The 47,366-nt window shown below is 70.0% G+C and carries 46 protein-coding genes (1 of these 46 cut by a window edge); 13 read left to right on the top strand and 33 right to left on the bottom strand.

The annotated features are described in order from the left end of the window. Positions 1–56 precede the first annotated feature (56 nt). From AB0B90_RS20085 to AB0B90_RS20075, 3 genes are all read right to left on the bottom strand, one after another. Positions 57–269 carry a DUF397 domain-containing protein gene (locus AB0B90_RS20085; RefSeq protein ID WP_350961927.1) on the bottom strand — a complete coding sequence of 71 codons (213 nt, stop codon included), beginning with the start codon at positions 267–269 and terminating at the stop codon, positions 57–59. An 87-nt stretch (positions 270–356) separates the two neighbouring features. After that, complete coding sequence (locus AB0B90_RS20080; RefSeq protein ID WP_362896757.1) at positions 357–569, bottom strand: DUF397 domain-containing protein; 213 nt, start codon at positions 567–569, stop codon at positions 357–359. Next, the gene (locus tag AB0B90_RS20075) at positions 560–1,381 is read right to left on the bottom strand and encodes a helix-turn-helix transcriptional regulator (protein ID WP_362923963.1); all 822 of its coding nucleotides are present in this window, start codon (positions 1,379–1,381) and stop codon (positions 560–562) included. The genes AB0B90_RS20080 and AB0B90_RS20075 overlap by 10 nt, the downstream gene beginning before the upstream one ends. Before the next feature lie 460 nt (positions 1,382–1,841). On the opposite strand from AB0B90_RS20075, the gene AB0B90_RS20070 reads away from it, so the two are divergent. Both AB0B90_RS20070 and AB0B90_RS20065 read left to right on the top strand, forming a co-directional pair. After that, a complete protein-coding gene (locus tag AB0B90_RS20070) occupies positions 1,842–2,279 on the top strand; it encodes a hypothetical protein (protein ID WP_362923961.1) in 438 nt (145 codons plus the stop codon). Continuing rightward, positions 2,276–3,025 (top strand): ATP-binding protein, encoded by a 750-nt coding sequence (locus AB0B90_RS20065; RefSeq protein ID WP_362923959.1) that lies wholly within the window; start codon positions 2,276–2,278, stop codon positions 3,023–3,025. Before AB0B90_RS20070 ends, AB0B90_RS20065 begins: the two co-directional genes overlap by 4 nt. A 152-nt stretch (positions 3,026–3,177) precedes the next feature. On the opposite strand, the gene AB0B90_RS20060 is transcribed toward AB0B90_RS20065, so the two are convergent. From AB0B90_RS20060 to AB0B90_RS20040, 5 genes are all read right to left on the bottom strand, one after another. Continuing rightward, a complete protein-coding gene (locus AB0B90_RS20060; protein WP_362923957.1) occupies positions 3,178–3,714 on the bottom strand; it encodes a hypothetical protein in 537 nt (178 codons plus the stop codon). A gap of 2 nt (positions 3,715–3,716) precedes the next feature. After that, positions 3,717–4,838 (bottom strand): XRE family transcriptional regulator, encoded by a 1,122-nt coding sequence (locus AB0B90_RS20055; protein WP_362923955.1) that lies wholly within the window; start codon positions 4,836–4,838, stop codon positions 3,717–3,719. 91 nt (positions 4,839–4,929) lie between these two features. Then, positions 4,930–6,315, bottom strand: a complete 1,386-nt coding sequence (locus tag AB0B90_RS20050) for a hypothetical protein (RefSeq protein WP_362923953.1) — start codon at positions 6,313–6,315, stop codon at positions 4,930–4,932. 39 nt (positions 6,316–6,354) lie between these two features. Then, positions 6,355–8,496 (bottom strand): glycosyltransferase, encoded by a 2,142-nt coding sequence (locus AB0B90_RS20045; protein ID WP_362923951.1) that lies wholly within the window; start codon positions 8,494–8,496, stop codon positions 6,355–6,357. Positions 8,497–8,648: 152 nt separating this feature from the next. Further along, positions 8,649–9,446 carry a WecB/TagA/CpsF family glycosyltransferase gene (locus tag AB0B90_RS20040; protein ID WP_362923949.1) on the bottom strand — a complete coding sequence of 266 codons (798 nt, stop codon included), beginning with the start codon at positions 9,444–9,446 and terminating at the stop codon, positions 8,649–8,651. Positions 9,447–9,680: 234 nt separating this feature from the next. On the opposite strand from AB0B90_RS20040, the gene AB0B90_RS20035 reads away from it, so the two are divergent. After that, positions 9,681–10,229, top strand: coding sequence for a dTDP-4-dehydrorhamnose 3,5-epimerase family protein (locus AB0B90_RS20035; RefSeq protein WP_362923947.1), 549 nt, complete (start codon positions 9,681–9,683; stop codon positions 10,227–10,229). Between the two features lie 44 nt (positions 10,230–10,273). Here AB0B90_RS20035 and AB0B90_RS20030 read toward each other — a convergent pair whose 3' ends face one another. The 19 genes from AB0B90_RS20030 to AB0B90_RS19940 all read right to left on the bottom strand — a co-directional run bounded on the left by AB0B90_RS20030 (position 10,274) and on the right by AB0B90_RS19940 (position 31,136). After that, complete coding sequence (locus AB0B90_RS20030; protein WP_362923945.1) at positions 10,274–11,680, bottom strand: O-antigen ligase family protein; 1,407 nt, start codon at positions 11,678–11,680, stop codon at positions 10,274–10,276. Further along, on the bottom strand, positions 11,677–12,387 hold the full coding sequence (locus AB0B90_RS20025; RefSeq protein ID WP_362896769.1) for a hypothetical protein: 711 nt from the start codon (positions 12,385–12,387) through the stop codon (positions 11,677–11,679). Before AB0B90_RS20025 ends, AB0B90_RS20030 begins: the two co-directional genes overlap by 4 nt. 114 nt (positions 12,388–12,501) lie before the next feature. After that, entirely contained in the window at positions 12,502–13,482 is a 981-nt protein-coding gene (locus tag AB0B90_RS20020; protein WP_350942736.1) for a hypothetical protein, read from the bottom strand. Between the two features lie 225 nt (positions 13,483–13,707). Further along, positions 13,708–14,604 (bottom strand): hypothetical protein, encoded by an 897-nt coding sequence (locus AB0B90_RS20015; RefSeq protein ID WP_350942735.1) that lies wholly within the window; start codon positions 14,602–14,604, stop codon positions 13,708–13,710. A 293-nt stretch (positions 14,605–14,897) separates the two neighbouring features. Then, positions 14,898–15,791, bottom strand: a complete 894-nt coding sequence (locus tag AB0B90_RS20010; RefSeq protein ID WP_350942733.1) for a glycosyltransferase family 2 protein — start codon at positions 15,789–15,791, stop codon at positions 14,898–14,900. A 60-nt stretch (positions 15,792–15,851) separates the two neighbouring features. Then, the gene (locus tag AB0B90_RS20005) at positions 15,852–17,375 is read right to left on the bottom strand and encodes a lipopolysaccharide biosynthesis protein (protein WP_350942732.1); all 1,524 of its coding nucleotides are present in this window, start codon (positions 17,373–17,375) and stop codon (positions 15,852–15,854) included. A 76-nt stretch (positions 17,376–17,451) separates the two neighbouring features. Beyond that, positions 17,452–18,558 (bottom strand): hypothetical protein, encoded by a 1,107-nt coding sequence (locus AB0B90_RS20000; RefSeq protein ID WP_350942730.1) that lies wholly within the window; start codon positions 18,556–18,558, stop codon positions 17,452–17,454. Then, a complete protein-coding gene (locus AB0B90_RS19995) occupies positions 18,555–19,985 on the bottom strand; it encodes a DUF4910 domain-containing protein (protein WP_362923942.1) in 1,431 nt (476 codons plus the stop codon). Before AB0B90_RS19995 ends, AB0B90_RS20000 begins: the two co-directional genes overlap by 4 nt. 44 nt (positions 19,986–20,029) lie before the next feature. Next, positions 20,030–21,064 carry an SDR family oxidoreductase gene (locus tag AB0B90_RS19990; protein WP_350942726.1) on the bottom strand — a complete coding sequence of 345 codons (1,035 nt, stop codon included), beginning with the start codon at positions 21,062–21,064 and terminating at the stop codon, positions 20,030–20,032. Between the two features lie 5 nt (positions 21,065–21,069). Then, the gene (locus tag AB0B90_RS19985; protein ID WP_350942724.1) at positions 21,070–21,720 is read right to left on the bottom strand and encodes a PIG-L deacetylase family protein; all 651 of its coding nucleotides are present in this window, start codon (positions 21,718–21,720) and stop codon (positions 21,070–21,072) included. Then, a complete protein-coding gene (locus AB0B90_RS19980; protein WP_350942722.1) occupies positions 21,717–22,682 on the bottom strand; it encodes a sugar phosphate nucleotidyltransferase in 966 nt (321 codons plus the stop codon). The genes AB0B90_RS19985 and AB0B90_RS19980 overlap by 4 nt, the downstream gene beginning before the upstream one ends. Next, a complete protein-coding gene (locus tag AB0B90_RS19975) occupies positions 22,679–24,088 on the bottom strand; it encodes a class I SAM-dependent methyltransferase (RefSeq protein WP_362923940.1) in 1,410 nt (469 codons plus the stop codon). The genes AB0B90_RS19980 and AB0B90_RS19975 overlap by 4 nt, the downstream gene beginning before the upstream one ends. A 183-nt stretch (positions 24,089–24,271) precedes the next feature. After that, complete coding sequence (gene rfbD, locus AB0B90_RS19970; RefSeq protein WP_362896778.1) at positions 24,272–25,129, bottom strand: dTDP-4-dehydrorhamnose reductase; 858 nt, start codon at positions 25,127–25,129, stop codon at positions 24,272–24,274. Beyond that, positions 25,126–26,283 carry a dTDP-glucose 4,6-dehydratase gene (rfbB, locus tag AB0B90_RS19965; protein WP_362923938.1) on the bottom strand — a complete coding sequence of 386 codons (1,158 nt, stop codon included), beginning with the start codon at positions 26,281–26,283 and terminating at the stop codon, positions 25,126–25,128. The genes rfbD and rfbB overlap by 4 nt, the downstream gene beginning before the upstream one ends. Then, complete coding sequence (locus tag AB0B90_RS19960) at positions 26,280–27,347, bottom strand: glucose-1-phosphate thymidylyltransferase (RefSeq protein ID WP_362896780.1); 1,068 nt, start codon at positions 27,345–27,347, stop codon at positions 26,280–26,282. Before AB0B90_RS19960 ends, rfbB begins: the two co-directional genes overlap by 4 nt. Next, positions 27,347–28,801 carry a sugar transferase gene (locus AB0B90_RS19955; protein ID WP_362923936.1) on the bottom strand — a complete coding sequence of 485 codons (1,455 nt, stop codon included), beginning with the start codon at positions 28,799–28,801 and terminating at the stop codon, positions 27,347–27,349. Before AB0B90_RS19955 ends, AB0B90_RS19960 begins: the two co-directional genes overlap by 1 nt. 245 nt (positions 28,802–29,046) lie before the next feature. Next, positions 29,047–29,415 carry a hypothetical protein gene (locus AB0B90_RS19950; protein ID WP_350942713.1) on the bottom strand — a complete coding sequence of 123 codons (369 nt, stop codon included), beginning with the start codon at positions 29,413–29,415 and terminating at the stop codon, positions 29,047–29,049. Positions 29,416–29,473: 58 nt separating this feature from the next. Continuing rightward, on the bottom strand, positions 29,474–30,097 hold the full coding sequence (locus AB0B90_RS19945) for a GntR family transcriptional regulator (protein ID WP_350942711.1): 624 nt from the start codon (positions 30,095–30,097) through the stop codon (positions 29,474–29,476). A gap of 49 nt (positions 30,098–30,146) precedes the next feature. Beyond that, complete coding sequence (locus AB0B90_RS19940) at positions 30,147–31,136, bottom strand: EamA family transporter (RefSeq protein WP_362923933.1); 990 nt, start codon at positions 31,134–31,136, stop codon at positions 30,147–30,149. Between the two features lie 289 nt (positions 31,137–31,425). On the opposite strand from AB0B90_RS19940, the gene AB0B90_RS19935 reads away from it, so the two are divergent. Beyond that, complete coding sequence (locus AB0B90_RS19935) at positions 31,426–31,794, top strand: barstar family protein (RefSeq protein WP_362896784.1); 369 nt, start codon at positions 31,426–31,428, stop codon at positions 31,792–31,794. Here the strand turns inward: AB0B90_RS19935 and AB0B90_RS19930 are convergent. Next, positions 31,704–32,045, bottom strand: a complete 342-nt coding sequence (locus AB0B90_RS19930; protein ID WP_350942706.1) for a hypothetical protein — start codon at positions 32,043–32,045, stop codon at positions 31,704–31,706. The genes AB0B90_RS19935 and AB0B90_RS19930 overlap by 91 nt on opposite strands. A 306-nt stretch (positions 32,046–32,351) precedes the next feature. On the opposite strand from AB0B90_RS19930, the gene AB0B90_RS19925 reads away from it, so the two are divergent. Together AB0B90_RS19925 and AB0B90_RS19920 are read left to right on the top strand one after the other, a co-directional pair. After that, positions 32,352–34,337, top strand: coding sequence for a nitrate- and nitrite sensing domain-containing protein (locus AB0B90_RS19925; protein WP_362923931.1), 1,986 nt, complete (start codon positions 32,352–32,354; stop codon positions 34,335–34,337). Continuing rightward, on the top strand, positions 34,334–34,759 hold the full coding sequence (locus AB0B90_RS19920; protein WP_350942703.1) for a DUF742 domain-containing protein: 426 nt from the start codon (positions 34,334–34,336) through the stop codon (positions 34,757–34,759). The genes AB0B90_RS19925 and AB0B90_RS19920 overlap by 4 nt, the downstream gene beginning before the upstream one ends. A 58-nt stretch (positions 34,760–34,817) precedes the next feature. Here AB0B90_RS19920 and AB0B90_RS19915 read toward each other — a convergent pair whose 3' ends face one another. Both AB0B90_RS19915 and AB0B90_RS19910 read right to left on the bottom strand, forming a co-directional pair. Next, positions 34,818–35,309, bottom strand: coding sequence for a GNAT family protein (locus tag AB0B90_RS19915; RefSeq protein WP_350942701.1), 492 nt, complete (start codon positions 35,307–35,309; stop codon positions 34,818–34,820). 185 nt (positions 35,310–35,494) lie between these two features. Then, positions 35,495–35,992 (bottom strand): anti-sigma factor antagonist, encoded by a 498-nt coding sequence (locus AB0B90_RS19910; RefSeq protein WP_362923929.1) that lies wholly within the window; start codon positions 35,990–35,992, stop codon positions 35,495–35,497. A gap of 210 nt (positions 35,993–36,202) precedes the next feature. Here AB0B90_RS19910 and AB0B90_RS19905 point away from each other — a divergent pair, with 210 nt between their 5' ends. Continuing rightward, positions 36,203–36,520 (top strand): hypothetical protein, encoded by a 318-nt coding sequence (locus tag AB0B90_RS19905; protein ID WP_350942697.1) that lies wholly within the window; start codon positions 36,203–36,205, stop codon positions 36,518–36,520. Positions 36,521–36,925: 405 nt separating this feature from the next. After that, complete coding sequence (locus tag AB0B90_RS19900; RefSeq protein ID WP_350942695.1) at positions 36,926–38,326, top strand: FAD-binding oxidoreductase; 1,401 nt, start codon at positions 36,926–36,928, stop codon at positions 38,324–38,326. A 137-nt stretch (positions 38,327–38,463) separates the two neighbouring features. On the opposite strand, the gene AB0B90_RS19895 is transcribed toward AB0B90_RS19900, so the two are convergent. Continuing rightward, positions 38,464–39,417, bottom strand: coding sequence for a hypothetical protein (locus tag AB0B90_RS19895; protein WP_362923926.1), 954 nt, complete (start codon positions 39,415–39,417; stop codon positions 38,464–38,466). 750 nt (positions 39,418–40,167) lie between these two features. Between AB0B90_RS19895 and AB0B90_RS19890 the strand changes: the two genes are divergently transcribed. The 4 genes from AB0B90_RS19890 to AB0B90_RS19875 all read left to right on the top strand — a co-directional run bounded on the left by AB0B90_RS19890 (position 40,168) and on the right by AB0B90_RS19875 (position 44,877). After that, positions 40,168–41,562, top strand: coding sequence for an aromatic acid/H+ symport family MFS transporter (locus AB0B90_RS19890; RefSeq protein ID WP_350942691.1), 1,395 nt, complete (start codon positions 40,168–40,170; stop codon positions 41,560–41,562). Positions 41,563–41,833: 271 nt separating this feature from the next. After that, on the top strand, positions 41,834–42,973 hold the full coding sequence (locus AB0B90_RS19885) for a sensor histidine kinase (protein ID WP_350942690.1): 1,140 nt from the start codon (positions 41,834–41,836) through the stop codon (positions 42,971–42,973). Beyond that, positions 42,970–43,626: a response regulator transcription factor gene (locus AB0B90_RS19880; protein WP_362923923.1), complete on the top strand. Its 657-nt coding sequence runs from the start codon at positions 42,970–42,972 to the stop codon at positions 43,624–43,626. The genes AB0B90_RS19885 and AB0B90_RS19880 overlap by 4 nt, the downstream gene beginning before the upstream one ends. Before the next feature lie 261 nt (positions 43,627–43,887). Beyond that, positions 43,888–44,877, top strand: coding sequence for an NAD(P)-dependent alcohol dehydrogenase (locus AB0B90_RS19875; RefSeq protein WP_362923921.1), 990 nt, complete (start codon positions 43,888–43,890; stop codon positions 44,875–44,877). Positions 44,878–45,036: 159 nt separating this feature from the next. On the opposite strand, the gene AB0B90_RS19870 is transcribed toward AB0B90_RS19875, so the two are convergent. Next, positions 45,037–45,930, bottom strand: coding sequence for an SDR family NAD(P)-dependent oxidoreductase (locus AB0B90_RS19870; protein ID WP_362923919.1), 894 nt, complete (start codon positions 45,928–45,930; stop codon positions 45,037–45,039). 353 nt (positions 45,931–46,283) lie between these two features. Further along, positions 46,284–46,865 carry a TetR family transcriptional regulator gene (locus AB0B90_RS19865; RefSeq protein WP_350942683.1) on the bottom strand — a complete coding sequence of 194 codons (582 nt, stop codon included), beginning with the start codon at positions 46,863–46,865 and terminating at the stop codon, positions 46,284–46,286. 289 nt (positions 46,866–47,154) lie between these two features. Here AB0B90_RS19865 and AB0B90_RS19860 point away from each other — a divergent pair, with 289 nt between their 5' ends. Next, positions 47,155–47,366 carry the 5' end (the start) of a sigma-70 family RNA polymerase sigma factor gene (locus tag AB0B90_RS19860; protein ID WP_362923917.1) on the top strand. 316 nt of this gene lie beyond the right edge of the window, so the window shows 212 of its 528 coding nt (coding positions 1–212); it begins with the start codon at positions 47,155–47,157; its stop codon lies off the right edge, out of view.

Raw genomic sequence — 47,366 nt, 5'->3', positions numbered from 1 at the left:
GCACGGGAAAGCTCCCAGCAACGACCGGGAGCTTCCCCTACGACAGGGAGCGAGAATCAGAAGTCGAACTCGCCCTTCTTGGCGCCATCGATGAAGGCATCCCACACGCTCGCACTCACCACGAACGGCGCCCGCTCCGGCGCCTCCGTATCCCGCAGACCCACCCGACCACCCGACAACGGAGCCACCTCCAAGCAGTTTCCCTGGTCAGATCCGCTCTTGGTGGCCTTACGCCAGGCCGCGCTCTTCAGCTCATCACTCAGGTCCACGGTCTCTCCGCCTCTCCACTCAGATAACAGCGCACGGGAAAGCTCCCAGCAACGACCGGGAGCTTCCCCTACGACAGGGAGCGAGAATCAGAAGTCGAACTCGCCCTTCTTGGCGCCATCGATGAACGCGTCCCACACACTCGCACTCACCACGAACGGCGCCCGCTCCGGCGCCTCCGTATCCCGCAGACCCACCCGACCACCCGACAACGGAGCCACCTCCAAGCAGTCACCCTGGTTTGACGCACTCTTGGTGGCCTTACGCCAGGCCGCGCTCTTCAGCTCATCACTCAGGTCCATAGCCTCTCCGCCTCTCTGATCAATTCGATCGAGACATACTGAGGGCTTGCCTCAGCCCGGATGGTGTCGTACCGAACACGGACAGCCTCGACATCTTCTGGCCGATTCGCCACATGCCCGCGCGTTACAGACTCGACATATACCATATCCGGATTTCCTGGAATCTGGGCGATCACGAATCCTCCCGAAGTCCCCGTGGTCGATCCCCGCACCAAAGGAAGAATCTGGATACCGATCCGCGGCCGCTCGGCCATTTCCAGAAGATACTGGAGCTGGTGTTGCATGACCTCTTCTCCACCGATCGGGCGGTGAAGAACTCCTTCGTCGAGAATAACCCAGAGCATAGGTGGCGTAGATCGCAGCAAGATCTTCTGCCGCTCCATGCGAGCTGCGACGGCCTTTTCCACCTGCTTGTCGGTTATGCCAGGCTCCCCACGGATAACCGCCCGCGCGTACTCCTCGGTCTGGAGAAGACCGGGAACGACGAGCGGTTGCCAGGTATGCAGGACGTGCGCTTCCGGTTCGATGTCGAGCCAGTCACGGAACCATCGAGGGCTCGCCGCGTGGGTGATGTGCGTCCAGCAATGGAGGAGTTCTCCGTTCGCCCCCAGAGCGGCATCGCAGCGTTGCGCCAGGTTGTGGCCGGGTTTGCGCTCGCCTCTCTCGGTGAAGCTCAGCAGGCTCCTGCTGAACTGGGTCACCTCGGCCAGTTCGTTCTGGGTCATTTTTGCCTTTTTCCGATACTTGCGGAGCTCCGCTCCAAAGAGAGCCCACTTTTCGTTTTTGGGGTTGATTTTTGGGTTCTTCGGCATTTCAGCTCCGTCCAGCCGGGGGACTCCACATCGTGGCACAAAAAACACAGCTTTCCACAAACTGTCACACTGATGTGCCTCGACTTTCGATACCCAAAGTAGTCACTCGGGGGCACCCTGTGAAGAGGTCGGGGGGAGCGGAAAATCCGCCGGATCGGCCCTGTCTTACGCGCGAAGAGCGGCTTCCTGCTGCCGTCGAAAAAATCACCAGGTATGTCCGGATAAGAGGAGTGAAAATGTCCGTCGATTCACTGGAAAACACACCCTAGGCACGGCTCACGCCTCTTCCAGACACACACCTGTCACCGCCGAGTAAGCCTCACCCCGTGAACAGCAGTCACTTCGCGCAAGACGGAAACACCTCGCCCTGTTGCCCCTAATACCCCAAAACAAAGCGGGGCCTGCCACGGCACACCACGCCATGACAAGCCCCTCGACCGGACGTAGGAGGTCCGATCTGATGCATCACCCTAGAGGAAACCCCCGCCCCATCAGGGTCCGTTGGCACGCCGACCAGCCGCCGATGCCGCTCGGTTGCCGCTGGTGCGGTCATCCCCCGTACGCGCACGAGGCCGCCAGCCTGCCGCACCGCGCCCATCACCACTGGGAGCAGCCCACCCCCTCGCAGGTCCACGCCCGGATGACCGTCCGCCGCCGCCTCAACCTCTCCAGCCGCCCACCCGTCTCAACGCCCATCCGCACGATCCCCGGCCCCACGGCCTCCGCCGCTCTCCCCACGCGGTCCGTGGCGGTCTCCCCCGGTCGGCATCGGCGACCGGAGCAGCCCGGGGCCACGACCGGGGTCACGGCTCCCGTGCCGTACCGGCGAGGACGACCACCGGGTCCCCGTACCCCCTCCGGCAAGCACACCTCGCACCGGCAGGGGGCGACGACATGAACGAACGCGTCCCCCAGCCCCGGCAGAGCGGAAGGCACCGGCGCGGGGCCGTCACCGAGCGGGTCTGCTCCCGGGCCTGGGACCCGGCCGAGCGCGCCGCCGCCGAGCAGCTCGACCAGATCGAGCCCGCCTGGACCGTCTGGTACGGCACCGGCACCCGCCACTTCCACGCCGTCGCCGTCTGGCCCGCCCCCGAACCCCTGATCGTGCGAGCCCGCACCGCCGACGAACTACGCGCCTTGATGCGCGAGGCCGAGGACACCACACCGCCATCCCGAGGAGGAGCCATGCCCGAGACCCCGGACACCCCACCGGCATCGGACGACTCACAGATTCCCGGCGACCCGCGCACCGTCTGCTGGGACCTGCCGCACGACCTGCCGATCGTCGGCAAGGCCCGCGCCATGGTGAGCGAGACCCTCGTCGCCTGGGCACTGCACCACCTCGTCGACGACGCCGTCCTGGTGGCCGGCGAACTGCTCGCCAACGCGATCGTCCACGGCGAACCCGTGGTCAGGCTCTCCCTGTGGACCAGCCCTGACGAGCTCCAGATCCAGGTCACCGACCGGGGCACCGGACAGCCACGCCACCTCACCCTGGACGCCGAGGCCACCCACGGCCGCGGCCTCGCGATCGTCGGCGCCCTCGCCCACGATCACGGCGTCACCCCCCTCCCCGACCGCCCCGGCAAAACCGTCTGGGCCCGCTGGCACCTACCCCCACGAGGTGCCCACCCCACTCCCTGAACCGGGTCCCCTGGCTCGCCGCCGGACAAGCGGCCACCGCGCAGGGTCCTACCGTCGAACGCGACTGACAGCCGCAACCGTTCAGAAAACTGATCGGGACAAATCCACGAAATGTCGAATCCAGCAAGAGCGCGATGACTTGCGAGCGTCCCTCAGATCATGTCCTGGTTGGCCGCCCACTGCTTGAAACCGCCAGGACCGAAAGGAAGACGGTATTCACCCTCGATCAAATGGTCGGCAACCGCTGAGACCAGGTCAACCGTGAGCAGTTCAGATCGAATACTCTCGCAAAGGAGAGCCAGTGTGCCCTGGTGATGCACGTTATGAGTCTTCGCCGCTCGACGTGCCGGACCGTCGTCAATGATCGCCGTGGCACCGTGTGCCTTGGCGTACGCGAGCACACCGGCCTCGCCCAGGTTGCGGTTACCGGATCCGACCAACAACGCGCTGAACGTCGCGAACTCTTCATATTCGTCGATGAGTTCGCGCTGCTCTATCCAGGACGCGTTGAACACAGAATGAAGATATGCGTGTTCGTGAACACCGTTTTGAAGCTCGTGGACCACGGTATCCGGGATCACAGCGGTTCTGTCGCCGACAACCGCACGCAGTACTCCGAGCCAGCTCTGCTTGGCGAAGTGGCTTAACGGGCCGGTGTCGAAAACCAGGATGTCAACGTGATCCGACATGGTCAGACGTACTGCCAGATCGCACCTTCGGAACGCCTGGGCAGCGGGGGCAACATGCTCTCGTCCCAGGTGTCGAACAGGAGGTCCAAGGCTCGTTCCGCGGAAATCGCCTCGCTACGATACAACCCCAGAACGGCACGCTCGTAATTTCGCGGCAAGCTGGGAGGAACGAGCTCGTCCTTCGCCACCACAAGGTCGAAATCTACGATATCCGCACGCGTCGTCCTGATAATTCGGATTTTTCCGGCATCGCCGTGAGTAATGAGGCCGAGTTCGTTGAGCCGTCGGGCGAGTGTCGTCATGTCGACGCGATAAGCGCTGGCAATGCGCACGGCAGCCGTCCGCAGTTCGCCTTCGCTGTCGGCCACAAGGTTCTTCCATTCACGCTCGATGCTCGCCTGCGGTAGCAGCAGAGCACGTGCAAAACGGTCGAAAAGGCTCTCTCGCTGTTCGACGTTCTGTTGCTCGGCGATACGCCAGTCCACCGTGTATTCGTCGGCCACAAGATAGTGACCGAGCTCATGAGCGAGCGCGAGACGCCTTCTGCCCACACGTCGCTGTCCGTTGATGAGCGCTACGCCTCCGCTGCGCAGCAGGACCGTCGCCGCGTCGGCCGTGTCGATGCCGAGGTCATATGAGAACACAAGCAGGCCGATCGAGGCCGCCTTCTCGTCCAAACCCACGATCGGACCGTCACCGTCCACCCCCAGCAGCGCTCGTGCGTCCGAGGCGAGCTTCTCGGCCTGGGCATTGGTCTCGGGCATCTCCCTGCTCGGAGTGCCGGGCAGGGCGAAGTGCTCCGCCTGTTCGGCGACGAACTCGACTGCCCGGGTGAGCCGCTCGACCATCAGATCGATCTTCGGGCTGGGCGCACCCGGCTCCTGTGCGTTACGGCGGGAGACGATCGCGGCAGGCGCATCCTGGATGAACCACTCGATTCGCATGTCGATGGCGTCAGCCAGCTTGGCCAGCTCCAACGCCGAGATACGACGGTCTCCCCGTTCGATCTTCGCCAGAGCCGAACGATCCAGCGGGATCAGGGCGGCCAGCTCGACCTGCGTGAGACCGGCTCGCCCACGTGCCTCGGCGATCCGTCGTCCCAGCGTCTCCGCGTCAACCGTCACGTGTTCGATAATAGAACATTGCCTCGGTGTTGCCGAGCGGGACACCCCAGGCTATCCACGTCATTTACCAAGGGGACGCCTGCAGAACGCGTCAGGGCGTGATCCGGTAGATGTGGTGGGAGTGTTCGGCGGCGAAGGAGTCGGTGAACCTGCCCTGGGCGTCGACGGGGACCGTCCGGTTCTCGAAGAGGACCTCGGCGTGGGCGGCCCGCAGCCCGCGCGGCAGCGTGAAGATGCGCCTGCCGGGGGACGTGGTCGCGTCGAGCATCGCGAAGACGTAGTACGAGCCCTGGTGGTGTTTCAGCATGGTGTCGAGGCCGGGGCCGAAGCGGTGCGCGTACGACTGGGTGTTCAGCACCGGGGCGAGCTGCCCGATCCGCCGGTTGATCTCGGCAACCGCGGGCCTGACCTCCTTTCCGCACGCCTCGCGCAGCACGTGCTGGGAGTGGCACGGCCCGCCGAAGTTGTGGTTGAAGTAGATGATGCCCCTGGCCTCGTGGATCAGCGAGCTCATCACCGCGCCGGTCACCTGCTCCGGCCGGATCGCCCGGGTGTCGTTCTCGGCGGGCCAGCCGACCTCGACGAAGCCGTAGATCGGCTGGCGGCGGCCGTCCAGCGCGTCCAGTTCGCGCTGGCGGTCGAGGACGGCGCCGTAGTTGGCGGCCCTGCGGCACCTGGAGGCCGGCAGGGACAGGAAGTTCTGCCCGTCCAGGCAGACGCTCGCGCTGGTGTACCAGTAGACGTCGGAGGAGACGACGTCGGTGAAGCGGTTGACGAACGTGGCGGCGTCCGCGTCCCTCTCCCACATCATCACGCCCTTGCCGTAGTTGGCGTAGTGCATCCTGCCGTCGCCCTTCGGGACCTCCTCCTTGCGGGTACGCAGCACGGTGAAACCGCACCCCTTGTCCTCGGGCACACACAGGGAGCCCTCACCGGGGTGCTTGCCGGTCCACTGCGCGTCCCCCGCCTTCGCCCACATGTCGACCTCGTCGTTGAGCAGCCAGCCCACCGTCTCGTTGCCGTAGCCGGGCAGAGGGGCGCGGGTCAGCGCCGACATGCCGTTCCTGCGCACCAGCGCCATGTCGCTGGTCTCGGTCAGCTCCACGTAGGTGTTGATCCCGGCGGCCCGGTCCTTGTCCACGTCGCCCTGGGTGATCACGGACTCGAACCAGACGCCCACCGGGAAGAACGACGATTTCGTCCAGCCCGCCGCCGTCGGTGCGGCGAACCGCCCGTAGTAGGCGGGGCCACCCTCCCACGGCACCCGCGCGGCCGTCGCGGGAGGTCCCGCGGCCCACGCGCTCCCGGCGTCGGCCGACGCCCCGGCGAGCGGGCCCCGGTCCTGGCCTCCGGGTGAGTCGATCAGGGTGAGTCCGAGCACCGCCACCGACACCGAGACGGCTCCCGCCCCGACCAGCAGCGGCAACGACCGTCTGACCCGGCGTCCCGGCGTCCCGGCGTGGTTCTCAGATCTCATGACCCTGTCCTTCTCATCGCGGCCCCTCACCCCGAACCCTCATCGCGGACCCGGTGACAGCTCGGCGAGTGCCATCAACTGGGCGGCACGCGACGCCCAGGAGGCACCGAGCACGGATTTCCGCACGGCCTCGGCCGGTTGCAACCCGCCGTCGCGCAGCGTCGCACGAACAGCATCGACGAAAAGGCCGCCGTCGGCCGCGATTCTCACCCGGTCGGCATAGTTCGCGAGTTCCTGGAAGTCGGTGCTGACGACCGGCAGGCCCAGGGCGAGGTATTCCTTGAGTTTGATCGGGTTCGAGTGCCTGATCCACGGGTTGTCCAGCCACGGCATGATCGCGACGTCGAACCCCGATCCGTACGCGGGAATCCGCTCGTACGGCCTGAAGCCGAGCCAGTGGACGTTCGGGTGGCGGGTGAGCCGTTCCATCGGGACGGTCGCGTCGCCGATGAGGACCAGCGAGACGTCCGGCAGCTCGACGGCGAGCCGTTCGAGCAGGTCGAAGTCGACGAGATAGTCGTCCAGCGCGCCGAAGAAACCCACCCTCGGCCCGGGGATCGCGCGGAGGTCGGCGGGCTGCTCGCTCTCCGGGCGCCGCCGGAAGTGGTCGGTGTCCACGCCGTGGTCGAGGAAGTGCGCGCGCTCTCCGGTCACGCCCCTCTCCTCGCCCATCAGCGCGTTGCTGACGTAGATCACGTGGTCGGAGCGCTCCAGCAGGCCGCGTTCCAGCGCCTCGATGGTCGGCCGGTCGGACTCGGGGAACGACGAGTGCCTGTCGGAGCGGTTGAACACCAGCGCGCGCCTGCGCATCGGCCGCACCACGTCCCACGCCGTGGGGATGGTCACCATGATCACGGGTCGGCGCAGACCGAGTGCCCGCGAGACGGCGAGCACCTGGGCACGCACCAGCAGCGCGTTCACCCGCCTCGCCAGCGGCGACCCGTAGAAGGGCAGCGGCAGCGGGGACATCACGTAGAAGCCGGGCAGCTCCCGCAGCGGTCTCCTCACGAGCATCGCGACGCTGCGCAGCTTGCGCCCGACGCGTCGCAGCACCTGCGTGGACCTGCCCGGCATCGGCATGCGCATCCCGATGCTGTTGACGACGAGGACCTTCCTGTGCGCGGCGATCGAACGCATGAGCTGGAAGTCCGAGTGCGCCCGGTTGTGGTACCACCAGTCCTGCGCCGAGAAGCAGACGTAGCCGGGGGAGGATGCCGCCTCACCCGTCGTACGGGCGGGGGATGCCGGTCGGGGAGCCTCGCCGGGTAGGAGGGGCCACTCGCGCAGGGGGAACAGCTGTCGCAGGGCGGCCCGGTGCCGCCTCCCGCCCGCCCGGCCCTTCGCGACCGCGCGGACCAGCTCGTTGAGCCCGACGGCCAGCCGCATCAGCTGCCCGCGCGGGCGGCCGTACCGCTCCCGGTGCATCCGGACCCGGTTGGCCGACGACAGCGCCCACAGCGTGCTCGACGTGGACTGCTCGCCACCGAGATGCACGGCCACGGCACGGGGCTCGTACCGGACGGCGAACCCCGCCTCCCCCGCCCTGAGCATGTACTCGGTCTCCTCCGAGTACAGGAAGTAGCGCTCGTCGAGGGGGTCCAGGGCGTCCAGGCACGCGCGGGAGATCAGCCAGGCCGCACCGGACACCCAGTCGGCCGTCTGCGGCCTGTCGTAGGCGGCCGGGTCCACGACCAGCTCGCCGAGCGCCGGGATCCGCCCGGCCCTGTGCCCGCCGAGCAGCGCCTCCCCGAGCGCTCTCGGCACGGTGGGGCGCCTGCGCAGGGAGAGGTGGAGCTCCCCCGCCTCACCGGTGAGGCGGGGGGCGGCGATCCCGGTTCCCGGCAGGGCGAGCGCCTGCCTGAGCAGGAGCACGGAACCGGGCGCGAGCCGGATGTCGGGGTTCAGCACCAGTACGTCGCAGCCGTCCGCGGCGGCGATGCCCGCGTTCACTCCGGCGGCGAAGCCCGCGTTACGCCCGGTCTGGACCACCTCGGCCTCGGGAGCGACCTCGCGCACCCGCGCGAGGGTGTCGTCGGCCGAGGCGTTGTCCACCACCACGACCCGTGCGGGACCCGCGTCGGCGAGTGCCGCGTCGAGCGAGCGCAGGCAGCCTTCGATGACCTTGCCACTCGAATACGTGACGATCACTATGGCGAGCGGGCGCCAATCTGGAACAGCCATGTCGGAGCCGTTTCTCGTGGAAGAGGACCGTACGGGGAGAGCGGGCGGGGAGTCGGCGGTCGGGAAACCACGGATCACGTGTGGCCCCTCGACTCCTGGCGGGGAAACACCGGCTGTGCGCGGCGCCTCGGTTCCTCGCGAGGAATCACCGCTCATGAGCGACGCCCCGGTGTCAGGCGGGTGCGCAGGGCGCCCGCGAGGAGGGTGATCGCGAACGGCGCGTCGTCGCGCAGGTAGCGGCGGGCCAGGCGGCGCGGCTCCAGGGCGAGCCGGTACAGCCACTCCGCGCCCACCCGCTGCACGGCCCCGGGGGCGCGGCTGAACCGCCCGGCCGCCATCGGGATCCCGGCCCCGCAGCCGAGATACCAGGCGTCGGGCAGCTCCGCCCTGAGCGCCTCGATCACCCTTTCCTGCTTGGGGAAGCCCAGCCCGACGAGAACGAGGTCGGGTGCGGCGGCGACCACCTCCTCGACCACCGCGCGCACCCCGTCCGGTGTGCCGTCGAACCCGAAGGGGGGCGAGCAGGTGCCCGCCACGCGCAGCCCCGGGCAGCGTTCGGCGAGGACCCGCGCCGCGGCCTCCGGCACGCCGGGTTCTCCTCCGAGCAGGTAGACCGAACGGTTCTCGCGCGCGGCCCGCCCGGTGAGGGAGTGTACGAGCGAGGCACCGGTGACCCTTCCGGGAACCGCCAGGCCGGCGAGCCTCGACGCCCAGACCACCGGCATGCCGTCGGCGACCACGATCTCGGAACGGGTGACGAGGTCCGCGAGGGCGGGATCGCGCGTGGCGGCGCGGACGATGTCGACGTTCGCGGTGACGATCGCGCCGCCGTGTCCTCGCCGCCATCCCTCCGCCACGTGGTCGAGAAGCTCCTCCTCGCCGACCGCCATGACCTCGACGGCCCCGACCCCGATCCGTGCGAACCCGGCCTCGGGCCTCTCCGGCGCCACCGGAGGGGACGGCCCGTCCGCGAGAGGAACGTCCCGCGGGGAACGTCGGTCCGCACCGTTTCCCGCTTCCTCATGGCCGGACGGCCCCGCACCCGGACCGTTTTTCGTTTCTTCATGGCCGGATGGCCCAATACCCGGACCGTTTTTCGTTTCTTCGTGACCGGATATCCCCACACCCGAACCGTTTTCCGCTTCTTCGTGACCGGGAGGTTCGGGAGCCGGAAAGATGGCCGCATGAGAGTCGAACGCGCCGAGATCGACGGTGTTCTGCTGTTCGTCCCCACCCCGCACAGGGACGACCGGGGCCTGTTCACCCGCACCTTCGACGCGACGCTCGCCGCCGCCCACGGGCTGCGGCCCGAGGCGTTCGTCCAGGACAGTCAGTCGCGGTCCCGGCTGGGAACGATCAGGGCATTGCACGGCCGGGGCGGCAGGGGGGAGGCCAAGCTCGTCCGGTGCGCCCGAGGAGCCGTGCACGACGTGCTCGTCGACGCCAGGCCGGACTCCCCCACCTTCGGCCGCCGGATGTCGGTGGTTCTGGACGATGAGACGTTCGTTCACCTCTACGTTCCTCCTGGCTTGTTGCACGGCTATCAGGCACTGACCGAGCAGGCCGACGTCTGCTACCGGATCGACCGGGAGCACGACCCCGCCGAGGACGTCTCCGTCCGCTACGACGACCCCGACCTCGCCATCGGCTGGCCGCTGCCGGTCACCGCGATCAGCGAACGCGACCTGGCCGCGGGATCCTGGGCCGACCTGCGCGACCGGCTGGCAGGGTGACCTTCCCGGCGACCTCATCGCCCTCGGCAGCCTCACCGAATGACTCACCGCACTCCCCGCCCGGCTTCTCCGCCCGGTCTCTCTGGCGGGCGGACGGCTCGGGTCCTCGGCTGCCGAGTGGCGCGCAGCAGCGAGCCGGCGGACCCGATGATCAGGAACGACAGGCCCGTCACGATCGCGAACGAGCGCAGGTCGAAGGTGGCCGCCCCGACCAGGGGGACGACCAGGCAGGCGGCCAGGGTGAGTCCCAGGTCCCGTACGGCGGGGTCGGAGCTGAGGCGGCGGACGCGTAACGCCGCCCAGATACCGGTGAGGAAGATCCCGGCGAAGGTGGCCATGCCGATGATCCCGGTCTCCACCAGCGACAGGATGTACTGGTTGTCGAAGATCAGGTGCTTGGGCGCGTACCAGGTGCCCAGACCTCTGCCGACCCAGAAGTGGTTTCCGATCTCGGTGGCCGCCACCGCGTAGTCGTGCGTCCGGTACTGGATGCTCGAATCGCTGGACAGGCTGGTGAACAGCCCGAGGAAGACGCTCATCAGGCCGGGCACGGCCACCTTCATCGCGACCAGGAAGCCCGCGCCGCCGATCGCCGCCCACAGCCGCCTGCGCGCGGGCCACCCGGTGACCAGTACCGCGCCGACGACGGCGATCCCGAGGACCGCGGAGCGCGACACGGAGAACATCAGCCCTGTGCCGATCAGCCCGCAGCAGACCCACCACCGCAGGGAGGGCTCACCCCTGTCCCGGGCGCCGAACGCGTAGTGCAGCGCGAGAGGAATGATCATCGCGCAGACCACGCCGAGCTCGATGGGGTGTCCGGCGGTCGCCGCGACCCGGCGCAGGGTGTTTCTTTCGAGGATCGCCGGCAGATCCGAGGTGAACCGGAAGCCGGGGAAGGTGAGGTACTTCGTCAGGTCGAATTCGAGCACGAACTGGAGCGCCGCGATGACCCCGACGACCGCACCGGAGACCACGAGACACCTCAGGACGAAGTCCAGCCGCGCCTTGCCCCGGATGCCGTCGCACGCCTGAAGTCCGATGCCCACCGTCGCCACCACGAGGACGATGCTGTGGTCGGCCATGTCGAGCTCGTCGGGCGGCAGGTAGGCGGCGCTGGAGTATCCGTAGGTGGCCAGCATCGCCACGCTGTACAGGAAAAGCGCGGTACGTACGGGATTGGAGCCCTTCGCCGCGCCGAGCGTGGTGGTGAGCTGCGCGCAGAACCACCAGAGCGCGGCGAAGAGACCGACCGCGTCGGCGGGCGTGAGCGAGAAGGGCAGGCCGCGGAAGACCAGCCGCGCCGGAGACAGCATCAGGACCACCGCGAACGCGGCGGCGAGGGTGGCACCGTCGGCACGGCGGAGGCCGGGACGGTCGAGGGAGGCGACGGACACGGGGGCCGGAGCCGGGGCCGGGGCCGTGCGAAGTGTGGAGGCCAGGTCCCTCACCGCCGCAGGAGGGAGGGCTCGGCGGGCAGTCCGGACGTCGCCACGGGCACCCCTCGCCTTCGCCGCCTGGCGTCGAGGAAACTCTCCAGGGAGAACACCGAGGCGAGACTGGCGAGCACCCCGAGCAGCAGCGCGGCAGCGGCCCCGCGCATCTTCCCCCCTCGCTGGGGTTGCGGCTCCGTCGGCGGCACCATCTCGTTCATCGTGATGTAGGTCGCCGGGGGCGCGTCGAGCTGTCTCTGGCGAGCGGCGAGCTCGACCCTCGCCCGGTCCCTCACCCGTGTCACGATGTCCCGCGCCCCGGCCGGCGTTGTGCTCGTGCCCTCGATGTACACGAACGGCCCGCCGTCCAGTGCCTCCGGGTTGGTGCTGCCGTTGGTGGCCGTGAAGGTGGTGTCGCCCTCGGGGTGTACGCCGAGGGACTCCACCGTCTCCGGCGCGCTGATCGCCTGGATGAGGATCGAGGCGGACATGCTCAGGCCCCAGTCGAAGTTCAGCAGGGGGTTGGTCAGTCCGTTGGGGCGCTCGGGATCGCTCGGCAGGCTTCCACCGGTGGGCGGGATGGTCAGCACGAGCACCGCGTTCGAGACGTAGACCGTCGGGATCGACGAGTAGACACCCAACGCGCCGCCGATGGACAGCAGGAACGCCGGCAGGGCGACGTACCAACGCCGTAACACGATGAGTACGGTCCCCCAGAAGTCCACGCGTTCTCCTCCGTCTGCCTGTCGCGGTCGCCTGCTCGTCGCCGTTCTGCGTGTCGTCGCCTGCTCGTCGTCGCCTGCGGGTAGCCGTTCACGTGTCGTCGCCGCATGTCGTCACTACGTGTCGTCGTCCGCGTGTCGCTGTCGTCCCGGTGTCGCCGAGGGCGCCGGGGACATCACCTCCGCCGGATACACGGTGACCTGGGGCTCGGATGCACCTCTGCCGTCACGGCCCCCGGGTCCCCTACCGCGCTTGCCGTCACGGCCGTTGCCCTCCCTGTCGGGCGCGGGCTCGGCGTCCTCCTCGCCGCCCTCGTGCGCCCGGGCCTTTTCCTGACGGTCACCGGGACGCGTCTCGTCGGCCCGGCCCGCCCCGGCCGCCTCCATGGACGGAGCAGGGGCCGTGTCCGGGCCCGGGCGGGACTCGTCGGACCTTCCTGCCTCGGCTCTTCGCCGGAACACCCTCCGGCGCTCCACCGCGTACGTGACGCCCAGGCCGAGAAAGACGACGACGAACGCCGCTCCGCCCGCGGCCTGCCACGTACCGCTCCGGTTCATCACGGGATAGGCGGCGGGCACCACCTCCACGAACCCGATGAAGGTGGAGCGTGGGGCGCCGAGCACCTCCTGCCTGCGGACCAGTTCGGTCTTGAGGCGGAACTGGGTCCTGGCCATGACCGTACGGGTGACCTCGGCCGAGTCGCTCTCCACCTCCACGTACACGAACGGGCCGTTCATGAGGATGCCCAGCATGTTGGGGTTGGTGCGCCCGTCGTTGATCGTGACCTCGACGGGACCGTCCTTCACGATCCCCAGCTCCGTCGCGACCGCCTCGGTGTTCATGGACAGGATGAGGATGCCCGCCGTGGTTCTGAGGCCGTCGCTGAACTGCAGCAGCGGGTTGCTCCGCCCCGGCGGCTTGGCCGGGTCCGTCGTTCCTCCCGCGGGGGGCGTGGTCAGCACCATGGAGGCGCTCGACACGTAGCGCGGGGGCACCAGGAAGAAGACGACCACGGCGGCGAGGAGCGCCAGGCCGACCAGCGGAAACCCGACCCGCTTCCTTTTGGCGAGGTCGAGGATGGTCTTCCAGAACTCCACTACGTCGTCCCCGCTCCCCCGAGCGCGCCAGACGCCCAGGACACGATGCGTATTGGTCGCGGCACACGAACTCCTTGTCACTACGGGCGTCACCGGGTTTTACCGGGCTTCACCGGGCGTCACCCGGCATCACGGCGTCGGCGTCACGGTCACGGCGTCACGATGTCGGCGACGTCACGGCGTCGGCGTCACGGCCGTGCGGCCGTGCGGCCGGGGATCCGCCGCTCACCCGACCCTGCTCAGGGCCTCCGCCTCGTACTCCAGCGCCAGTTCCTCCGGCATCGGGTCGAGGTCGGAGCAGCGTACGAAGTCGCGCAGAGTGGTACCGGTGCACTTCGCGTCCACGTTGCGTGCGCCCCGGCGGGTGCGCACGTCGTCGATGTTCACCGTGCGGAAGTCGATGCTGAAGCGGGTCCTGCCCGAGGTGTTGGGCACCGTGGAGTGCAGCTGGGCGCCGGAGAACACCATGACGCCCCCCGGCTCCGGCACCACCCGCACCTGCGGGTCGAGCACGACGGCCTCCTCGGGACGCGGCTGGTCCCTGGTGTCGCCGCGCACGTGCTGTGCGGCGGTGAGCCGGCTGGTCCTGTTCCACTCCGCGTAGTCGTAGCGCGCGCTGCCGTTGCGCACCGGGCTGGCGAAGTACTGGGGATGGAAGGCCATCACGTTCTCCGGGACCACCTCGAAGACGGGGATCCACCAGTTGAGCTGGTTGAACGGGGCCGAGTACCAGCAGTCGCGGTGAGGGTGGAAGGCGTAGGAGATGCCGGAGGTGAGGTAGTCGTGGGAGGTGGAGGTGCGCAACCGGGGCACGTCGAAGTAGGTGCGGTCCAGGTCGCAGCCCAGCTCCTCCAGCACCGCGGGCAGCAGTTCCTTGCACCGCGGATGATGGATGAAGCGGGGCTTGAGCCGGGCGAGCAGGTCGGCGAACTCCTCCACCGGCATGTCGAACTGCGCGGTCTCCGGGTCACGTTCGCCGAACGCCTCGGCGATCAGCTCCCTGGCGAAGAGGGCGAGCAGGGTGGAGGCGGGCGTCGCCGAGTAGACGAAGACCTGCCCTTGGTAGAGCAGCTCCCTGCGCGTGTCGTCGTCCACCAGGCTGTTGGAGAAGACGGTGGTCACGGGGTTCTCCTAATGAGTGTCAGCGAGTCGCCATCCGGCGGACTCGGTGCCCGGTAGCCGCCCGTAGGTGAGCACTTTGTTCTCCTGGACCGCGAGTCCTGAAGAAGGATCGTGCCCCGGCGGGTCGGCCGGGAGAGTTGATCGCTGATGGGATGTCTTTCTGGCATCACCGGTCTGGAACCAGCCGGTCCGGGAGCGACGGGGCCGGAAGGTCCTGGGCCTCGGAATCCGAGGTCCCCGGCTTCGAGGCTCGGGCTCCGCGGCTCGGCGGCGGCCTCACGAGGGGACATCGCTCACCGCCCGCCCGGGACGAACCCCGAGGCGATCAGCGCGAGCCTGCGCCCCCGGCGGGCCGCGGTGAGCCGCTGGCGCCGCGCGTACATGCCGAGTACGGCGGCGCGGGCACGGCGGCGCTGGTCGGCGGTGAGATCGGCCTGCCGCAGCCAGCGGAACAGTTCCGCGCACTGCAGGAGGGTGGAGCAGCGGGCCCGCCAGGGCGGCACGTCGAGGCGCCGGGCGATCGCGGAGAGGCTGTCGTGCTTCCAGTTGCGGTGGGCGAGGACCTCGGGGACGTGCCCCCACGGTCCGGCGAGCGCGAGCTTCGCCGCGAACACCTCGTCCTCGCGCAGCATGTTCCGCCGGGGGATCCCCGCGAGGGGATCGCGCCGCAGCGTGCCGTACAGCGGGTCGACGAGCAGGTGACTCTCGTTGAGCAGCCCCAGCATCTCGGCGAACCGCTCGACCGGGTCGTCCGAGGTGAGTCCTGAGCGGTCGAGGGGAGCGGTGGTCACGGTCCCGTCGGGGCCGGTGTAGGCGACCTGCGTGGTGACCAGGACGAGCCGGTCGTCCTCCGCGAACGCCTGGAGAGACCGGGACACGCAGGTGGGCTCCAACCGGTCGTCGTCGCCCACCCAGCGGAAGAACGTGCCCGCGACCAGATCGGTCGTACGGACGAAGTTGTCGAACAGGCCCACGTTCTCCGGGTGCCTGCGGTAGACGATCCGGTCGTCGGTCGCGGCCAGGTCACGGCAGATCTCCTCGGTGCCGTCCGTGGACGCGTTGTCGGAGATCACCAGCTGGAGGCGCTCGTGGTCCTGGCCGAGCACCGAACGGATCGCGCCCTCGATCCGTCCGGCCCCGTTGCGTACGGGAAGCACGATGGACACCAGCGTGTCGGAGTTCTCCATCCGACCTCTCCTCTCGCAGGTCTCGTCGGTCTCGTCGGTCTCGTGGGTTCGGGTGTTCCGTCAGCGGGCGCGGGCGGGGACCACCCGTGCGCCCAGCTGTTTGAGCCGTGTCATGGGTACGGCGATCAGGACGTACGCGAGCAGTCCCCCGCCGCCGGCCACGCAGAGCTGGACGAACGCGGAAACCGCGGTCATCCCGCCGCCCGTCGGCCCGCTCGTCAGGCCGACGAGCGTCGTCGTGACGGCCGCCGCGACCACGGCGCCCAGCAGCGGGCGTACGAGAGCGGGCAGGATGGGGGCGAGACGCACCCCCGCGCGGCTCAGCAGCAGGGCCGACACCGGCAGGGCGACCAGGACTCCGGCGAGCGCGTGCCCGACCGCCGCGCCGCGGATGCCGTACCAGTGCGTGCCCGCCCACAGCGCGGGCACCAGCGCCACGGCCCAGGCGAGGTTCATCCACACGGTCGCCTTGGTGGCGCCCGCAGAGGTGAGGATGTCGAAGGCGAGGGAGGTGAGCATCCGTACGACCATCAGGACCGCCAGCAGCGCCAGGACCCCGGCGGCCGGTGCCCACTTCTCGCCGTAGAGGAACGCCACGATCGCCGGGGCCAGCGTGGCCGTCACCACGGCGACCGGCAGCACGAACGCGACCAGCAACGGCACCGACCGCTGCACTCCCAGCGACAACGACTCGGAGCGCTGCTCGGCCAGCCGCGAGAAGCTGGGCACGGTGACGTAGCGCAGGGCGGTCCCGATCACGCTGGGCACCCAGCTGGAGACGTTGAACGCGAGCAGGTAGAAGCCGAGGGCGACGGGGCCGAGCACGGCGCCGACGATGACGTAGTCGGCGTTCATCAGCACCGCCTCGATACCGAGCCCCAGGGCCAGCGGCGCCCCGAACCGCAGGAGCCTGACCGCCACCTCCCGGTCGAAGCCGACGCGGAACGGCAGCCCGGCCCAGGCGAGCACCAGCGCGCCGGTGACCGTGTTGGCAGCCACCTGCCCGCAGGCGAAGCTGTAGGCGCCGGCACCGTTCGCGGCGAGCGCGATGGCCACCCCGGCGTTGACCAGCGAGCCCGCGATGTTGGCCTTGGTCAGCCTGTCGTGCCCGAACCCGCGCATCAGCGAGCCCGCCCGCACGGCGGTGACGCCGTCGATGAGGATGATCACGGTGAGCAGCCGGACCACCGGGGTGGCCTCCGCGCTGCCCGCCAGCTCCGCGAAGTACGGGGCCACCACCCAGAAGATCCCGTACATCCCCGCGCTGAACACCACGGCCATCACCGTCGCCGTCGGCGCCATCTCCTCGACCCTGCCCCGCCACTGCACGGTGGCGGCGATGATGCCGACGTCGTTGACGTGCATGACGAAGGTGGTCGCGGCGAGCGCGATGGCGTAGAGGCCGAAGTCCTCGGGCACGAGGAGCCGGGCGAGCACCAGTCCCATGACGAAGGTGGTCGCCTTCGTGCCCAGGTTGCCCAGGAGACTCCAGCGCAGCCCGCGACCGGCCTTCCTGCCGATCGTCCCGACCTGCTCACCGGCGTCCCCGTCCTGTTCACGGTTCGGCTCGGTCCGCTGCTCCATCCGTGTCTTCCGCCCGTCTCTCCGTCTGGTTCGTCTGGTCCGTCTGGTTCGCCGCCTGTTTCACGGAACGGCCCGCTCAGCCGGGCTCCTCGACGCGTTCGAGCCAGATCTCCCGCCAGAAGGGGACGAACTCGCGCGGGCAGCTGACGTTGTACGCGCCCGCGCAGATGACGCCGTCGAGGATGATGCAGGGGTTCTTCATCCGGAGCATGCGGCCGGTCTTCTCGTCCAGACACTTCTCGACGCGGGCGCTCACCCGCGCGACGTGGCCGCAGTAGCGCGACATCTCCTCCTCGAACCCCATGCCGCGGTTGAGCAGGTCGTCGTTGAGCGTCTTGAGGATCTCCTCCTTGGACTTCACCCGGACGAGCTCTCCCGGCCGCAGGTCCAGGCTCAGCGTCGGCGTGGTGCGTCCCGCCTCGCCCCTGACGAAACCCCAGCGCATCCCGCCCTTGATCCACATCCACCTGGGCAGGACGCGCTTCGCCACCTGCTGGAAGCGGTTGAACAGCCCCACGAGGAACGAGCGCAGCATCCAGGGCACGCCCACGTTCCCGCTGCGCACGTCGGTGACGTACTGCCTGACGTCCTTGAAGGGCAGGCAGGTGGGCGCGGCGCGCAGCAACTCGGTCGCCTGGCAGGAGAAGCGCTCCTCCCCGTCGGGGCCCGGCTCCTTCCTGGTGGCGGCCTGCAGGATCGGCAGCAGGGGCCTGCCCGCGGCGAGACCGTTCCCACCGACGAAGGCGGCGGAGGAGGCGAGAGAGGAGGGATCCGGGATCGGGGAGGTCGGGGTCAGGGAGGTCGGAACCGGAGAGTCCGAGGCAGGGGAGGTCGGGTCCACCCGCTTGAGCCAGGCCTCCTTCCAGTAGAACTGGCAGGCCGTCTGGCAGCCGCCGTGCGCCTGCCCGTCGCAGCGGGCGCCACTCAGGTGGACGGCGCGCTCCATCCGCCGCATGCCACTGCCGCCGATCGTGTCGCAGAGCTTGTGCGCCACCTTGTGCACGGTGAGCCGCCGCCCGCAGAAGGCGAGCATCTCCGGCATGAAGGGCAGCCGGTCCAGTTCCCCCTTCTCGTCCAGCGTGGCCATGATCTCGGCCTCGCCGAGCACCTCCACCGTCTCGCCGACCCGGAGGTTGAGCGCCTCGCCCGCCCGGGAGCCCGTCACGACCTGGAACCGCGTCACAGCGAACACTCCTTGAGAAGTCCCGAACCACGAAGGGCCCCTGCCGCCTCCGCCACGGCACGGAAGGGAAGATCCGAACGTTCCGCGATGTCCAGGAGGCTGTGCCTCCCGTCGGAGAGGTTCAGCACCCACAACATCGCCATCTGGGTCTCCTTGGTGTCGCTGCGCCCGCCCAGCGACCCGTACAGGCCCCGCCTGCCCAGCTGCGGTTCCCCGTACGGGCTGAGGTTGAGGTAGGCGCGGTTGTCCTCAAGCACCCGGGTGACCTCCCAGCAGGTCTCCAGGGTGTCGGCCATCGCCTCGGGAGAGACGAAGTCCGGGTTGTCGGCGGAGGTGTGATACTCCGGGTAGCCCGCGTACGGGGTCCTGGTGAGCGAGCCGACGGGCAGGTCGAAGCCGGGCGAGCAGAACTGCCGCTCGTCGTAGCCGTACGGGGAGAAGTCGACGACCGTGTGGGCGCGCCCCGAGCTTCGCAGCACGTGCCGGACGGCCCTGTCGATCTCGGCGTCGCCGCGTCTGCTGCGCTTGTACGTCAGCGGGCCGCGGTCCCCCGCGCAGGCCAGCACCAGGCCGTGCCTGATCCGGCTCGCGCGTTCCCTGTTGCGCGCCAGCCAGCTGATCGCGCCGATGGTGCCCGGCGCGAACAGGAAGCGGTAGGTGTACCACGGGTCGGCTCCGGCGAGCCGCCGCGCGAGCCTCACCGCCACCGCGATGCCCGCCAGGTTGTCGTTGGCGAGCGAGGGGTGGCACACGTGACAGGAGACGAGCACCTCCTCGGCGACCCTGCCGGGCACCACGTGCTCGGCGTAGGTGAGGTGCCCGTCGGCGAGCGTGGAGTCGATCACGACCTCGTACGGCCCGTCCTCCAGGCTCTCCAGGGTGTCGTGGGCGAGGCAGAAGCCCCACGTCTCCGCGTAGTAGCTCGTGCGGTACGGGATCAGGGAGGGCTGCTCGGGGAGCGTGTGCAGGTGGGGCCGGAGCTCCTCCAGGGTCATGGTCGCCGCCACGGGGACGCTGTAGCCGACCACGTGCAGGTTGGAGGCGGCGAAGTCGACGACCCTGGTGCCCGAGGCGTCCTTGACGTAGGCGTCGCGGATGTTCCACTCCCTGGGCACCGTCCAGTCGAGGACCTGGGTGCCCGTCGGCACCTCGCGGACCTGCAGGCGGAGGAACTCCCCGACGACCTCCAGGGTGCGGCGCACGCCGTCGCCGGTGATGCTCCTGCAGAGCGGGTAGAGCCGCTCCACGAGGTCGTGCATCTCCCGCGCCTCGCCGTTCACCTCCTCCGGCGTCTCGCCGCTCGTCACGCTCGGCGCCTCGGCGCCGCGCATCGCGCTCGGTACCTCGTCACCGCTCATCACGCCCGGCGGCTCGCCGCCGCTCTCCTCCTCCGGCGTCTCGCCGTCGCCTCTCACCTCCGGCGCCACGCCGCCGTGCTCCGCTCCCGGTCTTCGTTCACCGCCCTCGCCCGTCACCGTTCACCGCCCCGCCCTGGTCGCAGCGCGCCGTCGACGGTCCCGGCCTCGCGGCGGGCCGACAGCCACGCCAGCCTGGTGAATCGGCGCCGGAAGGCGTCCTCGGTCAGGCCGAACCGCCCGTACGCCTCGACCAGCTCGACCGCGCCCGCCTTCACCGTCCACAGCGCCCGGTAGCCGGGAAGCGCGGCGCGGATGCGGGAGAAGTCGACCCGGTAGGAGCGCGGGTCGGCCCCGTTCTCCCCGGTGATCACGACCTCGGAGCCGGGCACCGCCTCCGCGACCTCGGCGGCGATCTCCGCCACCGTCACGTTGTTCTCCTCGGTGCCGACGTTGAACGCCTTCGCGTGAACGGCGTCGCGCGGCGCGTCCAACGCCATCGCGAAGGCGTTCGCGATGTCGGCGGCGTGCACCAGCGGGCGCCACGGGGTGCCGTCGGACAGCACCCTGACCTCACCGGACAACAGCGCGTGCCCGACGAGGTTGTTCAGCACGATGTCCGCGCGCAGCCTGGGCGAGAACCCGAACGCGGTGGCGTTGCGCAGGAACACCGGGCTGAAGTCGTCGTCGGCCAGCTTGAGCAGGTCGTTCTCCACCCGGACCTTGGAGTCGGCGTACGGGGTGACCGGGCGCAGCGGCGCGTCCTCGTCGACCAGGTCCGAGCCGGAGGCTCCGTAGACCGAGCAGGTGGACGCGTACAGGAACCTGCGTACGCCCGCGTCACGGGCCAGCCTCGCCAGGCGCACCGCCGCGCGGTGGTTGATGTCGTAGGTCAGCTCGGGCGCGAGCGCGCCCAGCGGGTCGTTGGAGAGCGCGGCGAGGTGCACCACCGCGTCGATCCCCGCCAGCGCCTCGGGGGTGACGTCCCGCAGGTCGACCGCGTGTCCCGGCGGGTCGTCGGGCGCGGGACCCAGCAGGCATCCGGCGAAGAGCCCGGAGTCGAGCCCGGTCACCTCGTGGCCCGCGGCGGCGAGCACCGGGGCCATCACACTCCCCAGGTAGCCCTGGTGCCCGGTCAGCAGCACGCGCATCCGGTTCAGCCTCCAGCCAGGTCGAAGGTCAGCTTGTTGACGTGGAACGCCTCGGCGTAGCGGGCGTGGCACTCGATCCCGCGGATGCGGGCCAGTCCCAGGAACGCCTCGCGGTCGAACCAGGAACGGTGACGCTGCGAGGGGTAGTGGCGGTGGAGCAGGCCCACCTTCGCCTCGGCGATCTCCGGGGTGAGCGGCTGGTAGGCCGTGGGCCGCCCCAGGTCCCCGTCCCACTTGGCGATCTCGTAGCCGAGCACCTGGTGGTCGCGGAAGGCCGTGGGCACCAGCTTGGCCAGGCCCCGGTGGTCCTGGTGGGCGTCGGCGGGGTTCGGCGCGAACAGCAGGTCGGGGTCGGTGCGCGCCCGCAGCTCCTCCACCGCCGCCTTCGCCTCCTCCCAGTGCGCGGGCAGCCGCCCGTCGGGAAGCTTGAGCACGGTGAGCCGCAGGTCGGCGCCGGGGCAGAACGCGTCGAGCGCGGCGCGTTCCTCGTCCTCGCGCTCGGTCCCGCCACCGGAGAGCACCAGGGCGTCCACCTGGACGCCGGGGCGCGCGGAGCAGAGGGTGAGCAGGCTGCCGCCCGCCCCGATCGCCAGGTCGTCGCAGTGCGCGGCGAGCAGCGCGATCCGGCCCGTCCTGGCCGCTCTGAACCGGATCACGTGACCGTCACCGCCGCGGGCCCGCCTTCGAGCACCGCCGCCGACTCGTACCCCGGTGCCTGCCCGAGCACCGGCGCGGGCTCGCGCTCCGGGGCCGTCACCGGTCCGGGTACGAGGTCACGCTTCGAGGCCGTCACGGGTCCGGGTGCGGGCTCGCGCTCCGGGGCCGTCACCGATCCGGGTACGGGCTCGCGCTCCCACAGCGCCCAGGGGCGGTCGCCGCGCGAGTACGCCTCGTCGAGGGCGACCCGCTCCTTGACCGTGTCCGTGGGCCGCCAGTAGCCGCGGTGCGGGTAGGCGAGCAGCCTGCCGCGCTTGGCCAGCTCCGCGCAGCCGTCCGCGACCAGGTCGCCGCCCTCCGGGATGTGGTCGAAGATCTCCTGGCGGAGCACGAAGTATCCGCCGTTCACCCAGAGCGGCATCTCGCTCACCGGCGTGATCCCGCCGACCGTGCCGCGCTCCCCCAGCTCGATGCAGTGGAAGGTGTCGGCGGGCGGCACCACCATCATCGACGCGCCCGCGCCCGACCGGGCGAAGCGGTCGACGATCTCCGGCAGCGGCGCGTCGGTGAGCACGTCGGCGTAGTTGGCGAGGAACATCTCCTCGCCGTCCAGGTGGTCGCGGACCCGGCGCAGCCGCTCGCCGATCGGGGAGGCGATCCCGGTCTGCACGAACGAGATCGACCACTCGGAGATGTCGGTGGACAGCAGCTCGACCCTGCCCGCGCGCAGGACGAAGTCGTTGGACGTCGTCTCCTGGTAGTTCAGGAAGAAGTCCTTGATGTGGTGCGCGCCGTACCCCAGGCAGAGGATGAACTCCGTGTGCCCGAAGTGCGCGTAGTAGCGCATCACATGCCAGATGAGCGGCCGTGGCCCCACGAGCTGCATGGGCTTGGGCACGTCACCGGGGGTGCCGGTGCGCATCCTGGTGCCGTATCCGCCGCAGAAGAGGACGACCTTCACGGGTTCACCTCGACGATCTCCAGATTGGGGATGGGGAAGACCAGCCGGCCTCCCCAGGCGTGCACGAAGGACAGCTGGTCGACGAGCTCGTCGCGGAGGTTCCACGGCAGGACCAGCACGTAGTCGGGCCGCTCCTCGGCGAGCCTCTCCGGCGGCAGGATCGGTACGCGCGTGCCGGGGGTGAACCTGCCGTGCTTGTACGGGTTGCGGTCGACGGTGAAGGGAAGCAGGTCGGGCCGGATGCCGCAGTGGTTGAGCAGGGTGTTGCCCTTGCCCGGCGCTCCGTAGCCCACGACGGTCCTGCCCTCGCGGGCGGCGTCGAGGAGGAAGCCCAGCAGGTCCCGCCGCACCCGCGCCACCCGCTCGCCGAACTCGGCGTACCCGGACAGCTCGTGCAGACCGGCGGCCTTCTCCGCCGCGAGCAGCGCGGCCACCCGCTCGCTCGGCCCGTCCGGCGACCCGTTCCGCTCGCCCGACCCGTTCTGCCCGCCCTGTCCGCCCGGCCCGGCTTGTCCGCCCGGCTCCGCCCGGACGCCCAGCCTTCCCCGGACGTCCAGCTCCCCTCGGACGCTCAACTCTTCCCGGACGCCCGACTCTCCCCAGGCGCCCGGCTCCCGCTGCGCGTCCACGGCCTCCACCGGTCTCGCCCACAGCCGGATCGAGCCCCCGTGCGTGGGCAGCGACTCGACGTCCACGAGAGCGAGCCCGCCGGCGGCGAGGGCACGCTGGGCGGAGGCGACCGTGTAGTACTGGAAGTGCTCGTGGTAGATCGTGTCGTACTGGTTACGCTCCATCAGGGTGAGCAGGTGCTGGACCTCGATGGAGACCCAGCCGTCGTCGGCCACGAGGGCGCGCAACCCCCGGGTGAAGCCGACGATGTCCGGGATGTGGGCGTAGACGTTGTTGGCGACCACCAGGTCGGCGGGGCCGTGCTCCGCGCGCACCGAGGCGCCGGTCTCCGGGCCGAGGAACGCCGTGACGGTCGGCACCCCGGCGTCCCTGGCGGCCTGGCCGACGTTCTCCGACGGTTCGACGCCCAGGCAGCGGATGCCCCGCTCGACGACGTGCCGCAGCAGGTATCCGTCGTTGCTCGCCACCTCGACCACGAACGACCCGGCCCCCAGCCCGAGCCGCTCGGCCGCCCCGCACACGAACTCCCGCGCGTGCTCCACCCACGAGGTGGAGTACGAGGAGAAGTAGGCGTACTCGGTGAAGGTCTCCTCAGGAGTGATCATCGGCGGGATCTGCGCGAGCCAGCAGGCGGTGCAGACCCGCAGGTGCAGCGGGTAGGTGACCTCGGGCTCCTCCAGCTGCGGCGCGGTGAGGAACCGCTCGCAGGGCGGTGTCGCCCCGAGGTCGACGACGCTGGCCAGGCTCGTCGAGCCGCACAGCCTGCAGGTTGTCATGAATGCGCTCCCTCGCCGCGTGACGCGGTCCGACGGTTCTCCGACTGGGTCCTTCTTCTCGCGCCCGACGACCGGGTCCCGGCCGACCGGGTCCCTGCCGACCGGGTCCCTGTCGGCCAGGTCCCGCCCGGCGGGGTCCCGCCCGGCCTCTTCCGTGCCCGGCCCTCGACACGGACGCCCCCGCTAGCCCGCCGCGAGCACACGGGACTCCCTCAGCGCCTCTTTCCAGTGCCGCATCGGCGGCAGGCCCGCCCTGGGCCAGCCGTCGTGCCCCAGCACGCTGTACGCGGGCCGGGGCGCGGGACGCGTGAGGTCCTTGGAGGGGATCTCCTTCACCCGGCCGGGATCGGCGCCGAGCAGCGTGAAGACCTCCCTGGCCAGGTCGTACCAGCTCGTGTGGCCCGAGTTGGTGGCGTGGTAGACGCCGGGCGGCGCGTCGCTCACCGCCAGGTCGACGATCCTCGCCGCGAGGTCACCGGCCCAGGTGGGCTGGCCGAACTGGTCGCCGACGACCTCGGGGGCCATTCCCTCGCCCTCCAGGCGCATCATCGTGCGGACGAAGTTGTGGCCGGTCGCGGCGTACAGCCAGGCCGTGCGCACCACGTAGCCGCCGTGCGGCAGCACCTCCAGCACGGCGCGCTCACCCGCGAGCTTGGTCCTGCCGTACGCGTTGACCGGGCAGGGCCGCGCGTCCTCGGGGTAGGGGTCCAGCGCGGTGCCGTCGAAGACGTAGTCGCTGGAGGGCTGGATCATCCGCGCGCCGACGCGCCCGCACGCCTCGGCGAGCGAGCGCACCGCGGTGCCGTTGACCGCGAGCGCCTCGTCCTCCCGCGTCTCCGCCTCGTCGACGGCGTTCCACGCGGCGCAGTTGACCACGACGTCGGGCCTGCAGGCCGCGATCAGGTGGCGTACGGCGGACGTGTCACAGAGGTCCAGCTCGTGCCTGCCGAACGCGAGGAAGGGTTGTTCCTCGGCACGCAGGCGGGCCTCCAGCTCGGTCCCGAGCATGCCGGAGGCACCGATGATCATCCAGCGGGTCATCCGGCCGTCCCTCCTCGCCGTCCGCCCACCGCACCGGCCATCTCCGCCGGACCGGCCGAACCCATCGGCCCCACCGGGGCCGTCGAACCGGCCGCGCCCCCCGGACCCGCCGCACCGGGCGCATCCGCGCCGCCCGACGCCGGGCCGACGCCCGCCGCCTCCGCGGCGGCCTCCCACCAGCCGGGGTTCTCCCGGTACCAGCGGACCGTCTCCGCCAGGCCGCGCTCGAACGGCACGGACGGCCGGTAGCCGAGCGCGCGGAGCCTGGAGTCGTCCAGGGAGTAGCGGCGGTCGTGCCCCTTGCGGTCGGGGACGCGCTCGACCATGTCCCATCCGGCGCCGCAGGCATCGAGGAGCCGGGCGACGAGCTCGACGTTGCTCAGCTCCGCCGTACCGGCGATGTGGTAGACCTCGCCGGGTGCGCCGCGCTCGGCGACGACGCGGATGCCCGCGCAGTGGTCGTCGACGTGGACCCAGTCGCGGACGTTGCCGCCGTCGCCGTAGAGCGGGACCCTGCGCCCCCGCAGCAGGCGGGTGACGAAGAGCGGGATCAGCTTCTCCGGATACTGGCGGGGGCCGTAGTTGTTGCCGCAGCGCGTGATGGAGACCGGCAGGCCGTGGGTGATCGCGTACGCCTGGGCGATCATGTCTCCGCTCGCCTTCGCCGCGGAGTAGGGCGAGCGTGGGCCGAGCCGCGCGCCCTCGTCCCAGGAGCCCTCGTCGATCGACCCGTACACCTCGTCGGTCGAGACCTGCACCACCCTCGGGGTGCCCGCCTCCAGGCAGGCCTGCATCAGCGCCTGCGTACCGAGGACGTTGGTCCTCACGAAGTCGGCGGCGCCGTCGATCGACCGGTCGACGTGGGACTCGGCGGCGAAGTTGACGACGAGGTCGTGGCCGGGGACGAGCCCCGCCAGGAGTTCGGTGTCGCAGACGTCGCCGTGCACGAAGTCGTGGGGCGTCCCCTCCAGGTTGGCCCGGTTTCCCGCGTAGGTGAGCTTGTCGAGGACCGTCACGGCGGCCCCGCTCGCGGCGAGCAGCCGGGCGAAGTGGGAGCCGATGAATCCGGCTCCCCCGGTGACCAGGACCTTCGACGGGGTGCTCGACGCAGTGTTCGACGGGGCGGAGGTCGTCCCGCTGTCGGCTGTTGTCATGAACTGATCTGGACCTTGCTGTGATCGCCCAGCACGAGACGGTGGGCTCTGGGGGTGGTGGGGGCGGGGGTGACCTCGACGTCGTGGCCGATGAGGGACGCCTCGATGCGCGAGACCCCGGCGATCGAGGACCTGGGCAGGACGATCGAGTACTCGATCTCGCTCGCGCTGATCGCGCAGTCCGCCGCGATCGAGGTGAAGGGGCCGATGTAGCTGTCGCGGATCCGGGCTCCCGGGCCGATGATCGCGGGTCCGACGACGCGGGACCGCTCGATCGTGGCGCCCTCCTCGACGACCACCCGGCCGATCAGCTGGCTCGCCTCGTCGACCAGGCCGTCCAGGCGTGGTCGCAGGGACTCCAGTACCAGCCGGTTCACCTCCAGCATGTCGGTGACGTTCCCGGTGTCCTTCCAGTAGCCGGAGATGACGGAGGACTCGACCCGCCGCCCGTCGGCGATCAGCCAGTGCAGGGCGTCGGTGATCTCCAGCTCTCCCCGCCACGACGGCTTGAGCTCGGCCACCGCCTCGTGGATCGCGGCGGTGAACAGGTAGACGCCGACCAGTGCGAGGTCGCTCTTGGGCACGGGTGGCTTCTCCTCCAGGCCGATCACCCGGCCGGCGGCGTCGAGCTCGGCGACCCCGAACTGCCGGGGATCTCCGACCTTGGTGAGCATGATGTGGGCCGCGGGCCGCTCGCGGGCGAAGCGCTCGACGACGTCGTTGATGCCGCCGACGATGAAGTTGTCGCCGAGATACATGACGAAGTCGTCGTCGCCGAGGTAGTCGCGGGCGACGAGCACCGCGTGGGCCAGGCCCAGCGGTGCCCGCTGCCGGACGTAGGTGACCTCCAGGCCGAACGCGCGGCCGTCGCCGACGGCCGCCTCGATCTCGGCGTGCGTGTCGCCGACGACGATCCCGATCTCGCGGATGCCCGCGGCGGCGATCGCCTCCAGCCCGTAGAAGAGCACGGGCTTGTTGGCGACGGGGACGAGTTGCTTGGCGGAGGTGTGGGTGATCGGCCGCAGCCGGGTGCCCGACCCTCCGGCGAGCACGAGTGCTTTCACTAGTAGGCCCCTTCTCCGCCGGTCACGGCGCCCCAGGTCTTCCAGAGGATCTGCAGGTCCAGGAAGAGCGACCAGTTCTCGACGTAGCGGAGGTCCAGGCGCACCGACTCCTCCCAGGTCAGGTCGGAGCGCCCGCTGACCTGCCACAGGCCGGTCATGCCCGGGCTCACGACGAGGCGGCGGCGTACGTCGGCGCCGTACTGCCTGACCTCGTCGGGCAGCGGAGGGCGCGGGCCGACGAGGGACATCTCGCCGCGCAGCACGTTGAGCAGCTGGGGCAGTTCGTCGAGGGAGTATCGGCGCAGGAAGGCACCCACGCGGGTGATCCTTGGATCGTTCCTAATCTTGAACAGGACGCCGTCGAACTCGTTCTCGCGCTCCAGGTCGATCTTGAGCTGCTCCGCGTCGACCACCATCGTGCGAAATTTCACGACCTGGAACTCGGTGCCCCCCTTACCGACCCTGACCTGGCGGAAGAGGGCGGGCCCCGGGCTGGTCGCGCGGATCAGCGCGGCGATCACCAGCATGGGCGCCCCCAGCACCAGGAGGGCGAGACCCGCCCCCGCCCGGTCGAACAGGCTCTTCGCCAGCCGCCGGGCGCCGCGGAAGTCGGGGTGCTCGACGTGCAGCAGCGGCATGCCCGCGACCGGGCTGATGCTGATGCGCGGGCCCGCCACGTCCATCAGCGCGGGGGCCACGAACAGGTCGGTGCGGGCGTCCTCCAACCCCCAGGCGAGCCTGCGCAGCGCGGCGCCGTCCAATTCCGGACAGGCCAAAACCGCGACGGCGTCGGCGTTGACCTCGGCCACCACCGTGGGCACGTCGGAGAAGTTGCCGAGGACCGGAACCCCGTCGATCTCCACCAGGTCGGGACCCGCGGGCAGGCACGCGGCGACGACGGTCATGCCGTGGTGCGGCTGCCTGCGCAGCTGCATCACCAGGTCGAGCACCGACTCCCGATGGCCGACGGCGACCACGTGACGCATGTAGTCGCCGCGCGAGCGTCTGCGGTGCAACCGTTTACGCATCCGGTAGCGGAAGAAAAGCGTGAGAGTGAAAGCGAGCGGGAACATCGCCATGACAAAACTTCGGGCGATCGGAGTTTGCGTGACATACGCACCGATCGCGACCGCCGCCGTCAGACCGGCGGCACCGTTGAAAACCGCTCGGAATTCGTCCGTACCCTCACCGTGCGTACGCCGGCGATAGGCGCCTCCGGACACCAGGGCGAGCGGCCAGATCAGGGCGAGACCCAGCCCGAGCAGGGCCTCCTCCACCGGGATGAAGGCGCCGAACCACAGGCGAACGCCCAGAACGGTCTCACAGGCGATGACAGAGCACGCGATATCCCCGGCGAGGAGGATGCGGACATAGGATCGCGTCCAGATGCTCGGAGCGGTGCGTGCGGGACCTTTGAGAAGCCCGACGACGAGCTCCTCAGTTTCCACTCTCATATCACCCCATCCCACCCGAGATGCCCCGAGGCAGCCAAATAAGGCGCCGCGCATCTCATTCAATGGCTGACAGCATCCCCTAATGCATCAGGAGCGTGGATACCCTAGGAAATCCTAGTGATCACTATTGATTAGGGGAATACCGGCCACTGTCCACTATTGGACGAAGTGCGGCAGAGATGGCATCTTGACGGAACGATCCAAACGTGTAAGTTTGGCCGCCGCATTTGACAGCAATGCGGGAATCAGTCGTATTCGAAATCCGGAAGAGCAGAAGGTGGTTCTGGACTGCGCCATACGACGACATAATCGTCGGGCGCGGACTCCACCGCCGCGCCGAGCCGGTCGAGGTCGAAATCCGGGAGATATCGAAGACGGGCGAGGAAGGTCGCGTCGGTCGCCGAGTGGGGCACCACACACCCCTGACCTTGTCGATCGAGAAGGATGTACAGGATGTCCGAGTCTTCTGAGCCGTCCGGGTCCGTATCGCCCACTATCCGCACCTCGACGACGTCCTCCCACGCGAGGGCGTCAACGCTGCCGTCCTCGTAGTGACGGGTCACGCCTTCTTCGGTGACATACACGTAGGAGTCCGGCACTGAGTTGCCGTGCATGGGCGCGATTGTGACGACTTCAGGGCTCCGCGTGCAATAGAGCCATGCAAGTCGGTCCCTAATGATCACCCCAGCCGTGGTCGAGATGCGCCGCGACCGCCTCCCTGGCGGCCTCCCGAGACCCCCCGCCGATCGCGTCGAGCAGATTCCGGTGCTCGGCGACCAGCACGTGCCGGTCGGAGTAGACGACGCGCAGCCTGACCAGGCCGAGCCTGGTCTCGGCGGCCAGCATGCCGTAGAGCCGCTCCAGCCGAGGGCTGCCCACCGCGACGACCAGCGCCTGGTGCAGGGCCATGTGCTCGGCCACCATCTCCGACCAGGGAGCGTCGGCGGGCAGCGCGGCCATCCGCGCCAGCGCGGCGTCGGCCTCCCCGACCCGCCGCCCCGCCAGCGAGGTGGCCGTCAGCTCCTCCAGCGGGCGCCGGACGAACATCAGGTCGTCCAGGTCCGCCACGGTCACCTCGGCCACCTGGGCACTGCGGTGCCGTTCGCGTCTGAGCAGCCCCTCGTGCACGAGCACGGCGAGTGCCTCGCGGACGGTCGGGCGGGCCACCCCGTACAGGGCCGAGAGCTCCTGCTCCGGCAGCGTGGTACCCGGGGCGATCTCGCCGGACAGCACCCGCCGGCGCAGAGCGTCGGCGAGCGCGCCGACGGCGGAGACAGGATGGATCGGGAGAGTCACGCCGACGACCCTATTGCCGTTACCTGTGAGTGTGCTTCGGTAAGCGCACTCACAGGCGGCTTCCGGCCTGCGCCGGAGCGTTCCCCCGGCTTCCGGGGCGGACGCGCTCCGGCAGGGAGACCGCGGCCAGGCTGGCGCCGACCAGGACGAGCCCGGCGACCGAGGTGGGCGTGAGCCGTTCACCGAGCACGACGACCCCGAGCAGGGCCGCCACCGCCGGCTCCGCCAGGGCGAGAGTGGCGGCGGTCGCGACCGGGGTCGTGCGCAGCCCTCTCCCGTACAGGAAATAGGCCAGCGCGGTGGTGGCGCAGCCCAGGTAGAGGGCGGCGAGCAGGCCGTGCGGCTCGGCGAGCCAGCCGGTGCCCCTCCACAGCAGGACGGGCACCATGACGACGGCGGCCCCGCCGAACATCAGCCCCATCACCGCGTCGGAGGGCGCGCCCGCTCCGATCGCCCGCGCCGCGGTGACCGCGTAGAAGGCGTACAGCAGGCCGCCGAGCAGCGCGAGCAGGACGCCGTCGGCCCGCACCTCGCCTCCCCCGCCGGTGAGCACGGCGCAACCGGCGATCGCCACCGCGGTCGCCCCCGCCCAGCGGCGGCCGGGCCGCACCCGGCCGAACAGCCAGGACAGCAGCCCGGTGAAGACGGGACCGCTGCCGATGGCGACCACGGTGCCCACGGCCACCCCGGTCCTGCTGACCGCGGCGAAGTAACACAGCTGGTACGCCGCCACGGCCACCGCCGCCGCCACGAGCGCGCCGGGGCGTGCCGTGGGGCCGCGCCCCGGACCTCCGTCGTCCCCCCGCCCTCCGGAGGGACCCGCGGAGGAGCCCCCGGAGGGACCTGCGGAGGAGCCCCCGGAGAAGCCTCCGGGGGAGAGCAGGAGACGCGCGGCGGGAGCGGTGGCGGCCGCGAGGACCAGGCCGCCGATCACCAGGCGGGCGGCGGCGAGGGAAACGGGATCGACCCCGGCGACGAGCAGGCCCGCGGTTCCCGCCGTCCCCCAGAGTACGGCGGCTCCGATCACGGCGATTTTCATAGGGTGATTGTAGGCATATTGTCTGACAACCAGACAATAGTATTTCGACCTGGGCGGGGAGTCCGGGAACGCAACGAGGTGAGGGTGAGGAGCCCGACAGGCGGTGAGCAGCGAAGACACGCCCGTCACCCTGTTTTCGCGGGTTCGCGCGCGGGTAGTTCGGCGGGGTGAGATCTCCCAGAGACAGTGCCGACCACTCGGCTCAGGGGGCAGGGCCGATGACGACCAGAGGCGCCGCCCACGAGACGGGCGACCGCACGGGCGTGCCCGCCACCCGTCGGGGGCGACGATGACCACGGTGTCCAGGGGGACGTTCCGCCACGGGCCGGCCACGGAGGTCCGGTCCATGCTCGGCGGCGCCACGCCGCACCCGCTGGACGGCGTGAAGATCACCACTTCGGCCGAGGCGATGGACGCGATCGCCGAGGCCCTCGACCTGCCGGGCACCTTCGGGCACAACCTCGACGCGCTCTACGACGTGCTGACCGACCTGTCGTGGCTGCCGCCGGGCGAGCACGCGCTGATCTGGTCGGAGCCGTCGACGCTCCGGGCGGAGGACCGCCCGGCCTACGACGCGATTCTCACCGTTCTCTCCGAGGCCGTCGCCGACGGCACGACGGGAGAGTCCTTCTTGTCCGTCCTGATCCTGACCGACTGAGCCGTCGCCACGCAGTGGGCGCAGAAGGCACCCTGCCTGCCTTCGGGACAGCTGCAGTGCCAGCGGAGGGCCTCGTCGACGAGCCGGAAGTCGACGCACGCGGCGCCGTCGTCCACCTCGGCGGTCACCCGCGGCGGTCCGAACCTGACCAGCTGCACCGCTCCCGCCCTCGCCAGCTCGCCGCCACGGGCCAGCGCCGCCAGGTCGGCGCGCTCGGCCTCGGTTTCGATCAGGTCCGCGATCTTCCGCATCGTCGACCCCCTCCTGTTCGATCATCCCGGAGGCACTCATGAGGGACTCGTGATTCCGGACCGCCCATGAGGTGCTCGTGGTTCTGGGGCAAAGTAACGTGATAAATCATCTCAACGTGACTCGCGTGCACGCCTGGTCCCAAGTGACCCACATTGCTATGTTTGGCCATTGTCAACCACGCATCTCAAGGTGTGCGAGGTATTATGGCCAGCCGAAAATACTCAATCAGGGTAAAGATTTTCGCCTTACTCTTGGTACCTATTATATCCCTTGTAGCGATTTGGGTATTTGCGGCCAACCTCACGGTGCAGGACGGGCAGGAGCTACTCAAGATCCGTAGTGGTTACGAGCACGTGGTCGCACCCACCAGGAAGGTGACCACCGCGCTCCAGCACGAGCGGATGCTCTCGCTCTCCGTCCTGGGAGACGTCGGCGTCCCGCGCTCGCAACTGGACGCCCAGCGCCTGCGGACGAACGGCGCCCGAGCCGAGCTGGAACGACTCACCGCCGAAGTCCGTCCCGACCTCACCCCCGCCACCTGGGACCGCCTGAGCCGGCTTCTGGCCGCGCTGAACCGGCTCCCCGAGATCCGCAGAGGGGTCGACACCCGCACCGAGCCCCGGTTGCGGGTCCTCGACGCCTACAGCGGGATCATCGAGGCCGCCTTCGACACCTACGAGAAGATCCGGATATCCGCTGACATGGAACTGACCGACCAGACGCGGGCCCTCGTCATGGTCGGGCGGAGCCGGGAGATGCTCAGCCAGCAGGCCGCGCTGATATCGGGGGCCGCCGTCGAGGGGACCATGAGCCCCGGGGAACGCGCGAGGTTCGGTCAGCTGGTCACCGGCCGCAGGCTCCTCTACTCCATGGGCTTCGACCAGCTCGACCCGGAGTTCCAGTCGCTCTACACCCCGCTGCGCGACTCCTCCGACCACTCCTCGTTCGAGAGGATCGAGGACGCCGTCGTCGCGTCGGCCGTGCCCGAACCCGCCTGGGCCGGGATCGCCGGACGGCTCTCCGACGACTTCGACAGGCGCGCCGGGGACGTCGGCACGCGCATCAGCGAGCGGACGGCGCCCCTCGCCAGGGACATCATGGTCCGGATCGGCCTCGCCGCAGGGCTCGGCCTGGTCGCGGTCGGGCTGTCCGTCTTCGTCTCGGTACGGTTCGGCCGGAGGCTCGCCGGTGAGCTCGTCGGCCTCCAGCAGGCGGCGCTCGACCTCGCGGGCAAGCGGCTGCCGGACGTGGTCCAGCGGCTCCGGCGGGGCGAGGAGGTCTCCTCGGAGACTCCCGAGATCAAGACGGACGGCACCGCCGAGGTCGCCGAGGTCGCCAGGGCGTTCTCCTCCGTACAGCGGACCGCGGTCGAGGCCGCCGTCGGCCAGGCCCGGATGCGCACGGGCGTCAACAAGGTCTTCGTGAACCTCGCCAGGCGCAGCCAGTCCCTGCTGTACCGGCAGTTGACCATGCTGGAGGGCATGCAGCGGCGGACCGACGACCCGGCGGCCCTTGAAGGCCTTTTCCGCCTGGACCACCTCACCACCCGGATGCGCCGCCACTCCGAGGGGCTGCTCATCCTGTCCGGTGCCGCCCCGGGACGGGGATGGCGGGACCCGGTCACGATCTACGACGTGGTCCGCGCCGCGGTCGAGGAGGTCGAGGACTACCCCCGCGTGACGATCGGCGTCCCGCACGGCCCTTCCGTGGTCGGCGCCGTCGCCACCGACGTGATCCACCTCCTCGCCGAACTGGTCGAGAACGCCGCGATGTTCTCTCCCCCGAACACCTCCGTACGCGTCCACGGCGACACGGTCGCGAAGGGCTACGCCATCGAGGTCGAGGACAGAGGGCTCGGCATCTCCCCCGAGGAGACCGCCCGGCTCAACGCGCTGCTGGCCGACCCGCCCGAGTTCGACCTGGCGGACAGCGACCGGCTCGGCCTGTTCGTCGTCGCGCAGCTCGCCGTCCGGCACGACATCCGCGTCTTCCTGCGGCCCTCCCCCTTCGGCGGCACCACGGCGATCGTGCTGCTCCCCGGAGAGCTGGTGGTCGAGCCGGCCGATCCCCGGTTCATCCGCTCGGTCGAGGTCGAACGGTTACCGTTACCCCCGGGCGACGAACTGCCCAGACGGGTGCGCCAGACCGTACCCGCGGAACGCCCCTCCCAGGGAAGCTCCATCGCGGGAACCCGGGAGGCCGACGGGGGTGCCGTCCCGAGCGGCGTGTCCGGAGCGCTCCCCGACGGATGGCCGCACGGCGGGAAGTCCGGGCAGGAGGATGGACCGTGACACAGGAGCGCCCGGACGACCGGGAGCACGGCCCGATCATCCGCCCCTACACGATGACCCGCGGCCGGACCAGGGTCGCGGGAGCCTATTTCGACCTCATGTCCGTGGTGGTGGCGGTCGACCCCCACCGGGGGCCGCGCCCCTCGGCCGGACGCGGTGACCTGGCGAACGGCGTGGTAGCGGTCGGCGACCCCCGTCAAGGGCTGCAGCCCGAGCATCTGGCGATCCTGGACGCCTGCCGCGCGCCGACCCCCGTCGTCGAGCTGGCCGCGCGGACCGCCCTCGCCGTCGGGGTGCTCCGGGTGCTCCTCGGCGACCTGCGCGAGAACGGCCTGATCGCCGTACGGCCCCCGGCACCCCCGTCCGCGATCCCCCGCGAGAACCTGCTCCGTGACCTCCTCGCCGGTCTCAGAAGCCTCTGAACCACCGTCTCGTCACCGAGCGAGGGGCGCCGGCGACCGAGTGCCGCCGCTCGATCGGTCAGTCGGTGGCCAGGCGGGCGTGCCGCTCCACGTCGTAGCGGACACCCTCGTAGCTGATCTTGGCCCGCTCGACGCCCTCGGACAGGAATCCGGCCCTGGTCGCCACCGCGCAGGAGGCGGTGTTACCGACCCGGTGTGCCAGCTCCAGGCGGAACAGGCCCCGCTCCCCGAACGCCCACTCGGTCATCTTCCTGGTGGCGGCCACGGCGACACCCCGCCCCCTGGCGCGCGGAAGCGTCCAGTAGGAGACCCAGCCGGTGCCGTGCGCGTCGATGTTGCTCACCGCGACGTTTCCCACGACCTCGCCGTTGGAGACCACGGCGAACGCCCGCGCGTCATCACGAAACCCCCACAGCCCCATCCACTCCAGCGCCGCCTGCGCGGTGTCGATGGGCCGGGCCGCCTGATCCGCCATGTCCGGAGAGCCGAACGCGTCGAGCACGACCGGCATGTCGTCGGGCCGCCATCCGCGCAACTCCACTTCCGTCATCCGTGCAGGGTAGTACCCGTTGACCGGCCCGTGAAGTGCTCGGACACCGAATCCGGGGAGGGGGAGCGGCGCCGTGCGGCCGGGGTGGGCCGGGCAGGAGAAACAGATCCGGTGAGAGCGGTTTCGGGGACGACGGGACGGCCTTCACCGCGGCCGGCCGTACCGCCGCCCTGAAGGGCCTCGTCTCAGCCTGGGTCGGAGGAGGGCTCCGCGTCCGGGGCGGACGGGACCGCGGACGGTGAGGGCTCCGCGTCCGGGGCGGACGGGGCCCCGGATCGGGGAGCCTCCGCGTCCGGGACCGCCGGAGTCACGGACGGTGTAGCCTCCGGGGCCTCCGGGGTGACGGCCCGCAGCGACGCGGGGACGTCGGGGTCGAGGGAGAACGCGCTCGCGAGGCCGGTGACCGTCAGGATCCGTTCCAGAATCCCGTGAACACCGGCCAGCCGTAGGCAGCCCCCCGCCGCACTCGCGCGCCGCTGGACCTCCAACATGGTCCACAGCCCGGTGGAGTCGCAGAATCTCAGAGCGGTGACATCGAGGATCAGGTTCCCCACCCCGGCGTCCAGCTGCGTGACCAGGACATCGCGGAGCCGCGGACTGGACAGCTTGTCCAGCTCACCGGCGAGCACGGTCACCGAGGCGCCCTCGTGCCTGCGAACCGAGAGATCAAGCCGCGTCGTCATCCCCCACGATCCTTATGCCGGTTGAGCCGAGGCTATTTTAAAGATCTTGGTGAGAAGGCCCTCTCCGGCCAACTGCAACCCGCCCGTAAGCGAATCGCGTCCTGGGCTTGGGACCCTCCGGACCCGGCGCGCGGCTCCCGCGTACGGAAATCGTCCACATCGGATGGGGGGTCGCAGATAGATCTAGGGCGTGTGGGGCACTCAGCAGCTATGAGCGACGATTCGGAGAGCCGCGACTTCACCGGGAAGGGGCTCGGCGACGAACTTTCCAACCGACCGAAGACAATGGGAGAGATAGCCGTGAATCTGGCTGTTAGCGAATCACTCGCCAATCACGGTCACCACGCGCTGGTCAACGCCCACGAGGCGGCGGCGAGCAGCCACCAGCTCATGGCAGAGGCGGGGGTGGGCGATGTGGAGGAGCATCTCGATCTAGCGCGATGGCATCGCTGGTGCGCCATCGTGGAGGATCAGCTGGCCGACGAGGCGGATCAGAAGACTCCCGCCAAGCGGAAAAGGGACCACTGAACACGACGGGCGACACCGAGGGGGGACCACCGGCGCGGGGACCCGGCAGGAGATCGGCTCACGCGGATCTTCTCGGCAGGTAGGGCACCGCGGCGTTCCAGGCGCCACGGCCCAGGGCGCCGGTGGATCTTCTTCACCAGCTCGGCGTGCTCCGGAGCCTCGTCGAGGAACGCCTCGGCCGAGTGTCCGACCCGCCCTCCGTCGCCCACGGATCGAGCGCCCCGAGCGCCCGCCGCCAAGCAGGAACACGACCGTCTCGTCCCCCCGAACTCCCCGAGCGGTCGCGATACCAGCGGTAATACAGTCATCTCCAAGTGCCGGATGCGAGAAATGAGGGGCCGTCCGATCGGCACCCGGCGACCTCGCCCACTCCCCACCCGCACCACGAAGCACTGGAGAACGCTCATGACCACCGTCTTTCCCCCGGCGGAAGACCTCGGCGGAGGGCTGGAGACCCTGCGCCACCAGATCGTCGGTCCCGTCCTGACCCCCGGGCAGGACGGCTACGACGAGGAGATCGCCGGATTCAACACCGCGGTCCCGCACCGGCCCGCCCTCGTCGTGGGCGCCACCGGCGCGGAGGACGTCGCGGCGGCGATCCGCTTCGCGGCGGCCCACTCCCTTCCCGTCGCCGTACAGGCCACCGGCCACGGCGCGGTCCAGGCGGCCGACGGGGCACTGCTGATCAACACCTCCAGGATGCGCGAGGTCACCGTCGATCCTTCCGGCCGCAGCGCACGGATCGGCGCCGGCTCCCGCTGGGCCGACGTCATCGAGCAGGCGACCCCGCACGGCCTGGCACCCCTGAGCGGCTCGTCGTCGGGTGTCGGAGCGGTGGGCTACACGCTGGGCGGCGGCATCGGCCCCATGTCACGGACCTTCGGCTTCGCCGCCGACCACGTACGGGAGATCACCGTCGTGACCTCGGACGGCACGATCCGGGTGACGGACCGGAACACCGAGCCCGACCTGTTCTGGGGGCTGCGCGGCGGCAAGGGCAGCCTCGGCGTGGTCACCTCCATGGTCGTCGACCTGTTCCCCGTGTCGACCCTGTACGGAGGCTGCCTCTACTTCGACGCCGAGGACACCCCGGCCGTCCTGCACGCCTACCGGGCCTGGACCGCCACGCTGCCGGAGACCACGACCACCTCGGTGGCGATGCTGCGCCTGCCCCCGCTGCCCCAGCTCCCGCCGCCGCTGCGCGGGCGTTTCGTGACCCACCTGCGCTTCGTCCACCTCGGCGACGCCCAGGAGGCGGAGGCCCTTCTCGCCCCGATGCGGGCCGTCGCCGAGCCGATCTTCGGCGAGATCGGGCAGATGCCGTTCGGCGCGATCGACTCCGTCCACCGGGACCCGGTCGACCCGATGCCGGCCTGGGACCGCGGCGCCCTCCTGCGCGAGCTCGGTGAGGAGACCCTGGAGGCGCTCCTCGCGGTGGCGGGCCCGGCGGCCGACGTGCCCCTCGCCGTCGTGGAGCTGCGCCACCTCGGCGGGGCGCTGGGCCGCGAGCCGCACCTCCCGAACGCCGTGGGCGGGCGGGACGCGGCCTTCTCCCTGCTGGTGATCGGCGCTCCCGTGCCGGAGCTGCTGGACACCGTCGTCCCCGCCGTGGGCGGTGCCGTGATCGACGCCCTCGCTCCCTGGCAGACCGGCGGGACGCAGCTCAACTTCCACGGGTCGGCGCTCGCGCCCGCCGATCTGTCCCGCGCGTGGCCGGAGCCGACGCTGCGCAGGCTCGCCGCCCTCAAGGACCGCTACGACCCGACCCGGATGTTCCGCTTCGGGCACGTCGTGCCCCGCGTCTGAACAGCGACCATCCAGCCGTCAGGCCCGTGCTGTTCGTTCACGGCCATCACGCGATATTCGAGTGTCGTCACGAACTCTGAACGATCGCGTGGTGGCCGTCTTCGTGCGAATCTGCCTGCCGAAGATCGCGAAGTGTGTCAGGCGGTGGTGCGGTAGATGTCCCGCTGCCACCCGCCGTGTTGGGAACAGACTCCGCTGAGCCCGCCCGACATGCTCACCGTGTTGTCCTTGCACATGACCAGGTAGCCCGCCCCGTTGCGGAAGTTCTCGATGCACTGAAAAACCAGGCACGCCTCCTCCGCCGGCGGATACACCCGGTTTCCCGTGGGGCAGAACGTGAACCCGTAGTTGTTGGGGGGCGCGGCGCAGAACGGGCCGGTCGGCTCCACGGAGGGCGGCAGCGTGGGGGGAGGTGTCGGCCAGGGGGTGGGCGTCAGCCAGGGAGTGTGTGTCGGTGTGGCGGTCACCGTGGCGGTGGCCGTCACCGTGGCGGTGGCGGTGGCGGTGGCGGTGGCGGTGGCCGTGACGGTCGCGGTCACCGTGGTGGTCACGGTCTCGGTCACCGTGATCGTGGTGGTCACGGCGGGGGGCGTGGGTCCCACGGTGACGGTCACCCGGGGCGCGGGGGTGGACTTCGTCGGCTTCGGCTTCGTCGCGGAGACGGAGAAGGTGCCGCTCTTCTTGTAGGCGCCGACACCGAGATACGTCTCCTGCCAGGCCGTCCGCCCGGCGTTCACCGACAGGGCGGTCGTCACCGTCCGGCACTTCTTCTTCAGGCAGACCCGTTGTTTCACGGAGAACCGCCTCGCGGCGCCGTACCCGTTCGTCACCTGCACCCTGAGGTAGGACTTGCCGCCGACCTTCGTCACGGAGGTCTTGACCACCCGCTTGTCCGCCGCGGTGAAAGCGGTGCTCAGCCCGCTGTCCACCGGCGTGGAGGCGCCGCTCACGCCCCCGCCCGCCTCCGTGAAGCTCCTGATCTCCTGCTTGTCACTCGCGGCGGGGCTCACGGCCGAGGCGGAGAAGGTGTCTCGGATGTCGATGGAACCCATCCAGCCGATGACGGCGATCAGGGTGCCAATGGCCGCCACGGACAATACGAAAGCTCTCATACCACCACAAGTATCCCGTATACCAGAATCGCTATTGATAAGTGATTTATTAATACTTATACCACTTACCTCGGCCGGTTTCCGCCGATTGGAACCTTCCACGGCACACGACTCATTTCTTTTCGCCGCAGACAGGAACCGGGTCACCGTGGAGCTGCGTACAGCCGTCTCCACAGGTGCGGCCGGGTACGGCGGGCATGGCCGCGCCACGACAGCCTCCACCCCGAGGACTTCGGCGCGCCTCCCCTGCACGTCCGACTTCTCGCCGTGCCCGCCGGCGAGGACTGACGGCGCGGCCGGGCAGCGCCCCCTCTCCCGCACCGGAGCGGGCCTCGCCGGGGGACGCGGAGGGCGAGCGGGCGCCACCGGACGGGAACGCGGACGCCGACCGGCCGCCATCGGGCGGACAGGCCGCGTTCGACCGGCCCTCGACACACCAGGGCGATCACAAGTGGCGAGATTTTCCGGAGATCCCTGCCGGGCCGCCCGCCGCTCCGGCAGGAACGACTCGCCTTCCGGCCCTCTCAAATGCCCCTGAAATCATGATCGACCCGGTATCGATACATTAATTACATCCCACCACGCCTTTCGCACACAGAAAGACGGCGAAGGCCGGAAATTAAAACACCCTTATCGTTTTCGGCGTCAATTTTTATTGGACCGTCGTCGTGCGCGCGTTGTAATTTCGCCACAACGCCCATATCCGAGCCTCACGTCCCGGAGTGAACAATGCACACGACCGAGCGTTCGTCGCCCGCGCGCCCCAGGAGCGGGCTCGCCGTCGTCGCCATCTGCTTCTTCACCATCGTCTTCGACGGCTACGACCTGATCGTCTACGGGTCGGTCGTTCCCAGCCTGCTCGGCAACCAGGAATGGGCACTCACTCCGGCGCAGGCCGGGGCGATCGGCAGTTACGCGCTGATCGGAATGCTGATCGGCGCGGTCGTCGCAGGAATGATCACCGACGTCGTCGGACGGCGCAAGATAATCCTCGTCAGCATCGCGTGGTTCTCCGTCGCGATGGCACTCTGCTCCACGGCGTCGTCCCCCGAACTCCTCGGCCTTTTCCGCTTCGTCGCGGGTCTCGGTCTCGGCGGCGTCGTACCGACGACGATCGCCCTGACCGTCGAATACGCTCCGAGAAACCGGCGCAATCTCTACAACGCGCTCATGTTCTGTGGTTATCCGGTGGGCGGCTGCCTGACCGCGCTGGTGGCGATGGCGCTTCTCGCCGAACACGGCTGGCGGGTGATGTTCCTGGTCGGAGCCGCGCCCATCGTGCTGATCCTGCCGCTCGCGATCTGGCTGCTTCCCGAGTCGGCGAGCTACCTGCTCGCGCGGGGACGCCGGGCGGAGGCCGAGGCGGTGGCCGCCCGCTACGGGCTCGACCTCGGCAACGGTCACGGTGAGCCCGGTGAGCCCGGCGAGCCGCGCGACAGGAAGGGCTTCACGCTGCCGTTCCGGCGGGGCTACCTCGCCGCCACCCTGCTCTTCGGTGCGGCCAGCTTCTGCGGCCTGCTGCTGGTCTACGGTCTCAACACCTGGTTGCCGCAGATCATGCGCCAGGCCGGTTATCCCCTCGGCCCCTCACTGCGATTCCTGCTCGTCCTGAACATCGGAGCGATCGTCGGCACCATCGTGATGTCCGTCCTCGCCGACAGGATCGGGGCCAAGGCCATCACGGTCTGCGCCTTCCTCGCCGCCACCGTGTCCATCTACCTGATGAGCTTCGACCTCGGCACCGGCCTGCTGATGCTCTGCGTCGCCGTCGCGGGACTCGGCAGCGTGGGGACCCAGATCCTGGTCAACGGCTACGTCGCGATCTTCTACCCGGCCGCGGGCAGGGGCTCGGCCCTCGGCTGGACGCTCGGGGTGGGCAGGGCCGGTGCGATCGCCGGACCGCTCCTGGGCGGCTGGCTGCTGGGTTCCGGGCTCGGATTCGAGTGGAACTTCTACGGGTTCGTCCTGCCCGCCCTGCTGGGCGCGCTGTTCATCGCCGCGATCCCGCGCGCCGGCCGCCGTCGGCGGGCGTCGGCGGTCGAGACACTCCCCGTGGAAAGCGGTGCGCTCGGCACCATTCCGTCCCAGAGGCGGGCGCAGACCTCCCACGAGGTCATGCGGTGACGAACCCGTCGAGGGAGTCGGGAAAACACCTTCGGAGGGGTGGCGGCCGGACCGCCACCCCTCCGAACCGCTGCCCCCTCGGAGAACCGAACCGCCATCCCTCCGAACCGCTGACCTCCGAAACGCCGAACCTTCGAATCTTCGAAACACGAAAGCGTCGGAACACGGAAGCGTCGGACCACCAGACCGCCGGAACACCGAACTTTCGGTGAACGCGTCTCTCGTACTTTGGGCCGATTCAGATCGGTACGACCTCTCGTACCATGATGGGGTGCTCCCCCTTGTGCGATCCGTGTGGGATGAGCCCCGTCCCCCCGACCCGCCGGCGCGGGTGTGGCGGGACTGGGCGCTGGTGGGACTGCTCGTACCGATCGCACTGCTCGAAGGAGTGTTGCGACCGGATCTTCCGTCGCGGGTCCTCTCGGTGGCGGTCACCATCGGGCTGGTCCCGACGCTGTTGTGGCGCCGGACCAGACCGCTGCTGGTGGTCGCGATCGTCTTCGGCACCACGAGCCTGGCCCCCCTGCTGACCGGCGGCGTCTCCGCGGAGACGAACACGATGGCGTACCTCCTGATCGTGGTGTACGCGCTGGTCCGCTGGGGGTCCGGACGCGAGGTCGCGATCGGATTGGCGATCGTCCTCGTCGCGGTCGGGCTCTCGATCGTCTTCGGCCGCCTCGCCCCCGCCGACGCGATCGCCGGGTTCGCCGTCGTGTTCTCCGCCGTCGCGCTGGGCGGGACGCTCCGCTACCGGTCGCGAGCGCGGGCGCGCGAGCTCGACCAGGTCAAGCTGCTCGAACGCGAGCAGCTCGCCCGCGACCTGCACGACACCGTCGCCCATCACGTCTCGGCGATGGCGATCCGCGCCCAGGCGGGCATCGCCACCTCGGCGGCGCGGCCGAACGCCGCGACCGAGGCGCTGCAACTGATCGAGGCCGAGGCGTCGCGCGCCCTCGCCGAGATGCGCGCGATGGTCCGTGTCCTGCGCAGGGACGAACCCGCCGACCTGGCACCCGGTCGGCGCATCACCGATCTCCGGCACCTCGCGAGCGAGGACTCGTCCGACCTGTCCGTCGAGGTGGAGATCCCGGACGACCTCGGTGACCTCCCCCCGTCGGTCGAGGCCGCGATCTACCGCCTCGCCCAGGAGGCGGTGACCAACGCCCGGCGGCACGCCCGGCACGCCACCTACGTCGCGGTCCGCGTCACCGCCGACGACACGTCGGTGCACCTGCGGGTGAGCGACGACGGCGAGACCGGTTCCATCCGCCCGCCCGGACCGCCGGGGTACGGGCTCATCGGCATGATCGAACGCGCCGACCTGCTCGGCGGTACCTGTGAGGCGGGCCCGAACTCCAACCGGGGCTGGACCGTCACCGCCGTGCTGCCTCGCACCGGGTCGGCCACATGAGCATCCGGGTGCTCGTCGCCGACGACCAGGAGATCGTCCGTACCGGACTCTCGATGATTCTCGACGCCCAGCCGGACATCGACGTCGTCGGCGAGGCCGCCGACGGGCGGCGAGCCGTCGAACTCGCGCGGCGCCTGCGCCCCGACGTGTGCCTGTTCGACATTCGCATGCCCGGTCTCGACGGCATCCAGGCCACTCGCCTTCTCGCGGGGCCGACCGTCGAGGACCCGCTCGCCGTCGTCGTCATCACCACGTTCGACCTCGACGAATACGTCTACGCCGCGCTGAGGGCCGGCGCGCGGGGTTTCCTGCTCAAGGACGCGGGCACCGTCCTGCTCACCCAGGCCATCCACGCCGCCGCGAACGGCGACGCGCTCATCGCCCCGAGCATCACCGCTCGGCTGCTCGGCGCCTTCGCCGAGACCGGGCCCACCTCAGCGGTGTCGCAACCCGTCGAGGCGCTCACGGACCGGGAGGAGCAGATCCTCGTCGCCGTGGCGCGGGGGCGGACCAACAACGAGATCGCCGACGAGTTCCACATCTCGCTCAGCACCGTCAAGACGCACATCGCCAGCCTGATGGCCAAGCTCGGCGCCCGCAACCGCGTCGAGATCGCGATGTGGGCCTACGAGACCAGGCGCGTCAAAGGCTGATCCCGCCGCGGTGACGGGCCCCTAAGCCGGGCGGCGCGAAAAAAGGCCGGAAACACCTGGCCGATCATCCATCGATCGGGCGTACTTTCGCCCGATGAGCTCCTCGCGGAGCCCTCCTACATTGATTTTCGTGGCACGGGACACGCTCGACGCCACCCGGCAGGCGCCTCCGCCTCACCCGATGCCGGACACGACATCGGTCCACGAGTACGGCGCTCCCCGGCGGATCCGCACCCACCCGCGATGGATGAGGAGAATGCGTTGAAGGCTTTTGTTCTGCGCTCGTACGGCTCACCCGATGTCCTCGACCTGACGGACGTCGACACGCCCGTTCCCGGCGACGACGAGGTGCTCGTCCGGGTGCGCGCCACCTCCGTCCAGCCCTACGACTGGCACATCATGAGAGGCGAGCCGTATGCCGCGCGCCTGATGGGCGGCGGCCTCCTCGGGCTGCGCAAGCCGAAGATCGACATTCTGGGCGCCGACATGGCCGGGCAGGTCGAGGCCGTCGGCAGGAACGTGACGGGCCTCCGCCCCGGCGACGAGGTGTTCGCACTGCTCAAGCAGGGTGGCCTCGCCGAGTACGTGTGCGTCGGACAGGACGCGCTCGCGCCGAAACCTCAGAACCTGTCGTACGAGCAGGCGGCGGCGGTACCGATGGCGGGCATCAGCGCGCTGCTGGGCCTGCGCGACGAGGGACGGCTGCAGCCGGGACAGAAGGTCCTCATCAACGGGGCCTCGGGAGGCGTGGGGACGTTCGCCGTGCAGATCGCCCGGGCGCTCGGCGCGGAGGTCACCGGCGTCTGCAGCACCAGGAAGATGGACCAGGTCCGGTCGCTCGGCGCGCACGAGGTCATCGACTACTCCAAGGAGGACTTCACCCGGAGTGGAAAGCGCTACGACCTCCTGCTGGACATCGCGGGGGGCCACTCGGTCTCGGCGTGCCGGCGGGCGCTGACTCCCAAGGGGGCCTACGTCCTCATCGGCGGGCGGTCCGGCCGGTGGCTGCGGCCCATGAGTCACATGTTCACCGCACTCGCGGTCTCGCCGTTCGTGTCCCAGAGGGCGGCCATCGTGGACGCGACCCGGGGCGTGGGGAACAGGCAGAACCTGATCACGCTGACCGAGCTCATCGAGGCGGGGAAGGTCACCCCGGTCATCGATCGGGGCTACCCGTTCAAGGACACCCAGACGGCCGTCCGATACCAAGAGGAGGGGCACGCCCCGGGAAAGGTCATCATCACGCTCTGAGACACCCGAACCTCTTGAGACACCCGACCCGCCACACGCACGACGACCACCTCCCGCGAGCGATCGGAACGATCCTCCTGTTCCCGAGCGACGCGGGAGGCCGGCCACCGGCCGGAACCGCCCGGGTTCCGGTTCGCGTACCGCCGCCGGTGGTTCATCTCATGCGATCACGTCGGCGGGTGGAGCGAGCGGGGCCGCCTGCCGGCTGAGCCTGAGGACGGCCTTCGCCGTTCGCGAGTCGGCGGCGGGGGCGAAGGGGGTGACGGGCCGGGCCTTCGGCCCGATGACGAGGCCGGTCCGCCCGTCGAGCGAGGCGTCGGCCGCGGCCAGGATCGACGGCCGTGCCGCCACCGACGCGGGACCGGACGTGGCGCGTTCGAAGACGCGCCGGACCAGCGGCCAGAGCAGCCGCAGCCCCGGCGAGACGATTTTGGGCGACCGCATGGTGCCGTCGGTCATGTCGGTGGCCGCGCCACCCGGATCGGCCGCGAAGACCGAGATGCCGGTGCCGCGCAGCCGTTCCGCCAGATCCAGGGTGTAGGCGAGGTTGGCGAGCTTCGCCCGGCCGTACCAGTGGAAGCCGTAGTAGCCGCCCGGGGGCTCGATGGCGTCGAAGGAGCGCTTGGCCGTCCGGATCGATCCCGAGGTGATGTTCACGATCCGACTCGGCCCGCCGACACGGAGCGGCTCCAGCAGCAGCTCGGTCAGCAGGTACGGCGAGAGGTGGTTCACGGCGAACGACGCCTCGATCCCGTCCACCGTCTGTCGCCGGTCGGCGAACATCGCCCCGACGTTGTTGACCAGAACCTTCAGCGGCCCTTCCTCGGCGAGGCCGGCCGCGAGCGCTCGTACGGCGTCGAGCGAGGCGAGATCCGCGGCGACGAACCTCGCCGCCGGACCGGTCGCCACCGCGTCGATCCGCTCGACCGCGCGGGCGCCCCGCTCGGCGTTCCGCCCCACCACGGTCACCTCGTAACCGATCGCCGAGAGCCCCATCGCGGTCTCCAGGCCGATCCCCCCGGTCCCCGCCGTCACCACAGCCCGTTTCTCCATGGCTCCGCCCTCCACCCGCCGATCCTTAGCGGATAGTCATCCGTTTCCTGGTTCGTACCGTAGCACAAACGGATGGCTATCCGATTAGAGGGAACGGGCATGCGGCGGCGTATCTCCGTACCTGGATTTCCCGACCGCCGCCACCGGAGGCGAGCTTTCAACGGCTCCGGACCGCCGCCGGCGCGGGGATCGGCCCCTCAGATGTCCCGGACACCGTCGGCAGGCCAGGCCGGCACTCGAAGTCGGCGCGGTAGGCGGCCATTCGGTCCCTCAACACGGAAGCAGCCTTTCGCCTCCTCAACACGGGAGGCGACCTTTCGGCCCCTCAACACGGAGGGCAGCCTTTCGGCCCCTCAACGCGGCGGGGGACGCAGCCCCTCAAGGAGAACGTCGAGATAGAGCCGCGCGTGCCTGGCGTCGTCGTCACCGGAGCGGACCGCGTGCTCGACCCCGCAGAGCAGGCGGCGGATGTCGTCCGCCTCGACGTCATGCCGGACGACCCCCGCGTCGCGGGCACGGTCGAGCAGTTCCGCGACGGCCCGGTCGAGCTCGGCCTTCATCGCCGAGGTCCGCGCGTCGGCGTCGCTGGCGGATCCGAGCACCGCCGCGAACCCGGCGTCGTTCAACGCGTGTTCGAGAGCGAAACGCAGGAGGCGGTGCAGACCGGCACGCGCGTCCTCGTCGGCCGCCGCGACCTGCGCCTCGTCGACGAACTGCTGAAAGCGCTCGGCGAGCAGTGCTTCCAGCAGCGCGTGCCGGTTGGGGAAATGCCGGTACACGGTCCCGACGCCCACCCCCGCGAGCCGGGCGATGGTGTTCAGCATGAGCGAGTCGTCGCCCGCGGCCAGCTGCTCCCTCGCGACCCGCAACACCCGTGCGCGGTTGCGCGCGGCGTCCGCGCGCAACGTCGTCTCCCGCTCAGCACCGGGTGTCACGACCTCAGCCTAACGGTTCGCCGGTCAGGCACCGCGCGGCGCCGACGGACAGCGGTGGATGGTGACGAATGGTGACATGGTCACCGCGTTTCCGACGCACACCGGACTCTGCCGAACCCTCTGCCGCCCCGAAGCCGCCCGCCTGGATGTAGGTGCCGCCGCACACGGCGCCGAAGGGTGCCCGCGACTTCCAGGTGAAAAGGGGATTTTGAGTCGTTTGTAACATCTGAGGATCCCGGCCCACTTCCCGGTGTCGAAGCAATCATCCGGGACGAAGGGGGGCCAGGCGGTGACGGACGAGTCACAGCGGTTCACCACGATGTATGACGAATGCCGACAACGGGTCTGGGCCTACGTGGTCAGCCAGGCGGGCAGGCAGGTCGCCGACGAGGTGGTGAGCGAGACGTTCGCGATCGCCTGGCGGCGGTTCGACGACATGCCCGAGCCCGCCCTGCCATGGCTGCTGGGCGTGGCACGCAACGTGCTTCGCGACAACGTCCG

This window comes from Streptosporangium sp. NPDC049078, assembly GCF_040648855.1.
Classification (GTDB): domain Bacteria; phylum Actinomycetota; class Actinomycetes; order Streptosporangiales; family Streptosporangiaceae; genus Streptosporangium.
This window is presented reverse-complemented; position numbering and strand designations above follow the sequence as displayed.

Excerpts from the sequence above, each read along its gene's own strand:
- AB0B90_RS20080 (WP_362896757.1), bottom strand. The coding sequence starts at position 569 with ATGGACCTGAGTGATGAGCTGAAGAGCGCGGCCTGGCGTAAGGCCACC.
- AB0B90_RS20045 (WP_362923951.1), bottom strand. The coding sequence starts at position 8,496 with ATGGCTGTTCCAGATTGGCGCCCGCTCGCCATAGTGATCGTCACGTAT.
- AB0B90_RS20075 (WP_362923963.1), bottom strand. The coding sequence starts at position 1,381 with ATGCCGAAGAACCCAAAAATCAACCCCAAAAACGAAAAGTGGGCTCTC.
- AB0B90_RS19940 (WP_362923933.1), bottom strand. The coding sequence starts at position 31,136 with ATGAAAATCGCCGTGATCGGAGCCGCCGTACTCTGGGGGACGGCGGGA.
- AB0B90_RS19935 (WP_362896784.1), top strand. The coding sequence starts at position 31,426 with ATGACCACGGTGTCCAGGGGGACGTTCCGCCACGGGCCGGCCACGGAG.
- AB0B90_RS19955 (WP_362923936.1), bottom strand. The coding sequence starts at position 28,801 with ATGAGAGTGGAAACTGAGGAGCTCGTCGTCGGGCTTCTCAAAGGTCCC.
- AB0B90_RS20070 (WP_362923961.1), top strand. The coding sequence starts at position 1,842 with ATGCATCACCCTAGAGGAAACCCCCGCCCCATCAGGGTCCGTTGGCAC.
- AB0B90_RS20010 (WP_350942733.1), bottom strand. The coding sequence starts at position 15,791 with ATGGAGAACTCCGACACGCTGGTGTCCATCGTGCTTCCCGTACGCAAC.
- rfbB (WP_362923938.1), bottom strand. The coding sequence starts at position 26,283 with ATGACAACAGCCGACAGCGGGACGACCTCCGCCCCGTCGAACACTGCG.
- AB0B90_RS20050 (WP_362923953.1), bottom strand. The coding sequence starts at position 6,315 with ATGAGATCTGAGAACCACGCCGGGACGCCGGGACGCCGGGTCAGACGG.
- rfbD (WP_362896778.1), bottom strand. The coding sequence starts at position 25,129 with ATGACCCGCTGGATGATCATCGGTGCCTCCGGCATGCTCGGGACCGAG.
- AB0B90_RS20035 (WP_362923947.1), top strand. The coding sequence starts at position 9,681 with ATGAGAGTCGAACGCGCCGAGATCGACGGTGTTCTGCTGTTCGTCCCC.
- AB0B90_RS20065 (WP_362923959.1), top strand. The coding sequence starts at position 2,276 with ATGAACGAACGCGTCCCCCAGCCCCGGCAGAGCGGAAGGCACCGGCGC.
- AB0B90_RS19900 (WP_350942695.1), top strand. The coding sequence starts at position 36,926 with ATGACCACCGTCTTTCCCCCGGCGGAAGACCTCGGCGGAGGGCTGGAG.
- AB0B90_RS20005 (WP_350942732.1), bottom strand. The coding sequence starts at position 17,375 with ATGGAGCAGCGGACCGAGCCGAACCGTGAACAGGACGGGGACGCCGGT.
- AB0B90_RS19905 (WP_350942697.1), top strand. The coding sequence starts at position 36,203 with ATGAGCGACGATTCGGAGAGCCGCGACTTCACCGGGAAGGGGCTCGGC.
- AB0B90_RS20060 (WP_362923957.1), bottom strand. The coding sequence starts at position 3,714 with ATGTCGGATCACGTTGACATCCTGGTTTTCGACACCGGCCCGTTAAGC.
- AB0B90_RS19870 (WP_362923919.1), bottom strand. The coding sequence starts at position 45,930 with ATGGAGAAACGGGCTGTGGTGACGGCGGGGACCGGGGGGATCGGCCTG.
- AB0B90_RS19915 (WP_350942701.1), bottom strand. The coding sequence starts at position 35,309 with ATGACGGAAGTGGAGTTGCGCGGATGGCGGCCCGACGACATGCCGGTC.
- AB0B90_RS19950 (WP_350942713.1), bottom strand. The coding sequence starts at position 29,415 with ATGCACGGCAACTCAGTGCCGGACTCCTACGTGTATGTCACCGAAGAA.
- AB0B90_RS19880 (WP_362923923.1), top strand. The coding sequence starts at position 42,970 with ATGAGCATCCGGGTGCTCGTCGCCGACGACCAGGAGATCGTCCGTACC.
- AB0B90_RS19890 (WP_350942691.1), top strand. The coding sequence starts at position 40,168 with ATGCACACGACCGAGCGTTCGTCGCCCGCGCGCCCCAGGAGCGGGCTC.
- AB0B90_RS19990 (WP_350942726.1), bottom strand. The coding sequence starts at position 21,064 with ATGCGCGTGCTGCTGACCGGGCACCAGGGCTACCTGGGGAGTGTGATG.
- AB0B90_RS19910 (WP_362923929.1), bottom strand. The coding sequence starts at position 35,992 with ATGACGACGCGGCTTGATCTCTCGGTTCGCAGGCACGAGGGCGCCTCG.
- AB0B90_RS19975 (WP_362923940.1), bottom strand. The coding sequence starts at position 24,088 with ATGACAACCTGCAGGCTGTGCGGCTCGACGAGCCTGGCCAGCGTCGTC.
- AB0B90_RS19930 (WP_350942706.1), bottom strand. The coding sequence starts at position 32,045 with ATGCGGAAGATCGCGGACCTGATCGAAACCGAGGCCGAGCGCGCCGAC.